This window comes from Actinomadura opuntiae, from assembly GCF_030283205.1.
GTDB lineage: Bacteria > Actinomycetota > Actinomycetes > Streptosporangiales > Streptosporangiaceae > Spirillospora.
In genome coordinates this window covers 1-56,782 of record NZ_JASNWF010000035.1, presented here as the reverse complement: position 1 = coordinate 56,782, position 56,782 = coordinate 1, and the positions used below count along the sequence as shown (strand labels likewise).

52 protein-coding genes and 1 pseudogene (1 of these 53 cut by a window edge) are annotated in these 56,782 nt (G+C 73.7%); 35 read left to right on the top strand and 18 right to left on the bottom strand.

Annotated features, from left to right (window positions below; translation table 11 throughout):
* Nucleotides 1–1,287, bottom strand: the 5' portion of a protein-coding gene (locus QP089_RS45225) for an acetyl/propionyl/methylcrotonyl-CoA carboxylase subunit alpha (protein ID WP_285920802.1). It extends 648 nt beyond the left edge of the window; the window shows 1,287 of its 1,935 coding nt (coding positions 1–1,287); it begins with the start codon at nt 1,285–1,287; its stop codon lies beyond the left edge, outside the window.
* Between the two features lie 8 nt (nt 1,288–1,295).
* A complete protein-coding gene (locus QP089_RS45220) occupies nt 1,296–2,909 on the bottom strand; it encodes a carboxyl transferase domain-containing protein (protein WP_285920767.1) in 1,614 nt (537 codons plus the stop codon).
* An 84-nt stretch (nt 2,910–2,993) separates the two neighbouring features.
* On the opposite strand from QP089_RS45220, the gene QP089_RS45215 reads away from it, so the two are divergent.
* The 3 genes from QP089_RS45215 to QP089_RS45205 all read left to right on the top strand — a co-directional run bounded on the left by QP089_RS45215 (nt 2,994) and on the right by QP089_RS45205 (nt 6,714).
* Nucleotides 2,994–3,614: an SACE_7040 family transcriptional regulator gene (locus QP089_RS45215; protein WP_285920766.1), complete on the top strand. Its 621-nt coding sequence runs from the start codon at nt 2,994–2,996 to the stop codon at nt 3,612–3,614.
* Between the two features lie 122 nt (nt 3,615–3,736).
* Nucleotides 3,737–5,284: an AMP-binding protein gene (locus QP089_RS45210; protein WP_285920765.1), complete on the top strand. Its 1,548-nt coding sequence runs from the start codon at nt 3,737–3,739 to the stop codon at nt 5,282–5,284.
* Between the two features lie 89 nt (nt 5,285–5,373).
* A complete protein-coding gene (locus QP089_RS45205) occupies nt 5,374–6,714 on the top strand; it encodes a phytochrome family protein (RefSeq protein WP_285920764.1) in 1,341 nt (446 codons plus the stop codon).
* A 116-nt stretch (nt 6,715–6,830) separates the two neighbouring features.
* Here QP089_RS45205 and QP089_RS45200 read toward each other — a convergent pair whose 3' ends face one another.
* The 4 genes from QP089_RS45200 to QP089_RS45185 are packed head-to-tail and all read right to left on the bottom strand — an operon-like array spanning nt 6,831 to nt 10,319.
* On the bottom strand, nt 6,831–7,547 hold the full coding sequence (locus tag QP089_RS45200) for an adenosylcobinamide amidohydrolase (RefSeq protein ID WP_285920801.1): 717 nt from the start codon (nt 7,545–7,547) through the stop codon (nt 6,831–6,833).
* 2 nt (nt 7,548–7,549) lie between these two features.
* Complete coding sequence (locus QP089_RS45195; protein WP_285920763.1) at nt 7,550–8,320, bottom strand: ABC transporter ATP-binding protein; 771 nt, start codon at nt 8,318–8,320, stop codon at nt 7,550–7,552.
* The gene (locus QP089_RS45190) at nt 8,317–9,402 is read right to left on the bottom strand and encodes a FecCD family ABC transporter permease (protein WP_446474145.1); all 1,086 of its coding nucleotides are present in this window, start codon (nt 9,400–9,402) and stop codon (nt 8,317–8,319) included. Before QP089_RS45190 ends, QP089_RS45195 begins: the two co-directional genes overlap by 4 nt.
* Nucleotides 9,399–10,319 (bottom strand): ABC transporter substrate-binding protein, encoded by a 921-nt coding sequence (locus tag QP089_RS45185; protein ID WP_285920762.1) that lies wholly within the window; start codon nt 10,317–10,319, stop codon nt 9,399–9,401. Before QP089_RS45185 ends, QP089_RS45190 begins: the two co-directional genes overlap by 4 nt.
* Before the next feature lie 277 nt (nt 10,320–10,596).
* Between QP089_RS45185 and QP089_RS45180 the strand changes: the two genes are divergently transcribed.
* On the top strand, nt 10,597–11,322 hold the full coding sequence (locus QP089_RS45180; RefSeq protein WP_285920761.1) for a TetR/AcrR family transcriptional regulator: 726 nt from the start codon (nt 10,597–10,599) through the stop codon (nt 11,320–11,322).
* Nucleotides 11,319–11,696 carry a VOC family protein gene (locus QP089_RS45175; protein WP_285920760.1) on the top strand — a complete coding sequence of 126 codons (378 nt, stop codon included), beginning with the start codon at nt 11,319–11,321 and terminating at the stop codon, nt 11,694–11,696. The genes QP089_RS45180 and QP089_RS45175 overlap by 4 nt, the downstream gene beginning before the upstream one ends.
* 19 nt (nt 11,697–11,715) lie before the next feature.
* Here QP089_RS45175 and QP089_RS45170 read toward each other — a convergent pair whose 3' ends face one another.
* The 3 genes from QP089_RS45170 to QP089_RS45160 form a co-directional block, all read right to left on the bottom strand.
* On the bottom strand, nt 11,716–12,630 hold the full coding sequence (locus QP089_RS45170; RefSeq protein ID WP_285920759.1) for an LLM class F420-dependent oxidoreductase: 915 nt from the start codon (nt 12,628–12,630) through the stop codon (nt 11,716–11,718).
* 49 nt (nt 12,631–12,679) lie between these two features.
* Entirely contained in the window at nt 12,680–13,327 is a 648-nt protein-coding gene (locus QP089_RS45165; protein ID WP_285920758.1) for a hypothetical protein, read from the bottom strand.
* A gap of 67 nt (nt 13,328–13,394) precedes the next feature.
* Entirely contained in the window at nt 13,395–13,577 is a 183-nt protein-coding gene (locus QP089_RS45160; protein WP_285920757.1) for a hypothetical protein, read from the bottom strand.
* A gap of 192 nt (nt 13,578–13,769) precedes the next feature.
* Here QP089_RS45160 and QP089_RS45155 point away from each other — a divergent pair, with 192 nt between their 5' ends.
* On the top strand, nt 13,770–14,537 hold the full coding sequence (locus tag QP089_RS45155; RefSeq protein WP_285920756.1) for an alpha/beta hydrolase: 768 nt from the start codon (nt 13,770–13,772) through the stop codon (nt 14,535–14,537).
* Nucleotides 14,538–14,553: 16 nt separating this feature from the next.
* On the opposite strand, the gene QP089_RS45150 is transcribed toward QP089_RS45155, so the two are convergent.
* Entirely contained in the window at nt 14,554–15,219 is a 666-nt protein-coding gene (locus QP089_RS45150) for a TetR/AcrR family transcriptional regulator C-terminal domain-containing protein (RefSeq protein WP_285920755.1), read from the bottom strand.
* A gap of 118 nt (nt 15,220–15,337) precedes the next feature.
* On the opposite strand from QP089_RS45150, the gene QP089_RS45145 reads away from it, so the two are divergent.
* Complete coding sequence (locus QP089_RS45145) at nt 15,338–16,729, top strand: MFS transporter (RefSeq protein WP_285920754.1); 1,392 nt, start codon at nt 15,338–15,340, stop codon at nt 16,727–16,729.
* A gap of 77 nt (nt 16,730–16,806) precedes the next feature.
* The gene (locus tag QP089_RS45140) at nt 16,807–17,748 is read left to right on the top strand and encodes a type IV toxin-antitoxin system AbiEi family antitoxin (protein WP_285920753.1); all 942 of its coding nucleotides are present in this window, start codon (nt 16,807–16,809) and stop codon (nt 17,746–17,748) included.
* A 10-nt stretch (nt 17,749–17,758) separates the two neighbouring features.
* On the opposite strand, the gene QP089_RS45135 is transcribed toward QP089_RS45140, so the two are convergent.
* Entirely contained in the window at nt 17,759–18,124 is a 366-nt protein-coding gene (locus QP089_RS45135) for an MmcQ/YjbR family DNA-binding protein (RefSeq protein WP_285920752.1), read from the bottom strand.
* 162 nt (nt 18,125–18,286) lie between these two features.
* Between QP089_RS45135 and QP089_RS45130 the strand changes: the two genes are divergently transcribed.
* Entirely contained in the window at nt 18,287–19,219 is a 933-nt protein-coding gene (locus QP089_RS45130; protein WP_285920751.1) for a PDR/VanB family oxidoreductase, read from the top strand.
* A 10-nt stretch (nt 19,220–19,229) separates the two neighbouring features.
* Here QP089_RS45130 and QP089_RS45125 read toward each other — a convergent pair whose 3' ends face one another.
* Nucleotides 19,230–20,183, bottom strand: a complete 954-nt coding sequence (locus QP089_RS45125) for an alpha/beta hydrolase (RefSeq protein WP_285920750.1) — start codon at nt 20,181–20,183, stop codon at nt 19,230–19,232.
* A gap of 122 nt (nt 20,184–20,305) precedes the next feature.
* On the opposite strand from QP089_RS45125, the gene QP089_RS45120 reads away from it, so the two are divergent.
* The 10 genes from QP089_RS45120 to QP089_RS45075 all read left to right on the top strand — a co-directional run bounded on the left by QP089_RS45120 (nt 20,306) and on the right by QP089_RS45075 (nt 34,009).
* A complete protein-coding gene (locus tag QP089_RS45120; protein WP_285920749.1) occupies nt 20,306–21,343 on the top strand; it encodes a helix-turn-helix domain-containing protein in 1,038 nt (345 codons plus the stop codon).
* A 141-nt stretch (nt 21,344–21,484) separates the two neighbouring features.
* Nucleotides 21,485–22,129 carry an ABC transporter permease gene (locus QP089_RS45115; protein WP_285920748.1) on the top strand — a complete coding sequence of 215 codons (645 nt, stop codon included), beginning with the start codon at nt 21,485–21,487 and terminating at the stop codon, nt 22,127–22,129.
* A complete protein-coding gene (locus QP089_RS45110; protein WP_353070738.1) occupies nt 22,126–23,334 on the top strand; it encodes an ABC transporter ATP-binding protein in 1,209 nt (402 codons plus the stop codon). The genes QP089_RS45115 and QP089_RS45110 overlap by 4 nt, the downstream gene beginning before the upstream one ends.
* On the top strand, nt 23,331–24,113 hold the full coding sequence (locus tag QP089_RS45105) for an ABC transporter permease (protein ID WP_285920747.1): 783 nt from the start codon (nt 23,331–23,333) through the stop codon (nt 24,111–24,113). The genes QP089_RS45110 and QP089_RS45105 overlap by 4 nt, the downstream gene beginning before the upstream one ends.
* 22 nt (nt 24,114–24,135) lie before the next feature.
* Nucleotides 24,136–25,092: a glycine betaine ABC transporter substrate-binding protein gene (locus tag QP089_RS45100; protein WP_285920746.1), complete on the top strand. Its 957-nt coding sequence runs from the start codon at nt 24,136–24,138 to the stop codon at nt 25,090–25,092.
* A 136-nt stretch (nt 25,093–25,228) separates the two neighbouring features.
* Nucleotides 25,229–26,185 carry an MBL fold metallo-hydrolase gene (locus QP089_RS45095; RefSeq protein WP_285920745.1) on the top strand — a complete coding sequence of 319 codons (957 nt, stop codon included), beginning with the start codon at nt 25,229–25,231 and terminating at the stop codon, nt 26,183–26,185.
* Nucleotides 26,169–27,773 (top strand): FAD-dependent monooxygenase, encoded by a 1,605-nt coding sequence (locus QP089_RS45090; protein ID WP_285920744.1) that lies wholly within the window; start codon nt 26,169–26,171, stop codon nt 27,771–27,773. The genes QP089_RS45095 and QP089_RS45090 overlap by 17 nt, the downstream gene beginning before the upstream one ends.
* A 196-nt stretch (nt 27,774–27,969) precedes the next feature.
* Nucleotides 27,970–31,584 (top strand): methionine synthase, encoded by a 3,615-nt coding sequence (gene metH / locus QP089_RS45085; protein ID WP_285920743.1) that lies wholly within the window; start codon nt 27,970–27,972, stop codon nt 31,582–31,584.
* 116 nt (nt 31,585–31,700) lie between these two features.
* The gene (locus QP089_RS45080) at nt 31,701–32,753 is read left to right on the top strand and encodes a GlnX family signal transduction membrane protein (RefSeq protein ID WP_285920742.1); all 1,053 of its coding nucleotides are present in this window, start codon (nt 31,701–31,703) and stop codon (nt 32,751–32,753) included.
* A 2-nt stretch (nt 32,754–32,755) separates the two neighbouring features.
* Nucleotides 32,756–34,009 (top strand): ABC transporter substrate-binding protein, encoded by a 1,254-nt coding sequence (locus tag QP089_RS45075; protein WP_285920741.1) that lies wholly within the window; start codon nt 32,756–32,758, stop codon nt 34,007–34,009.
* Between the two features lie 3 nt (nt 34,010–34,012).
* Here the strand turns inward: QP089_RS45075 and QP089_RS45070 are convergent, their stop codons facing one another.
* Nucleotides 34,013–34,711 (bottom strand): TetR/AcrR family transcriptional regulator, encoded by a 699-nt coding sequence (locus QP089_RS45070; protein ID WP_285920740.1) that lies wholly within the window; start codon nt 34,709–34,711, stop codon nt 34,013–34,015.
* An 83-nt stretch (nt 34,712–34,794) separates the two neighbouring features.
* On the opposite strand from QP089_RS45070, the pseudogene QP089_RS45065 reads away from it, so the two are divergent.
* The 6 genes and pseudogenes from QP089_RS45065 to QP089_RS45040 all read left to right on the top strand — a co-directional run.
* Nucleotides 34,795–35,907, top strand: a pseudogene (locus tag QP089_RS45065) (class I adenylate-forming enzyme family protein); the annotation flags it as partial.
* A gap of 123 nt (nt 35,908–36,030) precedes the next feature.
* A complete protein-coding gene (locus tag QP089_RS45060) occupies nt 36,031–36,354 on the top strand; it encodes an AMP-binding enzyme (RefSeq protein ID WP_285920798.1) in 324 nt (107 codons plus the stop codon).
* An 82-nt stretch (nt 36,355–36,436) separates the two neighbouring features.
* Nucleotides 36,437–37,711: an acyl-CoA dehydrogenase family protein gene (locus QP089_RS45055; RefSeq protein ID WP_285920739.1), complete on the top strand. Its 1,275-nt coding sequence runs from the start codon at nt 36,437–36,439 to the stop codon at nt 37,709–37,711.
* A 5-nt stretch (nt 37,712–37,716) separates the two neighbouring features.
* Nucleotides 37,717–38,772, top strand: a complete 1,056-nt coding sequence (locus QP089_RS45050; protein ID WP_285920738.1) for a phosphotransferase family protein — start codon at nt 37,717–37,719, stop codon at nt 38,770–38,772.
* A 17-nt stretch (nt 38,773–38,789) separates the two neighbouring features.
* Complete coding sequence (locus tag QP089_RS45045) at nt 38,790–39,995, top strand: acyl-CoA dehydrogenase family protein (RefSeq protein WP_285920737.1); 1,206 nt, start codon at nt 38,790–38,792, stop codon at nt 39,993–39,995.
* Complete coding sequence (locus tag QP089_RS45040; protein ID WP_285920736.1) at nt 39,992–41,098, top strand: acyl-CoA dehydrogenase family protein; 1,107 nt, start codon at nt 39,992–39,994, stop codon at nt 41,096–41,098. The genes QP089_RS45045 and QP089_RS45040 overlap by 4 nt, the downstream gene beginning before the upstream one ends.
* On the opposite strand, the gene QP089_RS45035 is transcribed toward QP089_RS45040, so the two are convergent.
* Nucleotides 41,095–42,630: a phytoene desaturase family protein gene (locus tag QP089_RS45035; protein ID WP_285920735.1), complete on the bottom strand. Its 1,536-nt coding sequence runs from the start codon at nt 42,628–42,630 to the stop codon at nt 41,095–41,097. The genes QP089_RS45040 and QP089_RS45035 overlap by 4 nt on opposite strands.
* The gene (locus tag QP089_RS45030; RefSeq protein ID WP_285920734.1) at nt 42,627–43,496 is read right to left on the bottom strand and encodes a helix-turn-helix transcriptional regulator; all 870 of its coding nucleotides are present in this window, start codon (nt 43,494–43,496) and stop codon (nt 42,627–42,629) included. Before QP089_RS45030 ends, QP089_RS45035 begins: the two co-directional genes overlap by 4 nt.
* Before the next feature lie 123 nt (nt 43,497–43,619).
* Between QP089_RS45030 and QP089_RS45025 the strand changes: the two genes are divergently transcribed.
* Nucleotides 43,620–44,570: an oxidoreductase gene (locus QP089_RS45025; protein ID WP_285920733.1), complete on the top strand. Its 951-nt coding sequence runs from the start codon at nt 43,620–43,622 to the stop codon at nt 44,568–44,570.
* 17 nt (nt 44,571–44,587) lie between these two features.
* On the opposite strand, the gene QP089_RS45020 is transcribed toward QP089_RS45025, so the two are convergent.
* Entirely contained in the window at nt 44,588–45,439 is an 852-nt protein-coding gene (locus QP089_RS45020; RefSeq protein ID WP_285920732.1) for a DUF72 domain-containing protein, read from the bottom strand.
* Nucleotides 45,440–45,568: 129 nt separating this feature from the next.
* Between QP089_RS45020 and QP089_RS45015 the strand changes: the two genes are divergently transcribed.
* From QP089_RS45015 to QP089_RS44985, 7 genes are all read left to right on the top strand, one after another.
* Nucleotides 45,569–46,384, top strand: coding sequence for an SAM-dependent methyltransferase (locus QP089_RS45015; protein ID WP_285920731.1), 816 nt, complete (start codon nt 45,569–45,571; stop codon nt 46,382–46,384).
* A gap of 161 nt (nt 46,385–46,545) precedes the next feature.
* Nucleotides 46,546–48,273 carry a glycosyltransferase family 2 protein gene (locus QP089_RS45010; RefSeq protein ID WP_285920730.1) on the top strand — a complete coding sequence of 576 codons (1,728 nt, stop codon included), beginning with the start codon at nt 46,546–46,548 and terminating at the stop codon, nt 48,271–48,273.
* Between the two features lie 99 nt (nt 48,274–48,372).
* Nucleotides 48,373–49,377: a DedA family protein gene (locus QP089_RS45005; RefSeq protein WP_285920729.1), complete on the top strand. Its 1,005-nt coding sequence runs from the start codon at nt 48,373–48,375 to the stop codon at nt 49,375–49,377.
* A gap of 29 nt (nt 49,378–49,406) precedes the next feature.
* Complete coding sequence (locus QP089_RS45000) at nt 49,407–49,763, top strand: BlaI/MecI/CopY family transcriptional regulator (RefSeq protein WP_285920728.1); 357 nt, start codon at nt 49,407–49,409, stop codon at nt 49,761–49,763.
* Nucleotides 49,764–49,769: 6 nt separating this feature from the next.
* A complete protein-coding gene (locus QP089_RS44995) occupies nt 49,770–50,699 on the top strand; it encodes a M56 family metallopeptidase (protein ID WP_285920727.1) in 930 nt (309 codons plus the stop codon).
* 49 nt (nt 50,700–50,748) lie between these two features.
* A complete protein-coding gene (locus QP089_RS44990) occupies nt 50,749–51,327 on the top strand; it encodes a TetR/AcrR family transcriptional regulator (protein ID WP_285920726.1) in 579 nt (192 codons plus the stop codon).
* 70 nt (nt 51,328–51,397) lie between these two features.
* Nucleotides 51,398–52,186, top strand: coding sequence for an oxidoreductase (locus tag QP089_RS44985; protein WP_285920725.1), 789 nt, complete (start codon nt 51,398–51,400; stop codon nt 52,184–52,186).
* 117 nt (nt 52,187–52,303) lie between these two features.
* Here the strand turns inward: QP089_RS44985 and pdxR are convergent, their stop codons facing one another.
* On the bottom strand, nt 52,304–53,716 hold the full coding sequence (gene pdxR, locus QP089_RS44980; protein ID WP_285920724.1) for a MocR-like pyridoxine biosynthesis transcription factor PdxR: 1,413 nt from the start codon (nt 53,714–53,716) through the stop codon (nt 52,304–52,306).
* 47 nt (nt 53,717–53,763) lie between these two features.
* Here pdxR and QP089_RS44975 point away from each other — a divergent pair, with 47 nt between their 5' ends.
* Together QP089_RS44975 and QP089_RS44970 are read left to right on the top strand one after the other, a co-directional pair.
* Nucleotides 53,764–54,960 (top strand): MFS transporter, encoded by a 1,197-nt coding sequence (locus QP089_RS44975; protein WP_285920723.1) that lies wholly within the window; start codon nt 53,764–53,766, stop codon nt 54,958–54,960.
* A 99-nt stretch (nt 54,961–55,059) separates the two neighbouring features.
* Nucleotides 55,060–55,824 carry an enoyl-CoA hydratase/isomerase family protein gene (locus tag QP089_RS44970; protein WP_285920722.1) on the top strand — a complete coding sequence of 255 codons (765 nt, stop codon included), beginning with the start codon at nt 55,060–55,062 and terminating at the stop codon, nt 55,822–55,824.
* A gap of 19 nt (nt 55,825–55,843) precedes the next feature.
* Here QP089_RS44970 and QP089_RS44965 read toward each other — a convergent pair whose 3' ends face one another.
* Entirely contained in the window at nt 55,844–56,662 is an 819-nt protein-coding gene (locus tag QP089_RS44965) for an SDR family oxidoreductase (RefSeq protein ID WP_285920721.1), read from the bottom strand.
* Between the last annotated feature and the right edge of the window lie 120 nt (nt 56,663–56,782).

Below are 56,782 nucleotides of genomic sequence, written 5' to 3'. Positions count from 1 at the left end.
GAGGTCGCCCGACGCGACGGACGGGTGTTTGAGCAGCGCGCGCAGGAACGCCACGTTCGTCGGGACGCCCAGCAGCGTGTAGCGCGCGAGCGCGCGGTCGAGGCGGTGCAGCGCCTCGGTGCGGTCGGCGCCGTGGACGATCACCTTCGCCAGCATCGGGTCGTAGGACCCGCCGACCTCCGTCCCGACGTCGAGGCCGGAGTCGACGCGGACGTCCGGCTCGGTCAGCGCCAGGACGGTGCCGCCGGTCGGCAGGAAGCCGCGCGCCGGGTCCTCGGCGTACACGCGCGCCTCGATCGCGTGCCCGTCCAGCCGGACGTCGTCCTGCCCGAACGGCAGCGGCTCGCCGGACGCGACGCGCAACTGGAGTTCGACCAGGTCAAGCCCGGTGACCAGCTCGGTGACGGGATGCTCGACCTGGAGCCGGGTGTTCATCTCCATGAAGAAGAACTCGTCGGGGCGGTCGGCGGACACGATGTACTCGACCGTCCCCGCGCCCACGTACCCGACCGCCTGCGCGGCGGCGACGGCGGCGGCGCCCATGCGCGCGCGGGACGCCCCGTCCAGCAGCGGCGACGGCGCCTCCTCGACGATCTTCTGGTGCCGGCGCTGCAGACTGCACTCGCGCTCGCCCAGGTGGACGGCGTTGCCGTGCGCGTCGGCGAACACCTGGATCTCGATGTGCCGGGGGTTCTCCACGAACCGCTCGGCGAGCAGGGTGTCGTCGCCGAACGAGCCGCGCGCCTCGCGGCGGGCGGACGCGATCGCCTCCGGCAGGTCCGCCGCGTCGCGCACCAGCCGCATGCCCTTGCCTCCGCCGCCCGCCGACGGCTTGAGCAGCACCGGAAGGCCGACCTCCAGCGCGGCGGCCTCCAGCTCGGCGTCCGACAGGCCCGGTTCGTCCCGTCCGGGGACGACCGGGACGCCGGCCGCCGCGACCGTCTGCTTCGCGCGGATCTTGTCGCCCATCGCCTCGATCGCGGACGCGGGCGGCCCGATGAACACCAGCCCGGCGTCGGCGCAGGCCTGCGCGAACGCGGTGTTCTCGGCGAGGAACCCGTAGCCCGGGTGGACGGCCGCCGCACCCGCGGTCCGCGCGGCGCCCACCACCGCGTCGACGTCGAGATAGGACGGTATGCGGAGGGCCTCGTCGGCCTCTCGCACGTGGCGCGCGCCCGCGTCCGCATCCGTGTGGACGGCGACCGAGCGGATCCCGAGCCGCCGCAGCGTGCGGAACACGCGGACGGCGATCTCACCCCGGTTGGCGACCAGGACGCTGTCGAACATCACGTGCCTCACATCCGGAAGACGCCGTAGCCGACCGGCTCCAGCGGCGCGTTGGCGGCGGCGGACAGCCCGAGGCCGAGGACGCGGCGGGTGTCGAGCGGGTCGATCACCCCGTCGTCCCACAGCCGGGCCGTCGAGTAGTACGGGTTGCCCTGCGCCTCGTACTGGTCGCGGATCGGCGCCTTGAACGCCTCCTCGTCCTCGGCGGGCCACTCCTCGCCACGGGCGTCCATCTGGTCGCGGCGGACCGTCGCGAGCACGCTCGCGGCCTGCTCGCCACCCATGACCGAGATGCGGGCGTTCGGCCACATCCACAGGAAACGCGGCGAATAGGCCCGGCCGCACATCGCGTAGTTGCCCGCGCCGAACGAGCCGCCGATGACGACCGTGAACTTCGGGACGCGCGCGCACGACACGGCCGTGACCATCTTCGCGCCGTGCTTGGCGATGCCGCCCGCCTCGTACTCGCGGCCGACCATGAAGCCGGTGATGTTCTGCAGGAAGACGAGGGGGACGCTGCGCCGGTCGCACAGCTCGATGAAGTGCGCGCCCTTCTGCGCCGACTCGCTGAACAGGATGCCGTTGTTGGCGACGATCCCGACCGGGTGCCCGTGGATGCGCGCGAACCCGGTGACGAGCGTCGCGCCGTACTCCTTCTTGAACTCCTGGAACCGGCTGCCGTCCACGATCCGCGCGATGACTTCGCGCACGTCGTAGGGGGTGCGCGGGTCCGGCGGGACGACCCCGTACAGCTCGGACGGGTCGACCGCCGGCTCCTCCGACGGCGCCACGTCCCACGGGCGCGGCTCGCGCGGGCCGAGCGTGCCGACGATGTCGCGGACGATCCGCAGCGCGTGCGCGTCGTCCTCGGCGAGGTGGTCGGTCACGCCGGACGTGCGGGAGTGCAGCTCGCCGCCGCCGAGCTCCTCGGCCGTCACGACCTCGCCGGTCGCGGCCTTCACCAGCGGCGGGCCGCCGAGGAAGATCGTGCCCTGGCCGCGGACGATCACCGCCTCGTCGCTCATCGCCGGGACGTAGGCGCCGCCCGCCGTGCACGAGCCCAGGACCGCCGCGATCTGCGGGATGCCGCGCCCGGACATGGTCGCCTGGTTGTAGAAGATGCGGCCGAAATGCTCGCGGTCGGGGAACACCTCGTCCTGGCGGGGCAGGAACGCGCCGCCGGAGTCGACCAGGTAGACGCAGGGCAGCCGGTTGTGCAGGGCCACCTCCTGCGCGCGCAGATGCTTCTTGACCGTGATCGGGTAGTACGTCCCGCCCTTCACGGTGGCGTCGTTGGCGACGATCACGCACTCGCGGCCGGACACCCGGCCGACGCCGGTGATGATCCCGGCGCCCGGCGCCTCGTCGCCGTACATCCCGTTCGCGGCCAGCGGCGACAGCTCCAGGAACGGCGAGCCGGGGTCGAGCAGCGTGTCGACCCGGTCGCGGGGGAGCAGCTTGCCGCGCGCCACGTGCCGCTCGCGGGCCCGTTCCGGACCGCCGCGCCCGGCCCGGTCGACGCGGTCGCGCAGCTCGGCGACCAGCGCCTCGTTGTGCGCGGCGCTCGCCTTGAACGCCTCGCCGGCGACGTCGGCGCGGCCGCCGATCTCGGGTCCGGACATGGTCCCTTCCCAGTTAATGCTCGTTAACAACGCCGATGGTAGAGATGTTAATGCTCATTAACAAGCTTGGTCTAGACTCCTCCCATGACCTCCTACCCGGCTCCGGCGCCCGGCGACCCGGCCGCCGGGCCGCCCCTCGCCGCGGTGAACCCCCGCCGCGCCGAGATCCTCGCCGCCGCGGCCGAGCTGTTCGCCCGCCGCGGCTACCACGGGGCGTCCATCGGCGACGTCGGACGGGCCGTCGGCCTCACCGGCCCCGCGCTCTACCGGCACTTCAGCGGCAAGGAGGCCGTCCTCGCCGAGATGCTCGTCGACATCAGCGAGCGGCTGCACGCCGAGGGCGTCCGCCGTGCCGCCGACCCCGATCCCGGCCGCGCCCTCGACGCGCTGCTGCGCTTTCACATCGCGTTCGCGCTGGACAACCCCGCGCTCATCACCGTCCACGAACGCGAACTCGACAACGTCCCGCAGCCGCAGCGCCACGAGGTCCGGCGGCTGCAGCGCGCCTACGTCGAGGAATGGGTGGGTGTGCTGCGCCGGTTGCGCCCCGGCCTTCCCGACGGGCGGACGCGCGCGGCCGTCCACGCCTGCTTCGGCCTGCTCAACTCCACCCCGCGCAGCGCCGCCGGCCTCGACCGCGACGCGATGGGCGACCTGCTGCACACCATGGCCCGCGCCGCGCTGGAGGCCGCGCAGGCCGGCTAGCGGGAGGCGCGGCGGGCCGTCCGGGGTTTCCGGACGGGCCGCAATCTTGACGGGCCGAGGCCGCGCTGGGTCATATGGGATGAAAGGTCATCCGGCCATCCGACCGCGGCAAGGGAGTGCGCATGGGCGTCGAGGGCGTCGGCTTCTTCGAGATCGCGAGCAACGACCCGGACCGCCCGGCGATCCTGGCCCCCGGCGTGCCGGTGTCCTACGGTGAGCTGCACGCCGAGGTGAACCGCCTGTCGAACGCGCTGGCCGGGCTCGGCCTGCGCCCCGGCGACGCGGTCGCGACCGTCCTCGGCAACCGGCCCGAGTTCCTCACCGTGCTGCTGGCGGGAATGCAGTCCGGCCTCTACGTCGTCCCGGTCAGCCGGCATCTGACCGAGCCCGAGATCGGCTACATCCTCGGCGACTGCGGCGCCAAGGCCGTGGTGACCGAGAGCGCGTTCGCGCCCGTCGTCACCGGCGCCGCCGACGAGGCCGGGATGGCCGCGGAACTGCGGGTCAGCGTCGACCCCGCCGAGGGCTACCGCTCGATGGCCGCGCTGTGCGCGTCCGGCAGCGCCTCACCACCGGATGACCGCCGGATGGGTTCGATCATGCTCTACACGTCCGGGACCACCGGGCGGCCGAAGGGCGTGCGGCGCCCGCTGCCGGACGTGCCGCCGGAACTGCTCTTCGACGTCATGCGCCAGACGCTCATGAAGCACCTGGGACTGGAACCGGGCGACGAGGTGCATCTCGCGATCGGGCCGCTCTACCACTCCGCGCCCTGCGTGCACGCGATGATGGCCCTCAACCTCGGTCACGCCGTCGTCGTCGCGCCCCGGTTCCGGCCCGAGCACACCCTCGAGCTGATCCAGCGGCACGGCGTCGGCAACTCCTTCATGGTGCCGACCATGTTCCACCGCATGCTCGCGCTGCCCGACGACGTCCGCGCCCGCTACGACCTGTCGTCGCTGCGGCAGGTGTACCACAGCGCGGCACCGATCCCCGTCGAGACCAAGCAGCGGATGATGGAGTGGTGGGGGCCCGTTTTGTACGAGTACTACGGCTCCACCGAGAGCGGCGCCGTCGTCGTCGCGACCCCGCACGACTGGCTCGCCCACCCCGGGACGGTCGGCCGCGCCGTCGAGGGCGTCCAGATCAAGATCCTCGACCCGGAGGGGAACGAGCTGCCGCCCGGCGAGACCGGGCTGATCTACGCCGGCGGCCAGCCGGGCTTCGAGTACCACGGCGACCCCGGCAAGACCGCCGCCGCCATGCGCGGCGAGTTCTACACCCCGGGCGACCTCGGCCACCTCGACGAGGACGGCTGGCTGTACATGAGCGACCGTCGCACCGACCTCATCATCTCCGGCGGCGTGAACGTCTACCCGGCCGAGATCGAGTCGGTGCTGCTCCAGCATCCCGCCGTCGGCGACGTCGCCGTCATCGGCGTCCCGGACGAGGACTGGGGGCAGCGCGTCGTCGCCCTCGTCGAACCCGCGCCGGACGCCGTCCCCGGCGACGCGCTCGCCGCCGACCTGCTCGCGCACTGCGAGCCCCGGCTGGCGAGGCTCAAGCACCCGCGCCGGGTGGAGTTCCGCGCGTCCCTGCCCCGCACGCCCTCCGGCAAGCTCAGCCGCAGCCGTGTGCGGGACGCCTACCTGCGGGAACAGGCAGGCTAGGCGGGTTCGCGGGACGCGCGGGGGAGGGGCGCCGCAAGTCGCCGGCGTGACCGTCGAACGCTTCGCCGTTGCGCCCCGTACAACCGCACATGGAAGACCAGAAGGTCGCCCCGTTCGACAGCGCCCCGACCCCTGCCGCCCCGACGTTGACCGATCTTCCTGTGATCACCGACCCCGGCTTCTACACCGACCCCGCCTACACCGGCCAGACGCCGCCGGCGGAGGAGGCGTCGGCGGTGACCCAGCCCCTCCAACGCCCGACCGACGCCGCGCCCGCCTCCGCGGGCGGCGACGCGGACACCGGACCCCGCGCCGGGATCGCGCGCCTTGGCGACCCGGTCGCGGTCTGGCCGTGCGCCGGCTGCGGCAGGCCCGTACCGCAGCCGGTGCGCGGCGGCCGCACCGTCCGCTACTGCCAGGACAACGACGGCGCGTGCGAGCGGGCCGCGCACGCGAGCCGCGCACGCGCCCGGGAGGCGCCCGGCCTCACCGGCCAGGTGGCGTGGACGTGGGAGATGGTGGAGCGGCTGGAGGCCGTCACCGACCGGCTCGCCGGATCCCTGGTCTCCGAGCTGGGCGTCGCCGGCGTCGAGCGGCGGGTCGCCGAGGTCCGCGCCGACGCGGCCGGGGAGATCGCGATCGCGCAGCGCGAGCGGGACGCCTCGCAGCGCCAGGCCGAGGCCGCCTGGCGCGAGACCGCCGCCGCCCGCGCCCGCGCGGACGCCGCCGAGGAGGCGGCGGCCGCCGCCCGCACCGAGGCCGAGCAGGCCGCCGGCGAGCGCGACGCCGCCCGGCGGGAGGCGCAGGAGGCCAAGGACGTCGCGGACGCCGCCGAGGCGGCCCGGCTCGCCGCCGACCGCGACCGCGACCGCGTCGCCGGCCGCGAGGGCGAGCTGCTCGCCGCGCTGGAGACGGCCCGCGCCGAGCTGGTCGGCCTGCACAGCCGGCTGTCGGAGGCCGAGACCGCCGCCGAGGGGCAGCGGATCGAGGCCGCCGCCGCCCGGCGCGCCGCCGAGGACCTGCGCGCGGCCGTCCGCGACGCCGAGACCCAGCGCGGCCAGGCCGTCGCCGACCGTGACCAGGTCCAGGCGCGGGCCCGCGAGGTCGAGCAGCACAACTGGGACCTGTCGCGGGCCAACGAGGAACTGCGCGCCGCCGTCCAGACGCTCACCGCCGAACGGGACGCCGCGCGCGCCGAGGCCGACCGCGCGCGCCGCCGCGTCGACGCGCTCACCCGCCCGGCCGACCCGCGTCCGGACGGCCGTCCCGCCGCGGATCCGGAGGCCCCGACGGGCCTGCACCCGCTGCCGCCGTTCAACGGATCGCCGCGCAACGGCGCCCCGGCGAACGCGACCCGCCCGAACCAGTCGCTGCTGGACGGCACCGACCCGCTCGCGGTCAACGGCCGCCGGCTTCCCCACGCCGGCTGACCGTCAGGCCGGCGAACCGGACGACGAGGAGGAGGTGAGGCCCTTCACCACACGGCACTGGCCCTGACACCGGCCGCCGCACCGCACCGGGGTGGTGGGGCGGCCGGTACGCTGGGCTAGGGCTTCCTCCGCAGGTACTCGGCGTAGTCAAGGGCGCCCGCGTGCACTGCGGCGTGCACGGCGCGCGCGATCCGCGATCCCCATGTCGATCGGGGACCGGCGAAGGGCTCGGCCTCGCCGGAGGTCCGCGCGGCCACGCAGATCGCGTCGGACGCCGTCCCGGTGCACGGGAAGCCCGCCTCCAGGAGCGCCTGCGTCTTCGCCTCCGTGGCGGTGACCACCGCGTTCACCAGGGCCGCGTCGCTCAACGCGACCGGGACGGCGACGACGATGTTGACCGTCCCCGGTCGCCACGCCTGCTCCTGCTCCGGCGGCGAGGGCTCCCGCGCCGGCGGCGGCACGTCGAGATGGAGCGGGGCCAGCTCGGGGTCGGCCGCCCCCTCGGGCGCGGCGGCCCACGTCGGCACGCGCAGGCCGACGGTCGCCGAGACGGTGACGCCGCCGTCCTCCCGGCGCATCGTCCGGGCGACGGACGCGGCGGTCAGCATGCCGGCGCCGGGACCGTCCAGCCCGAACGACGCGGCCAACTCCTCCAGGTGGGCGACGGGGTCCAGCCGCGCGTACGCGCCGCGGACCTGCGCGTTCAGCACCCAACCCAGTGGGCCGATCCCGCCGCCGAGCATCGCCGACGACACCGCGCGCCAGCCGGCGCCCGCACGCCACACCGTCGCGGCCAGCCGCGCGCCGTCCTCCTCCCGCCAGACCAGCTCGATGTTCACGGGCGCTCCAGAGACAGCAGGGGCCGGCCGTCCGGCCCGGGAAGGACGTGCACGCGGGCCTGGAAATGCTCCTGGATCGCGGCGCGCGTCAGCACCTCGGCGGGCGTTCCGGACGCGACGACCCGCCCGCCCGACAGCAGCACCAGCGCGTCGGCGTACTGCCCGGCAAGCGTCAGATCGTGGATGGTCGTGACGACGGTCAGCCCGTCCGACAGCCGGAGCCGGTCGATCAGCTCCATCACCTGCTGCTGGTGGCCGATGTCGAGCGCGGTCGTCGGCTCGTCCAGCAGCAGCACGGACGTCTGCTGCGCGAGCGCCCGCGCCAGCACCACGCGCTGCCGCTCGCCGCCGGACAGATGGTCGAGCGGACGTTCGGCGAGGCCGGTCAGGTCCAGCCGGTCGAGGACCTCGCCCGCGATGGCGCGGTCGCGGGCGCTCTCCCGACCCAGGTGCGGGATGTAGGGCGAACGGCCGAGAAGGGTGTAGTCGAACACCGTCATCCCCACCGGAAGGCTCGGGCTCTGCGGGGCGTAGGCGACCAGCCGGGCGCGCCGGCGCGGCTTCATCGCCGACAGGTCGGCGCCCGCGACCGTGATCTCGCCCGCGCACGGCAGCAGCCCGAGCACCGCCCGCAGCAGCGTCGACTTGCCCGCCCCGTTCGGCCCGATCACCGCCGTCCAGGACCCCGCCGGGACCTTCAGCGAGACGCCCCGCAGCACCGGGCGCCCGCCCAGCGCCACGTCCAGGCCCCGCACCGCGACCGTCACGTCTCCACCTGCCGGCGGCTCGCGCGCAGCACCGCCACGAAGAACGGGCCGCCGACGAACGCGGTCACCACGCCGAGCGGCAGCTCACCGGGCGCGATCACCGTGCGCGCCACCAGGTCGGCCAGCTCCAGGAACGCCGCCCCGCCGAGCAGCGACAGCGGCAGCACCACCCGGTACGACCCGCCCGCCAGCCTGCGCACCGCGTGCGGCACCACGATGCCGACGAACCCGATCAGGCCGCTCACCGCCACCGCGCTCGCCGTCGCCAGCGACGCCGCCACCAGCACCGTCAGCCTGACACGCGCCGCCGACAGTCCCAGCGAGGCCGCCTCCTCGTCGCCGACGCTCAGCACGTCCAGCAGCCGGCCGTGCGCGAGCAGCACGACCGCCGAGACCAGCGAGTACGGCGCGACGAGCGCCAGCTGGTGCCAGTCCGCCGAGCCGACCCCGCCGAGGATCCAGGAGTAGATCCGCTGCAGTTCCTCCGCCTTCACCTGCTGGAGGAACGTCTGCACCGCCGACAGGAACGACGACACCGCGACCCCCGCCAGCACCAGCGTCGCCGCCCGGTTGCCGCGCGCGGCCGTGGCGCCCAGCGCGTACGCCATCGCCACCCCGAGGATCGCGCCCGCGAACGCCGCCAGCGGGACGCCGTAGCCGGGGTCGCCCGGCACCAGCACGATCACCACGGTCGCCCCGACGCCCGCCCCCGCCGCCGCGCCGAGCAGGTACGGGTCGGCCAGCGGGTTGCGGAACACCCCCTGGTATCCGGCCCCCGCCATCGACAGCATCCCGCCGACGAGCGCGGCCATCAGCACCCTCGGCACCCGCAGCTGGAACAGCACGTTCTGGTCGACGGTGCTGAACCCGCTGTCGAGGTGCACGAACGGGATCCGGTCGGCCAGCTCCTCCAGGATCCCGGTGACGGGAAGGCCGGCGGCGCCCACCACCAGTCCCGCCAGCAGCGTCGCGACCAGCAGGACCAGCGCCGCCGCCAGCGGCAGCGGCCGCAGCCGTCCCCGCGCCCGGGGGCCGGCGTCCCCGCTCCGGCGCCGCCGCCGTCCCGGCAGAGCGGGGATCACCGCGTCTTCTGCACCGCGTCGCCGATCGCCTTCACGAACTGCGGCAGGCGCGGCCCCCAGCGCGAGGCGAGGTCGTCGTCCAGGGGCACCACGCCGCCGTCCTTGACGGCCTTGAGGTCGCCGAAGCCGGGCCGCTTCGCGACCGCCGCGGCGTTCTGGCCGCAGCACTTGGTGTCGGCCAGGAAGACCAGGTCCGGGTCCTTCTTGACCAGGTACTCGCGGGAGAGCTGCGGGTACCCGCCGCTCGCCTTGTCCGCCGCGTCGGCGACGTTGCGCAGGCCGAACAGGCCGTACACCTGCCCGACGAACGTCTGGGAAGTGACGGTGTGCAGCTGGTTGTCCAGCTCGTGGTAGTAGGTCAGCCCCTTGCCCTTGGCGGACGCGGCGACGGTCTTCTGGATGTCGGCGCGCATGCCGTCGGTGACCTTCTTGGCCTCCGCGACGTGCCCGGTGGCCAGCCCCAGGTCGGCGATCTCGTCGTAGGCGTCGTCCAGCTTCGCGGCGGCCGGCTCCAGCAGCACCGGGACCTTGACCTTCTGCAGGGCCTTGACGACGCCGTCCATGTCGTTCGACAGCACCACGAGGTCGGGCCGGTACTTGACGATCGCCTCGGCGTTCGGCTTGAAGGCCGACAGCTTCGTCCGGGGCGCGTTCGCGGGGTAGTCCGACAGGCTGTCGGCCGCGGTGACCTGCGATCCGGCTCCGATGGCGAACAGCGTCTCGGTGTGCGTGGGGGACAGCGACACGATCCGCTTCGGATGGGCGGGGACGGTCACCGCGCCGTTGCCCGCCTGGACGGTGACGGTCTTGGCGCCGTCGCCGGACGCCTTGGTCTTGCCGTCGTCGCCGCAACCGGCGGCGGCGAGCGCCACCGCGGCGGTCGCGATGGCCGCGCCGAGGACGCGCACGGGTCTCACAGGAGCCTCCTGGGCTGCAGGGAAGCCGCGGCCCGTCATGACGGATCGCCCTTCCACGAGGTCGAGAGTCGTCGGCGCGCGCGGAGGCGACCTGGCTCGGCCACTTCGACAGGGGCACCACAGTTGCGGGACAGCGCCGGGTTCGCACCGGACTTCGCTCCAGGGCGCGCTCGAAGTGCAACGTTATCAGCCGCCTTATCCGGTTTCGCTCAGCCTTCGGTGTGAGTACTCACTCCAGCATTGACGGAGTGAGTACTCACACCGTACGGTGGGCCGCATGGAGACCCCGAAGGACGGCGCGCAGGGCGGGGGGCAGGGCGGCGGCCGGGACGGCGGGAGGCGCCGCCGCGCCCCCGGCATGAGCCCCGAGCAGCGCCGCGAGATGATCGTCCGCACCGCGCTGCCGCTGGTCGCCGAGCACGGCACCGCCGTCACCACCGGCCAGATCGCCCGCGCCGCCGGCATCGGCGAGGCGACGATCTTCCGCGTGTTCAGCGACAAGGACGAGCTCCTCGACGCCTGCGTCATCGAGGCGCTGCGGACCGACCACGTCCTGGCCGAGATCGAGGAGATCCCGCTCGACCAGCCGCTGGCCGGGCGGCTCGCCGAGGCCGCCGCCGCGATCGACGCCTACCTCGGCCGCATGGGCATGGTCCTCGGCGCGCTGCACGCCACCGGCCGGCGCGGGCGCGGCTCGCACGGCGGCGGCGAGGCGGCCGACGCCGCCATCGACCGCGCGTCCGCCATGGCCCGCACCCGCGGCGCGCTCGCCGAGCTCTTCGAGCCCGAGCGCGACCGGCTCCGGCTGCCCCCCGAGCAGATCGCCGGGATGTTCATGGGGCTGGTCTTCACCCGCGGCCGCCCCCCGACCGGCCCCGAAGAGCCGGCGCCGTCGCTGGAGGAGTACCTGGACGTCTTCCTGCACGGCGCGCTCGCCGGAACGCCCGCCGAGTCTCCTGCCGAAACGCCCGCCGACGCGTCCGCCGAAGGGACCCCCGAGTGACCATCACGCTCAACCACACCATCGTCACCGCCGCCGACAACGACGAGGCCGCCCGCTTCTTCGCGGGCGTCATGGGCCTGACCTACACCGGGCCGCACCCGCACGCCCGCCACTTCGTGCCGATCAAGGTCAACGACGGCCTCACCCTCGACTTCCTGACCGTCGCCTACCCGCAGGGCCACCACCTGGCGTTCGACGTGGACGCGGCGACCTTCGACGCCGTCGTCGACCGCCTCGACGCCCGCGAGATCCCCTACGGGGACCAGCCCGCCCACCCCGACAACGGCCGCATCGACACCGCCCATCCCCTCGGCGCGCGCGGCCTGTACTTCTCCGACTCCAGCGGCAACCTCTACGAGGTCATCTCGTCCTGAGCCGCCGCGGGCCGGCCGGTCAGCGGGCGGCGGCGGACTTCAGGAACGCGCGGGTGCGGGCGCGGTCGTCGCCGGGCATGAACTCGCCGGCCACGAAGTCGGTGACGCCCGCCGCGGCCAGCTCCTCCAGCCGCGCCCCGACCGCGTCCTCGTCGCCGATGATCGCGAGGTCGGCGGGGCCCTCGGCGCCCTCCCGGTCCATCATCGCGCGGTAGGACGGCAGCGTCCCGTACACCTCGAACGCCTTCGCCGCGCGCTCGCGCGCCCGCCCGGCGTCGCCGGTGACGCACACCGGCAGGACGCAGACGATCCGTGGCGCCGGACGGCCCGCGGCCTCGGCCGCCGCCGTGATGGTCGGCGCGATGTGCTCGCGGACGGTGGCGGGGCCCGTCATCCACAGGACGGTCCCGTCCGTGCGCTCGGCGGCCAGCCGCAGCATCTTCGGGCCGAGCGCCGCCAGCAGCACGGGCACCCGGCCCTCGTTCGGGACGGTCAGCCCGATCTGGCCGCGCAGGGTCTCCCCGGTGAACGACGCCGTCTCGTGGTCGAGCAGCGGCAGCAGCACCGACAGGTACTCGTCCATGTGCCGCAGGGGCCGTCCGAAGTCGTAGCCGTACATGTCCTCGATGACGACCTTGTGGGACAGGCCGATGCCGAGGGTCAGCCGGTTCTCCCCGAGGGCGAGCGCCACCGTCCGCACCTGCTGGGCCAGCGCCGCCGGATGCCGGGGGTACGTCGGCACGACGGCGGTCCCCAGCTCGATGCCCGGAACCCGGCTTCCCGCGACCGCGAGCGCGGTCAGCGCGTCGACGCCGAAGATGTTCGACAGCCACGCCGAGGCGAAACCGTCGTCGGCGGCGCGCCGCACATCGTCGGCCAGTTTGTCCAGCGCGTCCGCGCCGCCGCGCTCGCCGAGGGAAACACCGATGCGCACAAGGACCTCCCTGATCAGCCTACGGTTCCGATCCTTGCACAGAGCGTGGTCAGGGACGCCGGGCGGGGTCGCGGGCGGCCCGGTCCCGCGCCTCCCTGAAGAAGTCGTGCAGCGCAGTCGCGCCCGGCAGCAGCCGGACCGGCCGCGCCGCTCCGAACGAGGCGTTCCAGAAGGCGCCCTGCCTCGGCTCCCATGGACCCGCGTACGCGTAGGGCTCCCCGAGATAGGAGTCTCCCGGCGAGATGCCGTAGTTGACCTCGTCGAGGGTGATGCTCAGGTCGAAGTGCTCCGGCCACAGGACGGGGGCGACATCCGGCGCGAACCGGACCAGAGCCTTGTGTCCGCGCGCGAAGCACTCCTCGATGTGGGCCGCCGCGCCCGCGTCCACGCCGAGCGTCTCCTCTGCCCCGACTCCGCTGCCGTCCTTGTAGAGGTCCTGCGGCGCGCCCGCCTCGACGCCCGCCGCCGTGGCCAGCTCCTCGCACGTGGCGCCGTTCAGCGGGATCACCCGGTCGCCGGCCACCAGCCCGGTTCCGGCGACCCGCAGCTCCGGTGCCCGGACGGTCCCGAAACCGCCCTCCAGCACCCGCAACCGGATCGTCCCGCTCTCCCTGTGCTGCGGGCCCGCGAGGAGCAGTTCGGCGACCCCGTGCAACGCACGACGTGTCGTTCCGAGACTCTCTGGATCGACGGTCATGTCCACATCCTTCGCCTATGGCCGTCTCAGGCCGCCGTCCCCTCACCCTGCACCCGCGGGGCCGTCATCACAAACCGTCCGGGTCACCGGCCCGCGGGGCGTACCGCTCCACCAGATCGCGGTCGTTCTCCGCCCACCTGCGCTGCCGCTCGGCCGACTGCAGATGCGCCTCGGCCTCCTCCGGGTGGACGGCGGCCATGTCCTCCAGCAGTTCCGCGGCCCGGTCATGGGCCCACGCCGACGAGAGCATGGACCGCACCGCGTGCTCACCGGTGGCGCGCGGCGGCGGGCGCCCGGTACGGGAACGGGCCGCCCCCGAATCGCTCAGCGCCCCCGACACATCCGCTGCCTACCCACCCACCTGCACGTTCAGCCCCACCGGCACCACTCGTGACCGGGGGCGGAAGGAAAACGCGAAGGGCCATGTCCGATCATTGAACACGTGGTGATTCCGGAGTCCCTGAACCTTCACACCGCCGACGGCGTGCGGATCGACGCAGGACACCTCGGCGGGGACGGCGACCTCTGCTTCGTGCTCGCGCACGGCTTCACGTGCTCCTGGCGGCAGCCCGCGCTCCGCCGCATCGGCGCCGTGCTCAACCGGTACGGCGGCGTTCTGGCCCTCGACCTGCGCGGCCACGGACGGTCCGGCGGCCGCTCCACGGTGGGCGACCTCGAGGTGCTCGACATCCAGGCGGCGGTCGCCGCGGCGCGCAGCAGGGGCTACCGACGGGTTGCCGTCGCGGGGTTCTCGCTGGGCGGCGCCGTCGCGATCCGGCACGCCGCATTGCACGGTGACGTCGACGCCGTCGTCTCGGTGAGCGCGCCCGCCCGCTGGTACTACCGCGACACCGTTCCCATGCGCCGCGTCCACTGGGTGATCGAACGGCCGCTGGGCCGGCTCGCCGTGCGGCTGGCGCGGGGCACGCGCATCGCGGCCAAGGGATGGGACCCCGTGCCGGAGGCGCCGCACGAGGTCGCGGCGCGCATCGCGCCCGCGCCGCTGCTGATCGTCCACGGTGACGCCGACGCGTTCTTCCCGACCGACCACGGGCGGCAGCTGTACGACGCCGCGCGGGACCCGAAGGAACTGTGGATAGAACCGGGTTTCGGTCACGCGGAGGTCGCCGCGACGCCGGACCTCATCCACCGCATCGGTGCCTGGGCGGCCTCGACCGTCACAGCGGTGCGTCCCGACGCCGCGCTCTGACGCCGGTCCGCCCGGGTCACTGCGGCCGGCGCTTCTCGGCGAGGCCGTCGATGACGCCTCTCAGCCCGAACTCGAAACGGTCGGTGAGGCGCGGCGCCAGCAGTTCCCCGGCCACGGCTACGAGGTCGGGGTAGCGGTCGGAGGGCAGCCCCTCCAGATAGCGGGTCACCTCGGCGAGCCGGTCTCCGTTCTCGGGGCCCTTCCCGAACGCGATCTCCTGCACGGCGAAACCGGTCACGTAGAACATCAGCAGCAGGTACCCGTAGCCCGCCATGCGGTCGTCGAAGCCCGCCCGGCGCAGCAGGCCGACGACATGGTCGGCGAGGCGCAACCCGTGGGGGCCGAACGGGAGCCGTCCGGGCAGCAGGCGCGTCGCCGCGGGATGCGCGAGCAGGACCCGGCGGAGGTCGAGGCCGATCTCGATGAGCCGTTCGTCCCAGGGGCGCCCGTCGTCCCCGTCCGGCAGCGGGCACTTGCCGATGACGGTGTCGACCAGCAGGTCGAACAGCTCGTCCTTGCCGCTGACATGCCAGTACAGCGACGGTGACTTGATGTCGAGCGCGGCGGCGAGCCTGCGCATGCTGAACGCGTCGAACCCGTCCGCGTCCAGCAGTTCCAGGGCCGCCCGGACGATCTCCGCGCGGTCCAGGCGCGGCGCGGCAGGCGTTTCCTCATCGCGCACGAAACCGTGATTCCGGCCGGCCATCACAGCACCTCCTCGGGAACGGACTCAAATCTAGCAGTGCAAGGGATTATCTAACGATGCTAGTTTAAGCCTAACAGTGCTAGGGAGGAGCGTCATGGTCGAGCAGAGATCAGCCGCTGGCATGGACGGCACGCGGGTTCGGACGCCCGGATGGTGGCCGCTCGCGGCGATCGTCGCCGCGGTCTTCATGCTGATGCTGGACGCCACGATCGTGACCGTCGCCGTCCCGGCGATGCGCCGCGACCTGCACGCCGGCCTCGGCGACCTGCAATGGGTGATGAACGCCTACACGATGGCGATGGCCGCGTTCCAGCTCACCGCCGGGGCGTTCGCCGACCGCTGGGGACGCCGCCGCTGCTTCCTCGCCGGGGTGTCGCTGTTCGCGCTGGCGTCCCTGGCGTGCGGGCTGGCCCCCACCGCCGGGACGCTCATCGCGGCACGGGCCGTCCAGGGGCTGGCGGGAGCGCTGATGTTCGCGACGACGCTCGCGCTCATCGCGCAGTGCTACACGGGCCGGGCCCGCGGTGTCGCGTTCGGCGTGCGGGGGACCGCCGCAGGGCTCGCCGTCGTGCTCGGACCGGTCGTCGGCGGCGCCCTCGTCTCGGGCCTCGGCTGGCGCTGGGTGTTCCTGGTGAACGTGCCGGCCGGCGTGGTCACGCTGGTCATGGGCGTCCGCTCGCTGCCGCGCGAGGAAGGACCCGGCGACCGGCGCCGCATCGATCTGGTCGGCCCCATGCTGCTGGCCGTCTCTCTGTCTCTCCTGGTCTTCGGCCTGGTGCGCGGCCAGGACCTTGGGTGGGGGAGCGCCGAGACGGCGTTCGTGTTCGGCGGGTCGGCGGTGAGCCTGGCGGCGTTCCTTGTCGTCGAGGGGCGGCGGACCGATCCGATGCTGGATCTGTCGCTGTTCCGGCGTCGCGCGTTCAGCGGAACGCAGATCGGGTCGTTCACCGTGCAGGCGAGCGTGTTCGCCCTGCTCATCTACGTGTCACTGTGGTTCCAGGACCAGCTCGGCTTCTCGGCGCTCGAGACGGGGCTGTGCTTCCTGCCGCTCGTCGTCCCCATCCTCTTCGCCGGTCCGGTCGCCGGAGCCGTCATGGACCGCCTCCCGAAGGGGCCGCTCGTCTCGGGATCGCTGGCGCTTCTCGGGCTGGCGATACTGCTCATGCACGGGCTCGCGCCCGGCTCGTCCTGGACGCATCTGGTGCTGGGAATGGTGCTGGCCGGCCTCGCGTGCGGGATCGTGCTGCCGACCCTCGGCGGCCTGGCCGTCGACGTCGCGGACCGGTCGCGGCTCGGCATGGCGTCCGGCGTCAACAACACCGTCATGCAGGTCGGATCCGCCGTGGGGATCGCCGCCTACGGAGCGGTCCTGAGCCGGTATTCGGTGTTCGCGGACGGACTGAACGCGCTGTTCGCCGCCGCGGCGATAGTCGCGTTCTGCGGCGCCGCCGCAACCCTGCCGCTGCTGACCGGAAAACGCCTCTGAACTGGGGTGATCCGAAGTTATCCACATTTTCGCGGTGCCCTATCACCGGACGGGCGGGGCGGCCATCATCGGTGGACATGAACGGATACAGCGTCACCTGGAAGCGGACGTCCGCCGACTCGGTCGTCCCCGTAGGCCCCGGCATCTACTTCGGTGCTGACCGCGGCTCCTCGCTCACCGACCGGGCCGCCGCGCTCAGCCGGCTCCTTCCGCCCGACGCGGTCATCGCCCGCCGCAGCGCCGCGTGGATCTGGGGCATCGACGTCCTCCCGCCAGGAGTGAGCGAGACCGACTGGGACGTCGAACTCATCACCCCGCGGCCCGCCGAGTGCGCGACGGGCCCGCCCCTGACCGCCGAGCACGTCGACCTGCCGTCCGGCCACATCGAGGAGAGGGCGGGCGTGCGCGTCACCTCCCGCACCCGGACCGCTCTCGACTGCACGCGCTGGCTTCCGCGCGCCGAAGCGGTCGCCGCACTCGACCAGTTCCTCAGACAGGGAGTCGACACCGATGAACTCAGGACCATGGCCCGCACCCTGGAGGGCTACCGCGGCAACAGGCGGCTGCGCGACCTCCTGCGCCTCGGCGACCAGGGCGCGGCCTCACCCGGCGAGAGCTGGACCCGGACGGCCATCGTCGACGCCGGATTCCCGCGCCCGCGCACGCAGATCCCGGTCGCCGGGCCGGATGACCGCTGGTTCTACGTCGACCTCGGCTACGAGGACTACCGCGTCGGCATGGAGTACGACGGAGAACGCCACCACACAGGCCGCACGGCCCGCGCCCACGACGAAGGCCGCCGGCGCTGGCTCTCCAAGGAGATGGGCTGGCAGATCATCCCCGTCACCAAGCTCTTCCTGTCCCGCCCGGGCCCCTACCTGGAGGCGCTTCTGACCGCTCTGCTCCAGCGCGGCTGGAACCCCGACCCCGCGACCATGGAACGCATCACCGCCCGCCTGACCGCCCTCACTCGAAGAACCGGCGGCCTACCCGCCTGCCGAAAGCGAAGACCTTGGTGAGGGAGGTGCCTTATTGGCGGGGAGCGTTGCCGGGCGTGTCGAGGAGTGCCGCGAGCCGCTTGGGAGCGATCAGGCGATAGCTGTCCTCGATGAGCTCCGCCAGTTCCTTCCAGTCCTGCTCGACGTCCAGGCGGGCGCCGACCCAGCCTTTGGCGCCGACGTACTTCGGGACGAAGAAGCGCTCCGGGCTTTCCGAGACCAGGGCCTCCTGCACGCCCGGGCCCGCCTTGAACATCATGGACGAGCCGTCCTCGCTGGTCATCACGAACAGCTTGTCGCGAACACGGAAGGAGGGCGACGTATGACCGCCGAACGGCTTCTCGGTCGCCTCCGGCATCGCCATGCAGATCTCCCGGACCTGCTCGAGAACGTCCATGCCGCCGGCCCCTCCCCATGATGGATGCTTTCAGCACCCTAGGCCGCACCTCCGACAGCGCCACAGCGCCGGGGGGAGGGCTTCCGTTCGGCGGAAGGCGGGGTGTTGCACGGGTGGGCGAGCGGCGAGGGTCGGGGCGACGCCGAACGCGAAGGAGGGCCCGTGGCCGAGCAGATCACCGTCGAGACGGAGGTCGTCGTCCAGGAAAGGACGGACCTCGCTGAAGGCGTCGTGGGGCTGACGCTGCGCGCCGCCGATGGTGGCGTGCTGCCGTCCTGGCGGCCCGGGGCGCACGTCGACCTGCTGTTGCCCGGTGGTCTGGAGCGGCAGTACTCCCTGTGCGGCGATCCGGCCGACGAGCGGGCATGGCGGCTCGGCGTGCTCAAGGAGGGGCCCGGGTCGACGTTCGTCCATGAGCGGCTGGGCATCGGCGACTGCCTGGTGGCACGCGGCCCGCGCAACCACTTCGCCTTGGAGGACGCACCCGGCTACCTGTTCCTGGCCGGAGGCATCGGCATCACGCCGATCCTGCCCATGGTGGCCGCCGCCCACGCGGCGGGCGCGGACTGGCGGCTGCTGTACGGCGGGCGGCGGCGGACGGCGATGGCCTTCCTGGACGAGCTGTCCTGCTACGGGGACCGGGTCGACGTGCGGCCGCAGGACGAGTTCGGACTCCCCGACCTCGACGCCGCGCTGTCGGGCCTCGCGCCGGGGACCCTCGTCTACTGCTGCGGCCCCGAGCCGATGCTCGCGGCGGTCGAGGAGCGGTGCATGCCGGGCGCGCTGCGCACCGAGCGGTTCGCGGCCAAACCCGTCACCGGCCCGGACGAGCCGTTCGAGGTCGAACTCGCGCTCAGCGGCCGCACGCTGAAGATCGAGGCCGGACGCTCGATCCTGGAGACGGTCGAGGAGGCGGGCGTCACCGTCCTGTCCTCGTGCCGCGAGGGCACGTGCGGCACCTGCGAGACCGCCGTCCTCGACGGTGAGCCCGACCACCGTGACTCCGTGCTCACCGAGGCCGAGCGCGCGGACGGCGGATTCATGATGATCTGCGTCTCGCGCGCCCGCACCCCTCGCCTGACCTTGGAACTGTGAGCGTCTCGGCTCAGATGGGTTGCTTGGCCGTGTGGAGGGCGCGGCGGAGTGCGTTGAGGCGGTCGGCGGCCATGCGGCGGGAGACGGCGGCGTCGGAGATCAGGGACGAGCCGTGGAAGGTGCCCGGGTAGTGGTGCACCTCGGTGCCGACGCCCGACTGGACGAGGCGGAGCGCGTAGGCGAGGCCCTCGTCGCGCAGCGGGTCGAACTCGCAGGTGGTGACGTAGGCGGGCGGCAGGCCGGTGAGGTCCTCGGCGCGGGCGGGCGCGGCGTAGGGGGAGACCCCGGCGGTGCCGCGGACGCCTTCGCCGAGGTAGTAGTCCCAGCTCAGCTCGGCGTTCGGGCGGTTCCAGATGGGGGTGTCGATGTAGGCGCGCATCGAGGGGGTGTCGAGGCGGTCGTCGAGCTCGGGGATGCCGAGGAGCTGGAAGCACAGGGCGGGGCCGCCCCGGTCGCGGGCCAGCAGCGCGGTCGCGGCCGACAGGCCGCCGCCGGCGCTCTCCCCGCCGACCGCGAGCCGGTCCGGGTCGATGCCGAGGTCGGCGGCGTTGGCGGCGGTCCAGGTCAGCGCGGTGTAGCAGTCCTCCAGACCGGCCGGGAACGGATGCTCGGGCGCGAGCCGGTACTCCACGGACAGCACCACCGCGCCGACCTCGGCGGCGATGCACAGCGCGTCGTCGTGGAAGGCGTCGACGCTGCCGAGGACGAACCCGCCGCCGTGGATGTAGACCAGGCCGGGCAGCGGGCCGGTGGCGGCGGACGGAGTGAAGATCCGCACCGGGACGGCCGTGCCGTCGCCGGGCACGGAGACGTCGCGGACCTCGACCGGGACGGGCGGCTCGTACCGGGGCCGCGCGCCGAGGAGCTGCTCGTCGGCCTGCCGCATCCGGACGGGATCGGTCAGCGTGATCTCGGGGATCATGGCGATCCAGGGCGCGAGCTCCGGGTCGAAGGCGTACGTCACTGTCGGGCTCCTCTCGGCGGCTGACCGACAGTTTCGCCGCCGCCGCGAGGCTTGCCCAGCCGCCATCCGCCGGGGAACGCCTTCCGGAATCCGCCGTTCGTCGGGTGTCGTACGATCCGTCCATGAAGGGGCTGCTCCTGCGGTTGTCGGGGCTGGACGCCGACGCGGAGAACGCCGTCCGGGTGATCGGCTTCTTCGACCGGCTGATCGCCGGGCGCGCGAGCCCCCGTGCGCTGGTGCGCGCCACCGCGACGCTCGCCGAATGCCCCGCCGGGCTCGCCGACCCGGCGCGCGGCGTGTCACTGCGCTCGGAACCCGGCGCGGGCGCGCAGGAGCGGGCCGTCCGGGAATTCTCCGAGACCGGACGCGTGTGGCTGGAGCGGGCCGGCACGCCGCTCCCGCTGGACGACATCGTGCTCGAACGGTTCGCGATCGCCGCCGCGGTCCTGCTGGAGAACGGGCGCGACGAGCCGGACGACGCCGCGCTGGTGGAGCTGGTGCTGTCGGCGGACGCCGCGGAGGTCGACCGGTCCCGCGCCCTGCGGACGCTGCGCTTCGAGCCCGCCGCCCCGCTGCACGTGCTGGCCGTCGCCGGCACCGGCACCGGCGTGCAAGCCGTGCTCGGCGCCCTCGGCCGGGACGCGCGGGCCGCGTCGCCCGGCCGCATGCACGCCGTCCTGACCCGCGAGGTCCCGGCCGAGCTGGAGCGGCGGCCGCCGCACGGGGCGCGGATCGGGGTGGGGCCCGCGCTGCCGGGCGTCGAGGCGCCGGAGGCGTGGCGGCGGGCGCGGGCCGCGCTGCGGTTCACCACGCTCGGCGACGGGCTGCCCGCGGTGGTGCGCCACGACCGGCTCGGCGGGCTGGCCGCGGTCGCCGCGCGGCTGCGTCCCGCCGACATCGCCGAGGTCGCGGACGTGGCCGCGCTGGACCGGCTCGCCGCCGAACCGCACGGCGACGACGTCCTGGAGGTACTGGTCGCGTTCTGCGCGACGGGGTCGACCCGCAAGGCCGCCGCCCGCGTGCACCGGCACCACAGCACGATCGCCGCGCGGCTGGCGCAGGCGGAGCGGCACCTCGGGTTCTCCTTCCACGCGCCGGGTGGCCGGTTGCGGCTGGAGCTGGCGTTGCTGCTGCGTCACCTGCGGGACGAACCCGGCTGAGTCCCGGTTAACAGATCTGTGTCCTGACTTTTCTTGCCATACTGATCACCCGTAGGCAGCCTCTTCTGATATGGGAGACGCCCGCCTGACCGTCCTCGCCCCGGTTCCCCCGCCCCCGCCGCCGAGAGACGGAGGGCGCGCATGAGCTTCTCCGACTACCTCGCCGACCGGTGGCCGACGATCGCCCGGCAGATGGCCGAGCACGCCGAGGTGGTGCTGATCGCGGTCGGCATCGCGGCGGTGATCGGGATCGGCCTCGGCATCGCGGTGGAGGGCCGCCCGCGGGTGAGCCGGCTCGCGCTCGGCGTCACCGGCACGATGCTGACCGTCCCGTCGCTGGCGCTGTTCGGGCTGCTGATCCCGCTGTTCGGGCTGGGGCTCGCGCCGACGATCACCGCGCTGGTGCTGTACGCGGTGTTCCCGATCCTGCGCAACACCATCACCGGGCTGGAGTCGGTGCCGGGCGCGGTCGAGGAGGCCGCCCGCGGGATGGGGATGGGCCGGGCGAGCCGGATGCTGCGGATCCGGCTCCCGCTGGCCTGGCCGGTCGTGCTCACCGGCGTCCGGGTCGCCACGATCATGACGGTCGCGATCGCCGCGATCGCCGCCGCCGTCGCCGGCCCCGGCCTCGGCGAGCTGATCTTCGGCGGGCTGTCGCGGATCGGCGGCGCGAACGCGCTGAACGACACGCTCGCCGGCACGATCGGCGTCGCGCTGCTGGCGCTCGCCCTGGACCTGCTGTTCGCCGTCGTGCTGCGGCTGACCACCCCGAGGGGCGTGCGATGAAGGAGATGATCCGCCTCGACGGGGTCACCAAGCGCTACCCGGGGCAGGCCGCGCCGGCCGTGGACGGGCTGACGCTGAGCGTCCGCGAGGGCGAGATCGTGGTGCTGCTCGGGCCGTCGGGCTGCGGCAAGACGACCACGCTGCGGCTCATCAACCGGCTGATCGAACCGACCGAGGGGCGGATCTTCCTCGACGGCGAGGACGTCACCCGCGTCGACCCCGACCGGCTCCGGCGCCGCATCGGCTACGTCATCCAGCAGGTCGGGCTGTTCCCGCACATGACGATCGCCGCGAACATCGGGCTCATCCCGCGCACGCTCGGCTGGGACAAGAAGCGCGTCCGCGCCCGCGTCGACGAGCTGCTCGACATGGTCGGCCTCGACCCGGGGACGTACCGGAGCCGCTACCCCAAGGAGCTGTCGGGCGGGCAGCAGCAGCGCGTCGGCGTGGCCCGCGCCCTCGCCGCCGACCCGCCCGCGATGCTGATGGACGAGCCGTTCGGCGCGATCGACCCCATCACCCGGGAGCGGCTCCAGGACGCCTTCCTGGAGCTGCAGGCACGGATCGGCAAGACGATCGTGCTGGTCACGCACGACCTGACCGAGGCGCTCAAGCTCGGCGACCGCATCGCGATGCTGGGCCAGCACGGCCGCCTGGTCCAGTACGACGCGCCCGCGGCGATCCTCGCCGAACCCGCGGACGAGTTCGTCGCCTCGTTCGTCGGATCGGGCGCCGCGATGCGCCGGCTCCGGCTGGTCGAGGTCGGGTCCATCGAGCTGGTGCCGGTCGAGGCCGTCGGCACCGTCTCGACCAGCGTGCGTGCGGACCAGAGCCTCTACGAGGCGCTCGACGCCATGCTGCGGCACGGAGACGAGGGCGCGGTCGTCCTGGACGAGGACGGCCGTCCCGCCGGCGCCGTCTCCTGGTCCACGATCGTCCGAGAAACCCCACGGTCCGGGGAGGCGCCGCGGTCCGGGGAAGCCTCGCGCACTGGGGAGGCGCCGCGTTCCGGTGAGGTCCCGCGTTCCGGTGAGGTGCCGCGTTCCGGTGAGGTGCCGCGTTCCGGGGAGGTGTCGCGGTCCGATGAGGCCTCGCGCACCGGCGAAGTGCCGCGTACCAGCGGGCCGACCAGTACCAACGAGCCTTTGGGAAGTGGTGGGGCGGCGTTGATGCGGGGGCCGGACGGGGAGGGTGGGCGGCGGTGAGCGTCACGACGGTGCTCGACGGGCGCGCGGACGAGCGCGGCGGCGCGCGGGCGGTGGGGCGTTCGGCCGCCGGTGTGGCCGCGACGCCGGCCGTTCTGGTGCTGGCGACGGCCGCGCTCTTCGTCTACCTGCGCGGGCGGCACCTGGACGCGATCGAGCGGCGGTCGATCAACCGGGACGTGATCATCCAGCGGTTCGTGGAGCACATCGAGCTGGTGGCGGCGTCGACGGCCCTCGTGCTCGCCATCGCGATCCCGCTCGGCGTGCTGCTGACCAGGCCGGGGCTGCGCCCGCTGGCCGCGCCGTTCCTCGCGCTGGCGAACGTCGGGCAGGCCGTCCCGTCCATCGGGGTGCTGGTGCTGCTCGCCGTCACGGTCGGCATCGGCTTCCAGAAGGCGGTGATCGCGCTCATCCTCGTGTCCGCGCTGCCGGTGCTGCGCAACACCATGGTCGGCCTGCAGGGCGTGGACCGCTCGCTGATCGACGCGGGGCGCGGCATCGGCCTGTCGCGGACCGCCGTGCTGCTGCGCGTGGAGCTGCCGCTGGCCGTGCCGGTGATCCTCGCCAGCGTCCGGGTCGCGGTCATCCTCAACGTGGGGACCGCGACGCTGGCCGCGTTCACCAACGCGGGCGGGCTCGGCGACCTCATCAACACCGGCATCGCGCTGAACCGGACCCCGATCCTGCTCACCGGCAGCGTCCTGACCGCCGTGCTCGCGATGGCGGCGGACTGGCTCATCGGCATCGTCGAGCACTACCTGCGCCCGCGCGGCGTCTGAACCCCCTTCGAGGAGAGTCACCATGCGCCTGCTCCCGATCGTCGCCTCCGTCACCGCCGTCGGCCTGACCGCCGGGTGCTTCAGCTCGTCCGGCACCGGTGCCGAGGCGGGCAGCCTCGCCAAGGGCAACTCGCTGAAGGGCGCCACCGTCACCGTCGGCGGCAAGGAGTTCACCGAGCAGCTCGTCCTGTGCCAGATCACGGCGCTGGCGCTGCGGTCGGCGGGCGCGACCGTCAAGGAGAAGTGCGGGCTGCAGGGCAGCAACACCACGCGCGCCGCGCTGACGTCCGGCGGCATCGACATGTACTGGGAGTACACCGGGACGGCCTGGATCAATTACCTCAAGCAGACCAAGCCGCTCAACAATCCGACCGAGCAGTACCAGGCCGTCGCGCAGCAGGACCTCGGTAAGAACCACGTGAAATGGCTGGCGGCCGCGCCAGCGAACAACACTTACGCGATCGCGGTGAAGACCACGACGATGCAGCAGCTCGGCATCACGAACCTGTCCGGCTACGCGAAACTCGCGCACACCGATCCGGCGAAGGCAGGTACCTGCGTCGCGAGCGAGTTCGCCGGACGCAGCGACGGATGGCCGGGGCTGCAGAAGGCGTACGGGTTCACGCTGCCGAAGTCGGCGGTCGCGACCCTTGCGGAAGGAGCCATCTACGACGCCATCGGCAAGGGGAAGCCGTGCAACTTCGGTGAGGTCGCCACCACTGACGGGCGCATCAAGGCGCTCGGCCTCACCTCGATCCCAGACGACAAGAAGTTCTTCCCCGTCTACAACCCGGCGCTCACGCTGCGCGATTCGGTGTACAAGGACCATCCCGCCATCGAGAAGATCATGAACCCGGTCGCGGCGGCGCTCAGCGACTCCGTCCTGCAGACGCTCAACGGCGAGGTCGACATCAAGGGCAAGGAGCCTACGGACGTCGCGCAGACCTGGCTCCAGTCGAAGGGCTTCATCGGCAAGTGAAGCGTGTAGTGGGGCACCGGAGACTGTGCCAATCGGCGGCCGGTCCCGCTGTCGGAGTTCGTTGTTCTCCGCCGGTGCTCCCCGGGCAGGACTCCAGGGGCGACCGAGTCCGGCGGGACCGCAGGGGAGGCATCGGATGAAACCGTTCGCGTCGTCGGCCGATCTGGCGGAGAAGGAGCGGAGCCTGGAGGTGCTGGCGGACGGCGTCTATGCGCTGACCGCCGAAGGCGATCCGAATGTCGGCGCGGTCGAGGGCGAGGATTTCGTCGTCTGTTTCGAGGCGCTGGCGACGCCGGTGGCGGCGCGTGAATGGCTGTCGATGCTGCGCGAGTACACCGACAAGCCCGTCCGGTATCTGGTGCTGTCGCACTATCACGCGGTGCGGGTGCTGGGGGCGAGCGCGTTCGATGCCGACGTCATCGTGGCGCACGAGAAGACGCGCGAACTGGTCGCCGAACGCGGGAAGCAGGACTGGGAGTCGGAGTTCGGGCGGATGCCGCGGCTGTTCAAGGAGCCGGAGTCGATTCCGGGTCTGACGTGGCCGACGGCGACGTTCAGCGACCGGTTCACCATCCAGTTGGGCGGCGACCGGGGCGAGCTGGTGCTGCGCTATTGCGGCCGCGGGCACACCGAGGGCGACATCGTGGCGTGGTTGCCGCGGCAGAAGGTGCTGTTCGCCGGTGACCTGGTCGAAGCGCAGGCGGCGCTGTACACCGGCGACGCCTTCCACCGTGACTGGGCGTCGGGCACCTTGGACCGCGTCGCGGCGCTGGGCGCCGAAGCACTGGTCGGCGGACGCGGCGCGGTCGCGGCCGGCCGGGAGGCGGTGGACGCGGCGATCGGCCAGACGCGGCATTTCCTGCAAGTGATGATCCGCGAGGTGACGGCCGTGCAGGGACGCGGAGGGACGTTGAAGGAGGCGTTCGAGGCGGTCCACACCGAGCTGGAACCGGAGTACGGACGGTGGCCGATCTTCGAGCACTGCCTTCCGTTCGACGTGTCCCGGTTGTGGGACGAGCTGTCGGGCATCGGACGCCCGGCCATCTGGACCGCCGAGCGCGACCGGGCGGTCTGGGATGAACTCCAGAGCTGAACCCGAACCCGACGGGAGTGCCGGGAGCGGCCCGGCCGTCATCGCCGGCGCCGGGCCCGTCGGGCTAGTGACGGCGCTGCTGCTGGCGCGGTTCGGCGTCCCCACCGTCGTGCTGGAGGCCGCCGACCACCGGGATCCCGCCGGGTCCAAGGCGATCTGCTTCCAGCGCGACGTCCTGGACGTCCTCGACCGAGTCGGCTGCGCGGAGAAGATGATCGCGCGCGGCGTCACGTGGACGACCGGCCGCACCTACTACCGCGGCACCGAACTGTTCGCGGTCACCTTCCCCGGCGCCGGAGGCGACGCCGTCCCGCCGTGGATCAACATCTCGCAGGCCGAGGTCGAGCGGTACCTGCACGACCTCGCGGACGCCGAACCGCTGGTGGACGTCCGGTACGGGCACCGCGTCACCGGCTTCCGGCAGGACGCGGACGGCGTCCTGGTCCACGCGGCGGCCCGCGACGGCGACACCGCCGTCGCGGGCAGCCATCTCGTCGGGGCGGACGGGCCGCACAGCACCGTCCGCCGGCTGCTCGGCGCCGGATTCCCCGGCCGATCGTTCGACGACCAGTTCCTCATCTGCGACATCCGCGCCGACCTGCCGTTCCCGAACGAGCGCCGCTTCTACTTCGACCCCGACTGGAATCCCGGCCGGCAGGTGCTGGTGCACCAGTGCCCCGACCGCACCTGGCGCATCGACTGGCAACTGCCCGCGGGCTACGACCTCGAAGCCGAGCGTGCCTCCGGGGCGCTGGACGCCCGCATCCGGCGGATCACCGGCGACGCCCCGTACGAGATCGTGTGGACGTCGGCGTACCGGTTCCATCAGCGCTGCGCCGAGACCTTCGGACACGGGCGGGTGTTCCTGGCGGGCGACGCGGCGCACCTGTACGCGCCGTTCGGAGCGCGCGGGCTGAACTCCGGCGTCCAGGACGCCGAGAACCTCGCCTGGAAGCTCGCGTTCGTGCGCCACGGCCAGGCTCCGGAAGACCTGCTCGCGAGCTACGACGCCGAACGGCGCGCGGCGGCCCAGGAGAACCTGGCGGTCACCACCCGCACCATGGAGTTCCTCGTCCCGCACACCGGTGAGGAGAAGGACCGGCGGCTGAGCGCATTGGAAGCGGCCCTCACCGATCCCGCCGCCCGTGCCACCATCGACTCGGGAAAGCTCGCCGAGCCGTACTGGTACCTGGACTCCCCGCTGACCACCCCGTCCGGCCCCGCCGACGACTTCCCGCACACGGCCGGCGCCGCCCGGCCGCCGATCCCCGGCGTCCTCTGCCCGGACGGCCCCTGCGAAGTCGACGGGCACAAGACCCGGTTGCGCCGCCTGTTCGGCACGGAGTTCGTCGTCCTGGCCGCCGACAAGCGACGGTGCTCCCGGATCCGAAACCTGGCGGCCGGAGCACCGGTCATGGTGCACGCCCTGGACGCCATCGACACTGACGGCGTCATCCGCGCCGCGCTGGGGGCGGGTCCCGACACCGTCCACCTCGTCCGGCCCGACGGCCACCTCGCCGCCGTCCTGCCGGCCTTCGACCCGGACGCGCTGACCGCGGCGCTGCGCCGCGCCTGCGGCCGCACCTGACCCCGCGACGCCGCCCGTCCCCGCTCCCGCCTGGGGCTACGCGGAAAAGCCCGATGGGAGTTTCACAGGCGCCGGGTCGATTGGGTAACCTCGGGACCGGGCCGAGAGGCGCTGCAACGGACGCGCGCGTCCGCCACGCTCGGCCCGCAGACCGTGACACGCAAGGGCGCCTCCCAACGAACACGGGAGGTGGCTGGTGGGCAGGACCGAAGAGCTGCGCGGGCTTCTGGACGAGCGGGTCGTGGTGCTCGACGGCGCGTGGGGCACGATGCTCCAGGGCGCCAAGCTCTCCCCGGAGGACTACCGGGGCGACCGCATCGGCGGCGACCACGAGAAGGACGTCACCGGCGACCCGGACCTGCTGAACCTGACCCGGCCCGACGTGATCCTGGACGTCCACCGGCAGTACCTCGACGCCGGCGCCGACATCACCACCACCAACACCTTCACCGCCACGAGCATCGGGCAGGCCGACTACGGGCTCGAGGGCCTGGTGCACGAGATGAACGTGCAGGGCGCCCGGCTCGCCCGGCAGGCCGCCGACGAGTACGGGAACCGGTTCGTCGCCGGCTCGGTCGGCCCCCTCAACGTCACGCTGTCGCTGTCGCCCCGGGTCGAGGACCCGGCCTACCGCGCCGTCACGTTCGACCAGGTCAAGGCCTCCTACGCGGAGCAGATCGCGGGCCTGGCCGAGGGCGGCGTCGACCTGCTGCTGATCGAGACGATCTTCGACACGCTGAACGCGAAGGCCGCGATCGCGGCGGCCCGCGAGGTCGCCCCCGAGCTGCCGCTGTGGATCTCCGTCACGATCGTCGACCTGTCCGGCCGGACGCTGTCGGGGCAGACCGTCGAGGCGTTCTGGCGGTCGATCGAGCGCGCCGAGCCGCTGGTCGTCGGCGTGAACTGCTCGCTGGGCGCCGAGGAGATGCGCCCGCACGTCGAGGAGCTCGCGCGGATCGCCGGCACCTACACCGCCTGCCACCCCAACGCCGGCCTGCCGAACGCGTTCGGCGGCTACGACCAGACACCGGACGAGATGGGCGTGAAGCTCGGCGACTTCGCCGCGTCCGGCATGGTGAACGCGGTCGGCGGCTGCTGCGGGACGGGCCCGGCGCACATCGCCCGCATCGCCGAGGCCGTCCGCGGCACCGCCCCGCGCGAGGTCGCCTCGCCCGGCAAGGCGACCCGCTACAGCGGCCTGGAGCCGTTCGAGATCGGGCGCGACACCGGCTTCGTCATGATCGGCGAGCGCACCAACGTCACCGGCTCCAAGCGGTTCCGCAAGCTGATCGAGGCGGGCGACCACCAGGCGGCCGTGGACGTGGCGCTGGAGCAGGTGCGCGGCGGCGCGAACCTGCTCGACGTCAACATGGACGCCGACCTGCTCGACAGCGAGCGGGAGATGACGACGTTCCTCAACCTGATCGCGACCGAGCCCGAGGTGGCCCGCATCCCGATCATGGTCGACAGCTCGCGGTGGAGCGTGCTGGAGGCCGGGCTGAAGACCGTCCAAGGCAAGGGCGTCGTCAACTCGATCAGCCTCAAAGAGGGCGAGGAGCCCTTCCTGGAGCAGGCCCGCCGCATCCGCGACTTCGGCGCCGGCGTGGTCGTCATGGCGTTCGACGAGCTGGGCCAGGCCGACACCGCCGACCGCAAGGTGGAGATCTGCGGCCGCGCCTACGACCTGCTCACCCAGAAGGCCGGGTTCGCGGCCGAGGACATCATCTTCGACCCGAACGTCCTCGCCGTCGCGACCGGCATCGCCGAGCACAACGGGTACGCCAAGGCGTTCATCGAGGCGCTTCCGCGGATCAAGGAGCGCTGCCCCGGCGCCCGCACCAGCGGCGGCATCTCCAACCTGTCGTTCTCCTTCCGCGGCAACGATGTCGTCCGCGAGGCGATGCACTCGGCGTTCCTGTTCCACGCGGTGAAGGCCGGGCTGGACATGGGCATCGTCAACGCCGGCCAGCTCGCCGTCTACGAGGACATCCCCGCCGACCTGCTCGAACTCGTCGAGGACGTGCTGTTCGACCGGCGCCCCGACGCCACCGACCGGCTCGTGTCGTTCGCCGAGAACGTCAAGGGCAAGGGCACCCAGCGCGAGGTCGACCTGTCCTGGCGGGACGCGCCGGTGGAGCAGCGGCTGTCGCACGCGCTCGTCCACGGGATCGTCGACTTCATCGAGGAGGACACCGAGGAGGCCCGGCAGCGGCTGCCCCGTCCGCTGGACGTCATCGAGGGCCCGCTGATGGACGGCATGAAGGTCGTCGGCGACCTGTTCGGCTCCGGCAAGATGTTCCTGCCGCAGGTGGTCAAGAGCGCCCGCGCGATGAAGCGGTCGGTCGCCTACCTGGAGCCGTTCATGGCGGCCGAGAAGGAGAAGGCGCTGGCCGAGGGCCGCGTCGAGGCCGAGCGCGGCCAGGGCAAGATCGTGCTGGCGACGGTCAAGGGCGACGTGCACGACATCGGCAAGAACATCGTCGGCGTCGTCCTCGGCTGCAACAACTACGACGTCGTCGACCTCGGCGTGATGGTGCCCGCCGCGAAGATCCTCGACACCGCGATCGAGGAGGGCGCCGACGCGGTCGGGCTGTCAGGCCTGATCACCCCGTCGCTGGACGAGATGGTGTCGGTGGCGACCGAGATGCAGCGCCGCGGGATGAAGCTGCCGCTGCTGATCGGCGGCGCGACCACGTCCCGGCAGCACACCGCGGTGCGGATCGCGCCCGCCTACGACCAGACCACCGTGCACGTGCTGGACGCCTCCCGCGTCGTCGGCGTGGTGTCGAACCTGCTCGACCCCGAGCGCGCGAGCGCGCTGGCGATCTCCAACGCCGAGGAGCAGCAGCGGCTGCGCGAGCAGCACGAGCGCAAGCAGCGCGCCCCGATGCTGACCATCGAGAAGGCCCGCGCGAACCGCGAGACGGTCTCCTTCGACGACCTGCCCGTGCCCGCCTTCACCGGCGTCCGCACCGTCGAGCCGGACCTGGACGAGCTGCGCGCGATGATCGACTGGCAGTTCTTCTTCCTCGCCTGGGAGCTGAAGGGCAAGTACCCGGCGATCCTCGACCAGCCGGTCGCACGCGAGCTGTTCGACGACGGCAACAGCCTCCTCGACAAGATCATCGCGGACGGGCTGCTGCGCGCCCGCGGCGCCTACGCGTTCTGGCCCGCGCACTCCGACGGCGACGACATCGTCGTGGACACCGGCGACGGGACGCGGTTCCCGATGCTGCGGCAGCAGACCGCCAAGCCGGAGGGCCGGCCGAACCGGTGCCTGGCCGACTACATCGCCCCGTCCGGCGACCACCTCGGCGGGTTCGCGGTGACCGTGCTCGGCGCGGAGGACCTGGCCGCGCAGTTCGAGGCCGACAACGACGACTACCGGTCGATCATGGTGAAGGCGCTGGCGGACCGGCTCGCCGAGGCGTTCGCCGAGTACGTCCACCTGCAGGCCCGGCGCGACTGGTTCGAGCCGGACGCCGACCCGAAGCTGGAGGACCTGCACGCCGAGCGGTTCCGCGGTATCCGACCGGCGCTCGGCTACCCGGCGAGCCCCGACCACAGCGAGAAGAAGGACCTGTTCGACCTGCTCGGCGCGCAGGAGCTCGGGATCGGGCTGACCGAGTCGTACGCGATGACCCCGGCCGCCAGCGTCAGCGGGCTGATCTTCGCCCATCCGTCCGCGCGGTACTTCACCGTCGGCCGGATCGGCCGCGACCAGACCGAGGACTACGCGGCGCGGCGCGGTCTCGCCCTTCCCGAAATCGAGCGGTGGCTGCGCCCGAATCTCGCCTACGAAACGCAGTGAGCTGCGGTGACCGCCGCGGGACTGTCCTGAACCGGCCACTTTTCGGGCCCGCCGGAGCGGCTTTCCTCCGGTAATCGAAAGGAACCGGAAAAGGGCCGCGGACTAGCATGGCCGGCGTGTCGGTAGCGCTGGCCGCCCGGGCGGTCCCGAGGCGGTGGAGCACCCCGCGCTGGCTGTGGACGGTGCTCGCCGCGGCCGTCGGGCTCACGGTGCTGTCCTGGCTCGCGGCGACGGCGGTGCTGGTGGGGAGCCGGTCGGCGGTGTCGTCGGTGAAGGACGGCGGCGCTCCCGCCTACGTCAGCGCGCGCACCGCGCACGCTGCGCTGTCGGACGCCGACCGGGCCGCGTGGCAGAGCTTCCGCTCCGGCGCGGCGCAGCTCATCGGGCCGGGCCAGCAGTTCCGCGACGATCTGACGACGGCCAGCGACAATCTCGCGCGCCTCGCCGAACTCGATTTCGGCGGCGCCGCCGGACGCGATCTGCTGCGCGCCGTGAACGCGCAGGTCGTCACCTATCAGGGACTGGTCGAGCAAGCGGACGCGACTTACCGCGAAGGGCTCGAAAAGCTCGGCTACGCCTATCTCAGCTACGCCTCCGACATGCTGCACGGCGACGGCGGGCTGCTGTCGCGGATCGACGAGATCGCGCAGCGGGACCTGAACGGCATTTCCGATGAGCGCCATTCCCCCTGGACCGGAGGCGGCCTCGCGGTCGCCGCCGCCGTCGCCGGGGCGGCCCTGCTCGCCGTGCTCGGCTACGCGCAGGTGGCGATGGCGCGGCGATTCCGGCGCCTGGTCAACCCGCCGCTGGCCTCCGCGTCCGTGGTGCTGGCCGGGCTGATCGTCTGGACGTCCGCCACGTTCCTGCACGTCGACCACGCCTTCGCCGGCGCGTCCGACAATGGGCTGCCCGCCTTCGACCGGACGGTCCAGGCGCAGATCCGCAGCGCCGACGCCGGTGCGGGCGCGCTCCGCGCGGGACGCGCCGCCCCGCAGGACGGCGGCCTGGACATCGTCGCGGCCGACAAGGCGCAGCGTCCCCTCGAGGCGAAACTGTCCGACGCCACCGACACGCGGGGCCTGGACGCCGGGCTGCCGCTGCTCTCGCTGGCGGTGGCGGTCCTCGCAGGGCTCGGCGTGTGGCTCCGGCTCCGCGAGTACAGGAGTTGACCGTGCGACTGCTGGCAGCGCTCCTCCTGCTCTGCGCGTTCACCACCGTGTCCTGCGGCGGCGCCGGGTCCGGCGAGAGCGTCACGGTGCTCGGCTCGTGGACGGGGGCCGAGGGCGATGCGTTCCGGGCGATGCTGTCCGGCTTCGAGAAGAGCACCGGCATCCACGTCGACTACACCGGGACCCGCGACGCCCGTGCCGTCCTCGCAAGCGAGCTGCACGACGGCACGCCGCCCGACACCGCCGTCCTCGCCAACCCCGGCGACCTGCGCACCTACGCCGCCGCCGGGGAGCTGAGGCCGGTCGGCGGCGCCCGGCAGGGCATCGGCGGCGACCTGACCGGCGCCACCGGCCCGGACGGCGTCCGCCGCCCCTACGGCATCGTCGTCAAGGCGGCCGTGAAGGGCCTGATCTGGTACGCCCCGCGCAGCCTGCCCGCGGACACGCGCGCGCGGCTGGCGCAGCCGATCGGGTCGTTCGACGACCTGGCGAAGATCGCGTCCGGCGCCGCGTCCAAGCCCTGGTGCCTCGGGCTCGCCGACACCTCCAACTCCGGCTGGCCGGGCACCGACTGGATCGAGGACGTGCTGCTGCACGAGTCCGGTCCGGCCGTCTACGACCAGTGGGTGTCGGGGACGCTCGCGTGGACGTCCGACCCGGTCCGCAAGGCCTGGCAGAAATTCGGCTCGGTCGTCGCCGGCACCCCGTCCGGGACGGACGCCGTCCTGCTCACCGGCTACGGCAAGGCGGGCGCGCCGATGTTCGCCAGCCCGCCCGGGTGCCTGTTCGACCACGCGGGGTCGTTCATCACCGCCTTCTACGGCCAGACCTCCGGCCGCCCGCAGGCGGGCGGCGACTACGACTTCGTCCCGTTCCCCGGCGGGCAGGCGGTGGAGATCGGCGGCGACCTGCTCGGCATGTTCCGCGCCACCCCGGCCGCGCGCAAGCTCGTCGCCTACCTGACCACGGCGAAGGCCCAGGAGACCTGGATCCAGCGGCCGGGCAGCGGCGCGTTCTCGCTCAACCGGTCGGTCCCGCCGAGCGACTACCCCGATCCGCTGTCGCGGCGGATCGCGCAGACGCTGGCGAGCGCGAGGACGGTGCGCTTCGACGGCTCCGACTCGATGCCGACCGTGATGGCCGCCGCGTTCGACCACGCCGTCCTGGAGTACGTCACCGACCCGACCGCGAAGCGCCTCGACGCGATCCTCGCCTCGCTCGACAAGGTCCGCCGCACGACCCGCTTCGAGCGCTGAGGGTCAGGCGCCGGGGTCGGCCTCGACCAGGGCCAGGGCGAGGCGGCCGAAGCGGTCGGCGACCTCGACGGCGGCGAGCGGGCCGTCCTCGCGGAACCACACCGACACGCCCGTCGCCATCGTGAGGATGCCGCGCACCGCCTCGGCGGGATAGGGCGTGCCGAACGCGCCGGACGCCACGCCGTCGTCGACGACCCGGTGGAACAGCCGCTCGTGCTCGTCGCGCTTGCCGATGAGCAGCGCGCGCTCGCGCTCCTCGATGCTGTGCATCTCGCCGACGCCGAGCACGGCCTCGCGGCGCAGCTCGGTGTGCACGAGGACGTGCTCGCGGACGAGCCGGCGCAGCCGGCCGGCGGGGTCGGGCGGCCCCGCGTCGAGCACCGCCCGGCACCGCTCGATGAGGTGGTCGATGGTCCGGTGCATGATCGCCACGAGCAGGTCGTGCTTGGAGCCGAAGTAGTGGTAGAGCACGGCCGGGCTCATCCCGGCGCGGTCGGCGACGTCGCGCACCGACGTGCCGTTGAACCCCTTCTCCGACATCGTCTCGACGGCCGCCGAGATGAGGATCCGGGTGCCGGGCGTGTCGCCCGGCCGCGACAGCGCGTCGCTCGACGTGGGCGTGACGTCGGCGGGCGTGCGGTGGGCCGGGGTGCCGCGCCCCCGGGACGCGCGCTGCGGCGCGGCGCCTGCGTCGTCGTCCACGAAGATCCTCCTCTGGATTCCGCCTGCATTCCAACGTACATTCGTTCAATGCCATCCCAGCCGGCTACCGGGAGTGTGACACCGTGACCGCACCCGTCCCCGATCCGCTGGCGGCGCTGACCGCCGCGCACCCGTCCAGGACCGCGATCATCGAGGGGGACCGGCGGCTGAGCTACGCCGAGTTCAACGCGCTGGTCAACCGCTACGCCAACCTGCTGGTGAGCCTCGGTGTCCGGGCGGGCACCAAGGTCACCTGGTGCGGGCGCAACAGTACCGAGGTAGTCGCGCTGATCGCGGCGCTGCGCAAGGCCGGCGCGATCGGCGTCCCGCTGAACTACCGGCTGAGCCCGGAGGAGGCGGCCTACGTCGTCGGGAACGCCGACAGCGCGATCGTGCTGTTCGACGCCGAGCAGGCGGCCCAGCTGGAGCTCGCGGCGCGCGAGGTCGAGGGCGTCGGGAGCTGGCTGGCGTTCCGCTGCGCGACCGGAGGCGTGCCGGAGTGGGCGTCGGACCTGGACGCGGGCGCCGCCGCGAGCCCGGACACCGAGCCGTCGGCCGCCGGCGACGACCCGGCCGCCGGCACCGCGATGTTCTACACCTCCGGGACGACCGGCAAGCCGAAGGGCGTGGTGCGCGGGCAGCCCGACCCGGAGATCGTCATCGGCCTGGTCACCGAGATCGGCTACCAGCCCGAGGACGTCTACCTGACGACCGGGCCGCTGTACCACTCCGGCCCGATGAGCTTCATGCTGATCGTCCAGCAGATGGGCGGGACGGTCGTGGTGATGCGCGACTTCGATCCCGAGCGCTGGCTGGAGCTGGTCGAGAAGCACAGGGTGACCGCGACGTTCTCCGCGCCGACCCCGATCCGGCGCGTGCTCGACCTGCCGGACGAGGTGATCGCCGCCCGCGACCTGTCGTCGCTGCGGCGGTTCATCGCCAACGCGGCGCCCTGGCCGTTCGAGCTGAAGCGCCGCTACGTCGAGAAGATCGGCGACGGGTCGCTGTTCGAGGTGTACGGGTCGACCGAGCTGGGCGTCGACACGATCCTGCGGCCCTAGGACCAGATGCGCAAACCGGGCAGCTGCGGCCGTCCCGCGCCCGGCATCGAGATCGCGCTGTTCGACGACAAGGGCGAGCGCGTCGAGGAGCCGCACGTGCCCGGTGATCTTTACGTGCGCAGCAAGGCGACGTTCGACGCCTACTACAAGGCGGACCGCAAGTTCGAGGACGCCAAGCTCGGCGAGTGGCTGACGGTCGGCGACATCGCCTACCGCGACGAGGAGGGCTTCTACTACATCTGCGACCGCCGCACCGACATGATCATCTCGGGCGGGGTGAACATCTACCCGGCCGAGATCGAGGCCGTGCTGACCGCGCACCCGGCCATCGCGGACGCGGCCGTGTTCGGGATCCCGTCGCAGGAGTGGGGAGAGTCCGTGCAGGCGGCGATCGTCGTGCACCCGGACGCCGAGGCGACCGACGCCGAACTGGACGCGTTCTGCCGCGAGCACCTGGCCTCCTACAAGGTGCCGCGCGGGTTCGACCGGATCGCCGAGGTGCCGCGCAACCCGTCGGGCAAGGCGCTCAAGCGGCAGCTGCGCGACCCGTACTGGGAGTCGCACGGAACGAAGATCGGCTGACCGGGACCGGCCGGGTGCGGGCGGCTTCCCCGCCGCCCGTCCGCGGTGCCAAGCTGGCCAGAGCAAGCGTTAGGGAGGGTGAGTGGACTTCGAGTTGCCCGCGGAGCTGACCCGGCTCCTGGCCGATCTCGACGCGTTCATCGAGCGCGAGATCGCGCCGCTGCAGGCGCAGGACGACAACGAGCGGTTCTTCGACCACCGCCGCGAGTACGCGCGCACCGACTTCGAGAACGGCGGCGTCCCGCGCCCGGAATGGGAGGAGCTGCTCGCCGAGATGTTCCGGCGCGCGGACGCCGCGGGCTGGCTGCGCTACGGCCTGCCGGAGTCGCTCGGCGGCTCCGGCGGCACGAACCTGGACATGGCGGTGATCCGCGAGCACCTCGCGCACAAGGGCCTCGGCCTGCACAACGACCTGCAGAACGAGTCGTCGGTCGTCGGGAACTTCCCGTTCGCGCACATGCTCCTGGAGTTCGGGACGGACGAGCAGAAGGAGGAGTTCCTGCAGCCGATGCTCGCCCGCGAGAAGCGCATCGGCTTCGGCCTCACCGAGCCCGACCACGGCAGCGACGCGACGTGGATGGAGACCACCGCCGTCCGCGACGGCGGCGACTGGATCCTCAACGGCGCCAAGCGCTTCAACTCCGGCATGCACTCGGCGACCCACGACGTGGTGTTCGCCCGAACCTCCGGCAAGCCGGGCGACGCGCGGGGCATCACCGCGTTCTTCGTCCCCACCGACGCCCCGGGGTTCTCGGTCGACTTCCACTGGTGGACGCTGAACATGCCCACCGACCACGCCGAGGTCACCATCCGGGACGTGCGGGTCCCGGACTCGGCGGTGTTCGGCGCCGAGGGGGAGGGGCTCGCGGTCGCGCAGACCTTCGTGCACGAGAACCGGATCCGGCAGGCGGCGTCCGGCGTCGGCGCGGGCCAGTACTGCATCGACCGCAGCGTCGCGTACGCGCGGGAGCGGGTGACGTTCGGGCAGCCGCTGGCGACCCGGCAGGCGATCCAGTGGCCGCTGGTGGAGTTGCAGACCGAGGCGGAGATGCTGCGCGGGCTCGTCCGCAAGACGGCCTGGGAGCTGGACCGGGTCCCGCACGCGGAGATCAGCGACAAGGTGTCGATGTGCAACTACCGCGCGAACCGGTTCGTGTGCGAGGCGGCGGACCGGGCGATGCAGGTGCACGGCGGCCTCGGCTACACCCGGCACACCCCGTTCGAGCACATCTACCGGCACCACCGCCGCTACCGGATCACCGAGGGCGCCGAGGAGGTCCAGATGCGCAAGGTCGCCGGCTACCTGTTCGGCTTCGCCGGGCCGAACCGGATCCGATCCGGCGCGGGGAAGGGCTGACGGCGATGCGGGACGGGCGCGCGGCCGTCCCCGGTCCGCCGGGGATCGACGCCGAGCGGGTCGGGGAGTGGCTGGCGTCCCATGTGGAGGGGCTGGCCGGGCCGGTCGCGTTCGGTCTGGTGTCCGGCGGGCGGTCGAACCTGACGTACCGGGTCACCGACGCCGCCGGTGCCGCCTACGCGCTGCGCCGGCCGCCGACGGGAGGCGTGCTCGAGACCGCGCACGACATGGGCCGGGAATGGCGGTTCATCTCGGCGATGGCCGGGACGGGCGTCCCCGTCGCGCAGCCGCTGGCCTTCTGCGACGACGCCGCCGTGACCGGTGCGCCCTTCTACGTGATGGGGTTCGTGGACGGGATCGTCCTCACCGACCGCAACGCCGCTCACCAGCTGACTCCGGAGGCGAAAGAGAACGCGTGCGAGAGCCTCGTCCGGGTCCTCGTCGCGTTGCACGCGATCGACCCGCACGAGGCCGGCCTCGGCGACATGGTGCGCCGTACCGGGTTCGCCGAGCGGCAGCTGCGGCGCTGGCTGCATCAGGCGCACCAGTCCGGCGCCGAGTACCTGCCGCTGCTCGTCGAGGTGCACGACCTGCTCGCCGCGCGCGTACCGGAACAGGGCACGGGCATCGTGCACGGCGACTACCGGCCCGGGAACCTCGCGTTCGGCCCGGACGGGACGGTCCGGGCGGTGTTCGACTGGGAGCTGGCGACGTCCGGCGACGCCCTCGCCGACCTCGGCTACCTGCTGTCGACGTGGCAGGAACCGGACGATCCGGCCGGCGCCGCGCCGCCCGGGCCGACGACCGTGCCGGGCTTCGCTTCCCGCGCGGACCTCGCCGGACGGTATGCGCGGCTGTCGGGGCGCGACGTGTCCGACCTCCCGTACTGGGTGGCGTTCGCGCAGTGGCGGTCGGCGTGCATCGGCGCCGGGGTGCAGGCCCGCTACCTGGCCGGACACATGGCCGACGACGGCTACCTGGCGGAGGCCCGCGAGCGCGCGTCCCTCGGCGTCGAGCTGGCCGAGAAGGCCCGCGCGGGCCTGCGCGCACAGGACATCTGACGAGCGGAGACGACGAGATGACAGACGACTACCGCGCGAGGGCGCGCGCATGGCTCGCCGACAACGCCCCCGGCCCGGTCGGCGGCCTGCCGCCCGCCGAGCAGCTGAGCGAGGCCAAGCGGTTCCAGGCGGCGCTGTACGCGGCGGGCTTCGCCGGCATCACCTGGCCGCAGGAGGCGGGCGGGCAGGGCCTCGGCACGGCCGAGCAGCAGATCTTCGCCGAGGAGGCCGCCGAGTACGACCTGCCCACCTACCCCTTCATCGTCAACATGGGCATGTGCGGGCCGACGCTGGTCGACCTCGGCACGCCCGAGCAGAAGAGCCGCTACCTGCCGAAACTGTTGAGCGGCGAGGAGATCTGGTGCCAGCTGTTCTCCGAGCCGGGCGCCGGGTCGGACGTGGCGAGCCTGCAGGCGCGGGCCGTCCGCGACGACGGCGGCTGGGTGGTGAACGGGCAGAAGGTGTGGACGACCAACGCCCAGTGGGCCGACTTCGGCGCACTGCTGGCCCGGACCGACCCCGACGTCCCGAAGCATGCGGGACTCACGATGTTCATCGTGGACATGCACGCGCCCGGCGTGACCGTCCGGCCGTTGAAGGACATGTCCGGCAAGGCGCCGTTCAACGAGGTCTACCTGGACGACGTGCGCATCCCCGCCGACGCGGTCATCGGCGAGGTCGGGCAGGGGTGGCGGGCGGCGATCACCATGCTCGGGCACGAGCGGGTGTCGATCGGCTCGGCCCGCCCGTCACGCAGCAGCGCGCTCGGCTTCGAGGCGGTGCTCGCCCTGGCCCGCCGGAAGGGCGCCACCGACGTCCCGGCGCACCGCGAGCGGCTCGCCGGGCTGTACGCGCACGAGCGCGCGCTGGAGCTGTTCAACGCGCGGATGCGGCAGGAGATCCAGGCGGGTCGTCCGCCGGGCGCGCGGGGCTCGGTCGCCAAGCTCGCCGGTGCGCTCCAGCTGCGCCGCGCGATCGAGGTCGCCGGGGAGCTGGCCGGCGCCGGCGCGGTCGCGTGGGAACCGGGTGACCGGCACGGCGACGACCTCGCGCTCGGCATCAACTCCGCGCCCGCGACGAGCATCGCGGGCGGCACCAACGAGGTGCAGCGCAGCATCATCGGCGAGCGGATCCTCGGGCTGCCGAAGGAACCGCAGGTGGACCGGGACGTCCCGTTCCGCGAACTCAGGGTCGGCACGCAGCGGACGGAGGACGCCCGATGAGGCTCGTACTGGACCCCGAGCAGGAGGAGCTGCGGGCGACCGTCCGCAAGGTCCTCGCCGACCGGGCGCCGAGCGCGGCGGTCCGCGAGGCGATGGACTCCGCGGACGGGTTCGACCGCGCGCTGTGGCGCACCCTCGGCGACCTCGGCGTCCTCGGCCTGGTCGTGCCGGAGGCGTTCGGCGGCGCCGGCGCGGGCAACGTGGAGCGCGCCGTGGTCCTGGAGGAACTCGGCGCCGCGCTGACGCCGTCGCCGTTCCTGGCCTCGGCCGTGCTGGCCACCGACGTGCTGCTCGCCCTCGACGACGTCGGCGCCGGCGGCGACCACCTGCCGAGGCTGGCCGCCGGCGACCTCATCGGGACGGTCGCCGCCGCGGAGGACGGCACCTGGGACCTCGCGGGCGGCGCCACCACGGCCGCCGAGCGCGACGGCCGCTGGGAGCTGACCGGCACCAAGAGCCCGGTCCTCGCCGGCGACTCCGCCGACCTGATCCTCGTCTACGCGCGCACGTCCGGCGGGCCCGGCTGGTTCGCGGTGGAGCGCGGCGCACCCGGCGTCACCCGGACGGCCCTGACCGGTCTCGACCCGACCCGGCGGCTCGCCAAGGTCGCCTTCGCCGCAACGCCCGCCCGCCGGCTGGTCAGCGCCGACCCCGGCGCCGCGCTGGAGACCGTCGCCGGCCGCGCCGCCGTCGCGCTCGCCGCCGAGCAGGTCGGCGGGATGCGGCGGGCGACGGAGCTGACCGTCGAGTACGCGAAGGCGCGGGTGCAGTTCGGCCGCCCCATCGGCTCCTACCAGGCCGTCAAGCACGGCTGCGCCGACATGTACGGCGCCTGGGAGCTCGCCCAGTCCGTCCTGCGCTACGCCGCCTGGACCGCCGACCACGACGTGGCCGAGCTGCCGACGGCCGCCGCGCTCGCGCAGACCTACATCGGCCCCGCCTACTTCCAGACGGCCACGAACATGGTCCAGTACCACGGAGGCGTCGGCTACACCTGGGAGCACGACGCGCACCTCTACTACAAGCGCGCCAAGAGCTCCGAGCTCCTGTTCGGCTCGCCGAGCGTCCACCGTGCCCGCCTGGCCGACCAGCTCCAGATCTAGCGCGCTTCGAGGACGGCGCGGGCGGCGTTGTGGCCGGGGATGCCGCTCACGCCCCCGCCGCGGCGGGCGCCCGCGCCGCACAGCAGCAGGCGCGGGTGAGCGGTCTCGACGCCCCACCGGCCGGCGGGCCCGTCCTCCGCGTAGGGCCAGGAGAGATCGCGGTGGAAGATGTGGCCGCCGGGCAGGCCCGCGTCGCGTTCGAGGTCGACGGGCGTCTTCACCTCCAGGCAGGGGGTGCCGTCCGGTGCGCGCAGCAGGCAGTCCTCGATCGGCTCGGCGAGCACGGAATCGAACGAGGCGAGCGTCGCGCGCAGCGCCTCGTCGCGCGCCCGCGCGGGATCGGAGCGGAACAGCCGGGCGGGCATGTACAGGCCGAACAGCGTCAGGGTGTGCGCTCCCGACTGGCGCAGGTCCGCGCCCAGGATCGACGGGTCCGTCAGGGAGTGGCAGTACACCTCCGCCGGGGGAACGGCGGGGATCGTCCCGGCCGCCGCCTGCGCGTAGGCGGCGGCGAGCTGGTCGCGTCCCTCGTTGATGTGGAAGGTGCCGCCGAACGCCTCCTCGGGACGGACCGACGGGTCGCGCAGCCGAGGCAGGCGGGCGAGCACCATGTTCACCTTCAGCTGCGAGCCCTCCGGCGGATCGTGCGGGGGCTCGCCGAGGAGCCGGGACAGCACCGCCGGAGGCAGCGCGGCGAGGATCCGGTGCCCGGTGACCGTGTGCTCGGCGCCGTCCTCGCCGCGGAAGGCCACCTCGCCCGATGCCGGGTCGATCGCGAGGACCTCCATGCCGGTGCGCAGCTCCGCGCCCGCCGCTCGCGCCGTGGCGGCGAGCGCCTCCGTCACCGCGCCCATCCCGCCGACCGGCACGTTCCAGTCGCCGGTGCCGTTCCCGATCACGTGGTAGAGCAGGCAGCGGTTCGCGAGCAGCGACGGGTCCGCCGGATCGGCGAAGGTGCCGATCAGGGCGTCGGTCAGCACGATCCCGCGCACCGTGTCGTGGTGGAACCGCTCGTCCACCGACACGCCGATCGGACGCTCGAAGAACAGCCGCCACGCCTCGCCGGAGCCGACCGCTGCGCGCAGGTCCGCACGGCTGGGCAGCGGTTCCAGCAGCGTGGGCGCGACGCGCCGCGCGACGTCACCGGCGGCCCCATAGAAGGCGAGCCATGCGGTGTGGTCCCGGTCGTCGCCGGTGACGGACGCGAACGACGCGGCGGTGCGGGCGCCGTCGGCGTCGTCGACCAGCACGCCCGTGCCGCCGGACGGCGTGTACGACGCGAACCGGCGCCGCCGCAGCTCGACCGGCAGCCCCAGATCCCGGACGATCTTCGTCGGCAGCAGGCTGACCAGGTAGGAGTACCGGGAGACCCGCGCGTCCACGCCGGGAAAGGGCCGCGCCGACACGGCCAGCCCGCCGAGATGAGGGAGCCGTTCCAGCACCAGCACCCGGCGGCCCGCGCCCGCGAGATAAGCGGCGGCGACGAGACCGTTGTGGCCGCCACCGGCGACGACGACGTCGTAGGCGGTCATACGCGGCGGTGATCCTGGCCGGTGTAGGCGGGGTCCGTCGCCAGGGACAGCAGAGTGAGGGCGTCGCGGTCGGGCGTGCCGGGCGGGGCCTGGTAGACCGCGAGACGCACGCCGGTGTTGCTGACCCGCAGCACCTCGTAGTCGAGGGTCATGGCCCCGGCGACAGGGTGGTGGAAGGACTTCTTCTCGCTGCGCCGGTCCCGCACGTCGTAGCGGTTCCAGAGGCGGGCGAACTCCGCGCTCTGCGCGGTGAGCTCGTCCACCAGAGGATCGAGGCCCGGTGCCTGCGGGTCGGCGGCCAGGACGCCGCGCAGGTTCGCGACGCACCGGCGGGCCGAATGGTCCCAGTCGGGGAACAGGTCGCGGGCCACCGGATGCAGGAAGACGTACCGGATGGTGTTGCGGCGGTGCTCCGGCCAGTCGGCGATGCCCGCGAAGAGGGCGAACGCCTCCGGGTTGCCCGCCAGGACGTCGCTGGTCGCGGTCAGCGCGTACGCGGGGCACGGGCGGAGGTTGTCGAGCAGCAGCCGGATCGCGGGACGCACGTCCGGGGCGTCGCGGCGCCGTGCCGGGAACGTGCGGTGCGCGGCGTGGTTGGCGAGCGCGTACAGGTGGGCGTGCTCCTCCTCGTCCAGCATCAGCGCGCGGGCGAGGGCGTCGAGCACGGCGTTGCTCGGGTTGGTCTCCTTGCCCTGTTCCAGCCGGATGTAGTAGTCGATGCTCACTCCGGACAGCGCGGCCAGCTCCTCGCGCCGCAGCCCGGGGATGCGGCGGAGGCCCGTCCCCTCGGGAAGCCCGACGTCGGACGGCCGCAGCCGTCCGCGGCGGGCCCGCAGGAAGCCGCCGAGCCCGTTCGACCTGTCCACCCGTCGAGTCTCGCAGGCGCCGCGGCGGTGTGGGTAGCCCCGTCACTGCCAGGAACAGCGCGCCCTGACGCGGCGCCGCGCCGAGCGGGAGCCTCGTGGCATCACCGATCCGAGGAGAATGCGATGACCTACGGAGCGTCCTCGACCGCCGCCGACGTGGTCGCCGGCCACGACCTGACCGGCAAGGAGGCGATCGTGACCGGCGGAGCGTCCGGCCTCGGCGCCGAGACCGCGCGCGCCCTGGCCGCGGCGGGCGCGCGCGTCGTGCTGGCGGGCCGGAACCCCGACAACGGGGAGCGGGCCGCGGAGCTGCTGCGCAAGGAGACGGGCAACGAGCTGGTCGTGTTCCGGCCGCTCGACCTCGGCTCGCTGGAGTCCGTCAGGCGGTGGACGGAGCGGCACGTGGCGACCGGCCGGCCGCTGCACATCCTGGTCGCCAACGCCGGGATCATGGCGACGCCGCTGACCCGCACCGCCGACGGGTTCGAGTCGCAGTTCGGCACCAACCACCTCGGCCACTTCGCGTTCACGACGGGCCTGCTGCCCGCGCTGCGCGCGGCGGGCACGGCGCGGGTGGTGTCGCTGTCATCGCGCGCGCACCGCCGGAGCGACATCGACTTCGACGACCCCAACTTCGAACGCCGCCCGTACGACCCGTGGGTCGCCTACGGGCAGTCGAAGACGGCCAACGCCCTGTTCGCGGTCGGCCTGACCGCGCGCTACGCGGGGGAGGGCATCACCTGCAACGCCGTGATGCCGGGCGGCATCATGACGGGGCTGCAACGTCACATCACGCTGGACCGGCTGCAGGAGATGGGCTGGGCGGACGAGTTCGGCCACCCGGTCGAACCGCCCGGCTGGAAGACCCCCGCGCAGGGCGCGGCCACCTCCGTCTGGGCGGCGGTCGCACCGGAGCTCGAAGGCGTGGGCGGCCGGTACCTCGACGACTGCGCGATCGCCGAGCCGTGGACCGGGGAAGGCGACCCGCCGCGCGGCCACTACCTGCCCTACGCGCTGGACCCCGGGCACGCCGACCGGCTCTGGACGCTCTCGGAGCGCCTCGTCGCGTCCTGAACCACCGGACGTCCGCCCTAGAAGAGCGTCGGGGGCTCGGCCGGGAGGGGCTCGGGGAGCGGTTCGAGTTCGGGGACGAGAGCCCGCACGTCGTCGTGGAAGCGCCGCGCCAGGGGAAGCGCCTCGGCGTTGTCGGGGGTGTGGACGAACACCGTCGGCGAGCGCCCCTCGCGCAACCACCCGGCGACCTTCTCCGCCCACGGCCGCCAGCCCTCGACCGTGCGGGCGGTGTCGTCCCGGCCGAGGTAGCGGACGACCGGGCGATCGGTGAGGGCGGGCGCCCGGCGCGGCACGCGCGGCTTCTTCGTCCAGGCGTCCCGCTCGGCGTCGCTGGTCGGCGGGGTCTGGAACAGGACCGTGGTGTCGAACGGCACCCACTCCGCGCCGGCCAGGCCGAGGACGCGTTCGAGGTCGCGCGCGCGGCGCGGGTCCTCGAAGAACGCGCGGTGCCGGACCTCGGCGGCGTACCGGTACGCGGGCGGCAGGCGGCGCAGGAACGCCGCCAGCGCGCCGAGGTCGTTCGGCCCGAACGAGCCCGGCAGCTGCACCCAGAGGGCGTGGACGCGCGGGCCGAGCGGTTCGACCGCCGCCAGGAACGACCGCAGCTCCTCGTCGGCGCCCGCCAGCCGGCGCTCGTGCGTGATCGTCTTCGGCAGCTTGAGCAGGAAGCGGAAGTCCGGCGCGGTCTGCCGCGCCCACGACTCCACCGTCGCGGGCGTGGGCGTCGCGTAGAACGTCGTGTTGCCCTCCACGGCGTTGCACCACGACGCGTAGGCGTGCAGGCGCTCGGCCGGAGGCAGCGGATGGGGCAGGAAACGGCCCTGCCACGGCGTGTGCGCCCACATCGCGCATCCCACATGAAGCCGCATGGACGCGACGCTATCGGAGGCCGGGTGGGGAGCGGCCCGCGCTCCCGGAAAGATCGTTCGTCTCGGCGGAGTGAGCGGGCTGACGACTATAGGGTGACCGCACAGGGCACGAACGGAAGGCGGTGGCCGGTGAGCGGTCCCGAGCAGGCGCCGGCGGGGGTCGACACCACCGTTCCCAGCGTGGCGCGGATGTACGACTACTACCTGATGGGCAAGGACAACTATCAGGTGGACCGGGACGCGGCCGAGAAGGTCATCGCGGCCAGCCGGGAGAGCGGCACCGACATCCGGGTCGCGGCCCGCGACAACCGCGGCTTCCTCGGCCGGGCCGTGCAGGCCGCCGCCGAGGCCGGCGTCCGCCAGTTCCTCGACGTCGGGGCCGGGCTGCCGACGCAGGAGAACGTGCACCAGGTGGCGCTGCGCTGCGCCCCCGACTCGCGCGTGGTGTACGTCGACAACGATCCGATGGTGCTGGTGCACGCCCGCGCGCTGCTCGCCGCCAGCCCGGCCGCCACGGTCGTGGACGGCGACCTGCGCGACCCGCAGAGCGTCCTGGACCATCCGGACATCGAGTCCCGGATCGACTTCTCCGAACCGGTCGCCGTCGTCTTCTGCGCCGTGCTGCAGTTCGTGCCGGACGACACGGAGGCCGCCGCGATCGTCGGCGCGTTCCGGGAGCGCTGCACCGCGGGCAGCCACCTCATCGTGTCGCATCCGTTCCCCGGCGAGCGGCCGGGAGAGGCGTTCGAAGAGATCGGGCAGATCTACACCAGGACGCCGTCCGGGTCGTTCACCCTGCGCAGCCGCGCCTCGATCGAGAAGCTGTTCACCGGCACCGGGCTTCTGGAGCCCGGGCTCGTCCCGGTGCAGAGCTGGCGGCGGGATGACACGCCGCCCGATTTCACCGTCCCCTCGTACCTGGGCGGCGTCGGCCGCATCGCCTGACCGTCCGGCCCGCCGCGTGTTATCGGACGTCCGGTGTTCGCGGGAGGGTGCCGCGGCGCTTACGTTCCGATAACCCTCCGCCTCCTACGATCCGGCCAGTGGCCTCATGCATTCACCGGTGCGGCCGCCGGCGACTCCGCCGGGGCGAGGAGGTGGGCCGATTGCTGCCGGATCCGGACGTGACCGTCGTCGTGGTGGCCCGCGACGATCCGCGCCGGCTCGCCCGCGCGGTCCGCTCGGCGCTGGAGCAGTCGCTGCCCGGCGTCGAGGTGGTGATCGTCGGCGAGGCGGGCGGCGGCCCGGTGGCGCGGGCGGTGCCGCGGCTGGTCGCGGGCGCCGCGGACCGGGTGCGGGCGTTCGCCGTGCCGGAGCGGTCGGGCGGCGACGGCCGGGCCCGCAACCTCGGCCTGCGCTACGCGCGCGGCAGGTACGTGATGTTCCTGGACGGCGGCGACACCCTCGACCCGCACGCCTGCAAGACCATGGTGACCGCCGCCGCGCAGGCGGGCGCCGACCTGGTGGCGGGGCGCCGCGTCCGGGTGTCCCGCGACGGGGAGCGGACCCGGTTCCCGAAGCTGCACGAGGAACGGCGGCTCCACGCCGGGATCATGGACGCGCCGGCGCTGCTGGACGACGCGTCATCCGCCGGCAAGTGCTACCGGCGCGCGTTCCTCGACCGCGAGGGCCTGCGGTTCGTCGACCGGCTGCGCCACGCCGACCTGCTGTTCACCGCCCGCGCCTACGCGGCCGCCGAGGCGATCGTGGTCGTCCCCGACCGCGCCTACAACCGCTTCGCCTGCTCCGGGGACGTCCCGCGCACCGATCTCGGCGACTTCGCCGACCGGCTGGAGATCCTGCGGCGTACCGGAGCGGCGCTGCGCGCCCGGGACGCGGAGGCGCTCGCGCGGCGCGTGGAGGCGCGGTTCGTCGGCCGGGTACTGCCGCGCTGCCTGCGCGAGCTGCGCGGCCGCGACCCCGGGCACCGGGAGGCGTTCATCGAGCTGGCCCGCTCCTACCTCGCCGAACTCGACGAGACCCTCATCGAGAAGGCCGGCCGCGTCCCGGCGATCGCCGCGCTGATGGTCCTGGAAGGACGCGCCGACGCGGCGATGGCCGCCGCCGACTACGCGCCGCGCGGGACCGGGAAACCCGTCCTGGCGGTCGAGCCCGTCGAACGGGACGGCCGCGTCTACTGGCCGGGCGCCCACCTGGGCACCGCGCTGGGACGCCGCGTCCTGGACATCACCGACCTCGGCATCGCGACCGCCCCGCTCGGCTCGCTGCGGCTCGGCGGTCGGGTCACCCGGATGTGCCGCGTCGGCCGGGCCCTGCGCATGTCCGGGACCGTCGTCAACCCGCTCGGCCGGATCGGCCCCGGGACCGGGCTGGGGGGCGCGCTGGAGATCCGCGACCGGCACCGGACGGACCGCGTGTTCGAGGTGCCGGCGACCGTCCGGCTGTGGAACGGCGAGATCACGTGGGAGGCGGTGTTCGTCCCGGAGACCGTCATCCGCCCGACTGGCCTCGCCGACCGGTCGTGGGGCCTGTGGCTGCGGCTGGACGCGGACGGCAGCGCCGTCGAGGTTCGGCTGACCTCGGACGGGACCGCGCACCGCGGGGTGGTCCTGCCCGTCCGGCCCCGGCTGACCCGGGCCGCCGGCGACCGGCTGGAGCCCCACGTCGCCGAGACCGGCGAACTCGCGCTGCGCATCGCCGCCGGCGGATGGCCCGCGCGGGCGGCGCTGCCCGCGCTGCGCAGGGCGGGCCGCTCCGGGCTGCCCCGCGCGGCCCGGTCCCGGCTGCGCCGTGCGGCGGGCGGCCGGTCCGGTCCGGAGGATCCGCTCGATGATCCCGCTTCCGCCCCGCCGGCCCGTCCCGCCGTGCGATGATCACCCGGTGCGACGCGGTCGCGACCTCCATCTACAAGCGTGTAGATTTCGGGGACGCCGGACCGGGCGCGGGCCCGGTCCCTGGAAACGGGGGATCCCATGATCGACGCCATCGGCGCGCTGCCCGCGGCGGTGAACCCGCTGGACGCGGGATCCCTGCTGGCGGCCTTCGGCGCGATCGGCATCGCCGTGGTGATGTTCGCCGAGACCGGGCTGCTCGTCGGCTTCTTCCTGCCGGGCGACTCGCTGCTGTTCACCGCCGGGCTGCTGTGCACCGCGAGCTCGCACGGCGACACCCGCCTCTCGCTGCCGGCGGTGCTGGCCGCCGCGGCCTTCGGCGCGCTGGCCGGCGCGCAGACGGGCTTCGTCATCGGGCGGCGCGGCGGGCGCGCGCTGCTCGCCCGCAGCCGCAACCGGCACCTGCTGGAAGGGGTGCAGCGGGCGGAGGAGTTCCTCGCCCGGTACGGGCACGGCAAGGCCATCGTGCTGGCCCGGTTCGTCCCGGTCGTCCGGACCGTCCTGAATCCGCTGGCCGGCGCCCTGGACGTGCCGACGCGGGTGTTCACCCTCTGGCAGATCGCCGGCGGGCTGGTGTGGAGCCTCGGCCTGGTGCTGGGCGGCTACCTGCTCGGGTCCTCGATCCCGGACGTGGACAAGTACCTGCTGCCCGCCGTCGCGGTGATCGTCGCGGTGTCCCTCATCCCCGTCGCGCTCGAACTGCTGAAGGCGCGGCGCCGGGGCGCGGGCTCCCGCGCCCGGACCCCCGGCCAGCACGAGCAGCCCGGCCCGTCCGGTCGGCACGAGCAGCCCGGTCAGTATGGCCAGTCGGGCCAGTACGGCCAGTCGGGCCAGCCCGGTCAGCCGGGGCAGTATGGCCAGCCGGGCCAGCCGGGGCAGTATGGCCAGCCGGGCCAGTACGGGCAGCCCGGTCAGCCCGGTCAGCCCGGTCAGCCCGGTCAGCCCGGTCAGCCCGGTCAGCCTGGGCAGTACGGGCAGCCTGGGCAGCAGGGGCCGCCCGGGCAGTACGGGCCGGGGGCGGAGCCGCGGTCGCAGGCGCCGCGGCGGCCGGCGGGCTCGCGCGGCGCCCACCGGCGGGCGCGCTGACCGTGCCGCGGCCCGCCGGGAGGCCGGCCGTGAACGGCGGGCGCAGGGCCGCGGGCGCCCTGGAGTCGGAGATCATGGACGTGCTGCAGCGGGCGGCGGAGCCGCTGTCCGCGGCGGCCGTCCGGCAGCGCCTCGGCGGCGACCTGGCCTACACCACGGTCGTGACGATCCTGACCCGCATGCACGGCAAGGGACTGCTGGTGCGCGGCAAGGCCGGCCGCGCCTACCGGTACGCGCCGGTGAGCGACGAGCCGGGGCTGATCGCGCGGCGGATGCACCAGGCCATGGACGGGCGGCCCGACCGCGCCGCGGTCCTCGCCCGGTTCGTGGAGTGCCTGTCCGACCAGGACGAGCGGCTGGTCCGCGCGCTGCTCGGAGGCGGGTGAGCGGCGATGGACCCGGACGGCCTGCTGCCCCTGGTGCTGCCCGCCGTGATGGCCCTCGCCGCGCGCCCGCTGTCGGGACGGCTCCCGCCGCGCACCGCGACGTGGCTGCTCACCGCGACGGCCGTCGTGCTGGCGCTGGCCAGCACCGCGTCGCTGGCCGAGCTGGCGCTGGGCGGGACGCTGCGGCTGCCCATGATCGCGGCGCTCGGCCACCTGTCCGAGCACGTCCTGCACCGCGCCCCGGAGACCAGCCCGGTCGTGGCGACCGTGGCGGGCCCGGCGCTCGCGGCGAGCCTCGCGGCGGCGAGCTGGGCCGCCGCGCGCCGGGTCCGGGGCCTGCTGGCGGGCGCGCGGGCGGCCCGCGCGCTGCCCGGCCAAGGGATCGTCGCGGTGATCGATGACGACGCGGCGGACGCGTTCGCGCTCCCCGGCCGCGTCGTCGTCTCCACCGGGATGCTGTCGATCCTCGACGAGGCCGAACGGCGCGCGCTGCTCGCGCATGAGCGCGCCCACCTTTCCGGGCGCCATCACGTGTTCCGCGCGCTGGTGCACGTCGCGGCCGCCGCCAACCCGCTGCTGCTGCCGCTGCGCGGCGCGGTGACGTTCACGACCGAGCGCTGGGCGGACGAGCGGGCCGCCGCCGGAGCCGACCGGGAGCGCGTCGCCCGCGCGATCGGCAAGGCCGCCCTCGCGCACAACCGGCGTCCCGGCCTCGGCCCCCAGGTCGCGGCCCTTGGCATCGGCCCGGGCCGCGCGTTCGGACGCCGCCGCCCGGGCCCGCTGCCGCGCCGGGTCGCCGCCCTGCTCGCGCCCCCGCCGCCGCTCCGCCGCTGGCTCGTCATCGCCACGGTCGCGCTGGCACTGCTGTCGGTCTGGGCCGCCGACGACGGCGCGCTGTTCCTGCACCAGCTCATCGAGCACGCCCAGACCCGCTGACGCGAGCAATACTTGACCTCAAAGTACAGAACGGGATAGTGTCCGGGGCATGGCAAGGCCCAAGCAGTTCGATCCGGAGGTCGCCGTCGGCCAGGCCATGGACGTGTTCTGGCGGAAGGGATACGCCGCCACCACGCCCCAGGACCTCGTGGACGCGCTCGGTATCGGAAAGGGGAGTCTGTACAACGCGTTCGGCAGCAAGCACGGGTTGTATGAGCGGGCGCTCCGCCGGTACCGCGACACCCAGACCGCCGAGCTGGTGGAGATGCTCGACCAGCCCGGCTCGGTCAAGGAGCGTCTCGGCAAGACGCTGAGAGCCCTTGTGGAGATGGACCTGGCCGACCCGGACCGCCGCGGCTGCATGGCGGTGAACGCAGCGGCGGAGCTGGCCGGGGTCGACGAGGAGGCGGCCGCTCATGTCCGCCGCATGCTCGACCGGGCCGAGGGCGCCTTCCGGGCGCTCATCGAGGAGGGGCAGCGGTCAGGGGAGATCGATCCCGGCCGTGATGCCGCCGCCCTCGGGAGCCTGCTGATGAACACCTTGGTGGGGATGCGCGTGGTGGCGCGCGTCTCCGAGGGCCCGGAACGGCTCGGCCGGGTGATCGACGGGATCCTCGAGGCTCTCTGACCGATTTTCCGCTCGTCCCATACGTGGGTTTCGCCTGCCCTGATTTTGTACCTGTAGTCCAAGAAAGGTCATGACCATGGAACTCAACCTGGCCTCCAAGACCGCGGTCGTCACCGGCGCCGGACGGGGCATCGGGCTGGCCACCGTCCGCACGCTGGTCGCCGAGGGCGTCCGCGTCGCGGGGGCCGCCCGCACCATCACCCCCGAACTGAAGGAGACCGGCGCGCTGGCGGTCTCGGCCGACCTGAGCACCGCCGACGGCGTCGCCGGCTTCATCGACGCCGCCCGCGCCGAACTGGGCGGCATCGACCTGCTGGTGAACAACGTCGGGGCCGGTGACGACGTGCGGCTCGGCGGCTTTCTGGACACCGACGACGCCCAGTGGGCCGGCGTCCTGGACATCAACCTGCTCAGCGCGGTCCGCGCCAGCCGGGCGGCCCTGCCCGACCTGATCGAGCGGCGCGGCTCGATCGTGAACGTCTCGACCATCAATTCGCGGCTGCCCGCCGCCGCACCGGTCGCCTACAGCTCGGCGAAGGCGGCCCTGGCCGCGCTCGGGAAGTCCCTCGCCGAGGAGTTCGGCCCGCAGGGAGTGCGCGTCAACACCGTCTCTCCCGGTGTCGTCCGCACGGCCGTCTGGGAAGCACCGGACGGGTTCGGTGCCGAGGTGGCGGCCGCCTCGGGCGTCGAGCACGCCGCGTTCCTCGAGCAGATCCCCGCGGCCTTCGGCATCACCACCGGACGCATCACCGAACCGCAGGAGGTCGCGGCCCTGATCGCCTTCCTCCTGTCCGACGTCGCCGGCAACATCACCGGAGCCGACTACCTGATCGACGGAGGCACGGTGAAGACCCTCTGATCCGGCGGACGAACTGAAAGGACAGAGCGCGGTATGCGCGGGCGGGGGCGCCACGGCGGTATCCCCGCCCGCCACGACGTCTCCGCACGGCGCCGCCGCGAGCCCGTCGAGGCCGGGTCAGCGGGGTGACAGGAGGTCGCCGATGGCGGCGATCCCCGCGCGGACGGCCCGTTCGCCGGTGTCGCCGAAACCGAGCACGAGCTGCACCGGGGTCTCCGCGCCGTCCGCGCGGCACGCGCTCATCCCGTGCAGGCCGACGGCGCGGGCGCGGGCCGCCTCGATCAGCGCGGCCTCGCCGCCGGGGACGTCCAGGTGCGCGACGGCGTGGAAGCCGGCGTCCAGGCCCGTCACCCGGACGCCGGGCGCGTGCTCGGCGAGCGCCGCGACCAGCGCGGCCCGGCGCGCCGCGTACACCGGCCGCATCCGGCGCAGGTGCCGGTCGTAGCGGCCCGACTCGATGAGCCGGGCGAGGGCGAGCTGGTCGAGCACCGGGGAGCCGCGGTCGTTGAGCAGCTTGTGCTCCACGATGGCCGCGGCGAGCGCGGGCGGGGCGAGCAGCCAGCCGATGCGCAGCGCGGGCGCCAGCGACTTGCTCACCGTGCCGATCGAGACGACCCGGTCGGCGGCGAGGCCCTGGAGCGCGCCGACGGGCTCGCGGTCGTAGCGGAACTCGGCGTCGTAGTCGTCCTCGATGATCACGGCGTCCCGGTCCGCCGCCCACGCGATCAGCTCCAGGCGCCGGTGCGGGGCCATGACGACGCCGGTCGGCCACTGGTGCGCCGGGGTGACGACCACCGCGCGGGCGTCGGTGGCGGCGAGCGCCCGCACGTCGACGCCGTCCGCGTCGACCGGCACCGGTACCGCGTCCAGGCCGGCCCAGGCGGCGGCCCCGCTGGTGGAGCGCGGGCCGCCGGGGTCCTCGTAGGCGACCGTCCGCACCCCGGCGCGGGCGAGCGCGCTCAGCGCCAGCAGCAGCCCCTGGGCGTGGCCGGAGCAGACGACGATCCGGTCCGGCTCGGCGGCCGCGGCCCGGACGCGCCGCAGGTAGCCGGCCAGCACCTCGCGCAGGGCCACGGCGCCCGCCGGGTCGCCGTAGTCGAGCGCGGCGGTCGGGATCGTCCGGCCCGCCTCGCGGACCGCCCACAGCCAGTCGGCCATCGGGAAGGAGCCGAGGTCGGGCACGCCGGGACGGAAGTCGGCGATCAGCCGGCCGGCCGGGGGAGCGGGCGGTGGCGGCGCCGGCGGGGTCGCGGGCGCCGCCCCGGCCGCGACGCGCGTGGCCGAGCCGACCCGGGTGACGAGATACCCCTCCGCCTGCAGCTGGGCGTAGCAGTCCTGGACCAGGCCGCGCGAGAGCCCCAGCGCGCGGGCCAGTTCCCGCGAGGACGGCAGCCGCTCGCCGGCCCCCAGCCGGCCGCTCCGTATCGCGTCCCTGACCTGGCGTTCCAGCTGGCCGCGCAGCGGTTCGGCCGACGCCCGGTCGAGCGGCAGCAGCAGATCGGGCGACAAACCGGACCACTCCAGCGGCATGGAAATGGAGCTTATCGGCGATCCGCCCGGTCCCTAGCGTTATCGGCATGACGATGACGCACTGCCCCGAGATCTCCGCCCCCGCCGCCGCACCCGCCGCGAGGCCGCCGCTCCTGACCCGTCCGCTGCTGCTGAGGTTCGTGTCCATCCTCGGCTCGGCGGTCAGCTTCTACCTGCTGCTGTCGGTCGTCCCGCTGTACGCCCAGGGCACGGGCGGAGGCGGCGGGGCGGCGGGCATGGCGACCGGCGCGCTGATGTTCGCGACCGTGTGCGGCGAGCTCGGCACCCCGTGGCTGGTGCGCCGCTACGGGTACCGGGTCGCGCTCGCCGGCGGGCTCGTGCTGCTCGGAGCGCCCGCGCTCGTGCTGACCGCGTCGTCGAGCATGGCGTGGATCGCGGTCATCTGCCTGCTGCGCGGCCTGGGGTTCGCGATCACGGTGGTCGCGGGCGGCGCCCTCACCGCCGCGCTCATCCCGGACGACCGGCGCGGCGAGGGGCTGGCGCTGGTCGGCATCGTCGCGGGCGCCCCGGCGCTGGGCGCGCTGCCGCTCGGCGTCTGGACCGCCCAGCACGTCGGCTACACGCCGGTCGCCGTCGTCGCGGGGCTCGCCGCGCTCGTCGCGGTGGCCTCGGTGCCGGGGCTGCCGGACGGCGAGCGCGGCGGTGAGCGGGCCGTCGGGATCGTGGCGGGGCTGCGGATGCCGGCGCTGTCGCGTCCCGCGCTCGTCTTCGGCGCGTCCGCGCTGGTGGCCGGGATCATCGTGACGTTCCTGCCGCTGGCGGTCGCGTCCGCGTCGACCGGCGTCGTCGCGATCGCGCTGTTCCTGCAGCCGCTCGCCTCGACCGTCGCCCGCGTGGTGGCGGGACGGCGCGGCGACCGGCACGGGCAGGCCGGGATGATCCCTCCCGGCCTGGTGCTGTCGGCGGCCGGCGTCCTGCTCATCGCGCTCACCCACAGCGCGTTCGCGGTGATCGCCGGGGTGACGGTGTTCGGCGTCGGGTTCGGGCTGCTGCAGAACGCCACGCTCGCCCTCATGTACGCGCGGGTGCCGCGCTCGGGATACGGCACGGTCAGCGCGCTGTGGAACTTCGCCTACGACGCCGGGATGGGCATCGGCGCGCTCGGCTTCGGGCTGGTCGCCGGGCGGACGGGCTACCCGTGGGCGTTCGTCCTCACCGCGGCGCTGTTGATGGCGGCGCTCCCCACCGCTCTGCGCGACCTGCGCACCGCCCGCCGGCCCTGACGGCCCCGGCACTCCCGCTCACCGGGCCCCGACCCCCGAGGCGATCGACAAATATTGTATCAAGTATCTCCCAGCAGAGATCTTGAGGAGGACCGGGCGATGACCGAGACGCTGCGGATCGAGGACGACGGTGCGGTGCGGACGCTGGTCTTCGCCCGCCCCCACGCGGCCAACGCCTTCGACGAGGAGCTGTACCACGCGACCGCGCGGGCGCTGCGTGACGCCGCGTCCGACGACGGCGTCTCGGTGGTGCTGCTGACGGGGGAGGGGCGCACCTTCACCGCCGGGACCGACATCAAGGAGATGGCCGAGATCGCCCGCGACCACGCCGCCGGACGCTCGGGCCAGGAGATGGGCAGCGGGTTCGTCGCGCTCGTGGACGCGCTGGCCGACTTCACCAAGCCGCTCATGGCCGCGGTGAACGGGTCGGGCGTCGGACTCGGGATCACCATGCTGGGCCACTGCGACGTGGTGCTCATCGCCGAGCACGCGCGCCTGATGGCGCCGTTCGCGTCGATGGGCGTCGTGCCCGAGGCCGCCGGCAGCTACCTGCTGCCCGCGCGCATGGGCCACCAGCAGGCGGCGCTGGCGCTGTTCACCGGCGGCTGGGTCACGGCCGAGGAGGCGGTGCGCTGCGGCCTGGCGCTGCGCGCGTGCCCGGCGGAGACGCTGCTGGACACGGCGCGCGGGATCGCCCGGGACATCGCGGCCAAGCCGCTCGCGTCGCTGGTGGCCACCAAGGAACTGCTGCTCGCGTCCCGCCGCGACGAGGTGCGGCGCGCCCGCGAGCGCGAGGACGCCGCGTTCGCGCGGCTGCTGGGCGACGCGGGCGCGGGCGACCGCATCGCCGCCCGGCTCGGCTGAGCCGCCGGGCGTGCCGAGCTCATTCCTCGGCGGGCAGGCCGCGCAGCGCCGCCTCGCCGAACAGCGGCTCGAACACCGAGGAGTAGTCGGGGCCCCGGCGCAGGTGGTGGCCGCCGTCCACGTTCAGCATCTGCCCGGTGATCCACGACGCGTCTGGGCCCGCCAGGAACCCGACCGCGGCGGCGATGTCCTCGGGCTCGCCGACCCGGGCGAGCGGCATGCAGGCCAGGTAGTCCTCCAGCACGGGGCCGGTGTCGGCGATGCCCGCCACCAGCTCCGTGCGGGTCAGCCCCGGGCGGACCCCGTTCACCCGGATCCCGGCGCCGCCCAGCTCGTCGGCGGCGAGCTGGACGAGGTGGTCCACGGCCGCCTTCGACACGCCGTACGCGCCGAACCAGCGGTGCGTGTTGGACGAGGCGATCGAGGAGATCGCGACGATCGACCCGCCGCCCGCGCCCGCCATGGCCCGCGCCGCGTGCCGGATCGTCAGCATGGTGCCGGTGGCGTTCAGCTCCATCGTCGCGCGCCAGGCGTCGAGGTCGAGGTGCGCGATCGGCCCGATGGAACTGGACCCGCCGGCGCACGCCACCACCGTCCGCAGCGGGCCGCGCCGCGCCGCCGCTTGGACGGCGTTCTCGACCTGCGCGTCGTCGGTGACGTCCGCGACGACGTACTCGATGTCCTTGCCAGCCTTGGCGGCGGCCTCGCGCAGCCGGTCCTCGGTGCGCCCGCAGATGGTGACGGCCGCGCCCTGCTCCGCGAGCCGGACCGCGCACGCCAGGCCGATGCCGCTGCCGCCGCCGGTCACCAGCGCCGCCGTACCGTCCAGATTTCCCATGTCGTCCTACCTTTTTCCTTGGGTCTGAACTGGTCGTTCGTAAGATCGGTGGGCCCGGGGGCTCTGGGTATGGCTGCCATGTAGTCGCCGTCCGATGGCTGAGGAGACTTGGCCGCCCAG

Excerpts from the sequence above, each read along its gene's own strand:
- QP089_RS45020 (WP_285920732.1), bottom strand. The coding sequence starts at position 45,439 with ATGCGGCTTCATGTGGGATGCGCGATGTGGGCGCACACGCCGTGGCAG.
- QP089_RS45090 (WP_285920744.1), top strand. The coding sequence starts at position 26,169 with ATGAACTCCAGAGCTGAACCCGAACCCGACGGGAGTGCCGGGAGCGGC.
- QP089_RS45095 (WP_285920745.1), top strand. The coding sequence starts at position 25,229 with ATGAAACCGTTCGCGTCGTCGGCCGATCTGGCGGAGAAGGAGCGGAGC.
- QP089_RS45120 (WP_285920749.1), top strand. The coding sequence starts at position 20,306 with ATGAAGGGGCTGCTCCTGCGGTTGTCGGGGCTGGACGCCGACGCGGAG.
- QP089_RS45220 (WP_285920767.1), bottom strand. The coding sequence starts at position 2,909 with ATGTCCGGACCCGAGATCGGCGGCCGCGCCGACGTCGCCGGCGAGGCG.
- QP089_RS44965 (WP_285920721.1), bottom strand. The coding sequence starts at position 56,662 with ATGGGAAATCTGGACGGTACGGCGGCGCTGGTGACCGGCGGCGGCAGC.
- QP089_RS45205 (WP_285920764.1), top strand. The coding sequence starts at position 5,374 with ATGGAAGACCAGAAGGTCGCCCCGTTCGACAGCGCCCCGACCCCTGCC.
- QP089_RS45145 (WP_285920754.1), top strand. The coding sequence starts at position 15,338 with ATGGTCGAGCAGAGATCAGCCGCTGGCATGGACGGCACGCGGGTTCGG.
- QP089_RS44975 (WP_285920723.1), top strand. The coding sequence starts at position 53,764 with ATGACGATGACGCACTGCCCCGAGATCTCCGCCCCCGCCGCCGCACCC.
- QP089_RS44985 (WP_285920725.1), top strand. The coding sequence starts at position 51,398 with ATGACCATGGAACTCAACCTGGCCTCCAAGACCGCGGTCGTCACCGGC.
- QP089_RS45115 (WP_285920748.1), top strand. The coding sequence starts at position 21,485 with ATGAGCTTCTCCGACTACCTCGCCGACCGGTGGCCGACGATCGCCCGG.
- QP089_RS44970 (WP_285920722.1), top strand. The coding sequence starts at position 55,060 with ATGACCGAGACGCTGCGGATCGAGGACGACGGTGCGGTGCGGACGCTG.
- QP089_RS45160 (WP_285920757.1), bottom strand. The coding sequence starts at position 13,577 with ATGCTCTCGTCGGCGTGGGCCCATGACCGGGCCGCGGAACTGCTGGAG.
- QP089_RS45180 (WP_285920761.1), top strand. The coding sequence starts at position 10,597 with ATGGAGACCCCGAAGGACGGCGCGCAGGGCGGGGGGCAGGGCGGCGGC.
- QP089_RS45110 (WP_353070738.1), top strand. The coding sequence starts at position 22,126 with ATGAAGGAGATGATCCGCCTCGACGGGGTCACCAAGCGCTACCCGGGG.
- QP089_RS45215 (WP_285920766.1), top strand. The coding sequence starts at position 2,994 with ATGACCTCCTACCCGGCTCCGGCGCCCGGCGACCCGGCCGCCGGGCCG.
- QP089_RS45050 (WP_285920738.1), top strand. The coding sequence starts at position 37,717 with ATGCGGGACGGGCGCGCGGCCGTCCCCGGTCCGCCGGGGATCGACGCC.
- QP089_RS44995 (WP_285920727.1), top strand. The coding sequence starts at position 49,770 with ATGGACCCGGACGGCCTGCTGCCCCTGGTGCTGCCCGCCGTGATGGCC.
- QP089_RS45135 (WP_285920752.1), bottom strand. The coding sequence starts at position 18,124 with ATGGACGTTCTCGAGCAGGTCCGGGAGATCTGCATGGCGATGCCGGAG.
- QP089_RS45140 (WP_285920753.1), top strand. The coding sequence starts at position 16,807 with ATGAACGGATACAGCGTCACCTGGAAGCGGACGTCCGCCGACTCGGTC.
- QP089_RS44990 (WP_285920726.1), top strand. The coding sequence starts at position 50,749 with ATGGCAAGGCCCAAGCAGTTCGATCCGGAGGTCGCCGTCGGCCAGGCC.
- QP089_RS45060 (WP_285920798.1), top strand. The coding sequence starts at position 36,031 with ATGATCATCTCGGGCGGGGTGAACATCTACCCGGCCGAGATCGAGGCC.
- pdxR (WP_285920724.1), bottom strand. The coding sequence starts at position 53,716 with ATGCCGCTGGAGTGGTCCGGTTTGTCGCCCGATCTGCTGCTGCCGCTC.
- QP089_RS45040 (WP_285920736.1), top strand. The coding sequence starts at position 39,992 with ATGAGGCTCGTACTGGACCCCGAGCAGGAGGAGCTGCGGGCGACCGTC.
- QP089_RS45210 (WP_285920765.1), top strand. The coding sequence starts at position 3,737 with ATGGGCGTCGAGGGCGTCGGCTTCTTCGAGATCGCGAGCAACGACCCG.
- QP089_RS45005 (WP_285920729.1), top strand. The coding sequence starts at position 48,373 with ATGATCGACGCCATCGGCGCGCTGCCCGCGGCGGTGAACCCGCTGGAC.
- QP089_RS45025 (WP_285920733.1), top strand. The coding sequence starts at position 43,620 with ATGACCTACGGAGCGTCCTCGACCGCCGCCGACGTGGTCGCCGGCCAC.
- QP089_RS45045 (WP_285920737.1), top strand. The coding sequence starts at position 38,790 with ATGACAGACGACTACCGCGCGAGGGCGCGCGCATGGCTCGCCGACAAC.
- QP089_RS45035 (WP_285920735.1), bottom strand. The coding sequence starts at position 42,630 with ATGACCGCCTACGACGTCGTCGTCGCCGGTGGCGGCCACAACGGTCTC.
- QP089_RS45165 (WP_285920758.1), bottom strand. The coding sequence starts at position 13,327 with ATGACCGTCGATCCAGAGAGTCTCGGAACGACACGTCGTGCGTTGCAC.
- QP089_RS45100 (WP_285920746.1), top strand. The coding sequence starts at position 24,136 with ATGCGCCTGCTCCCGATCGTCGCCTCCGTCACCGCCGTCGGCCTGACC.